This window comes from Actinomyces sp. zg328 (assembly GCF_009829635.1).
Lineage (GTDB): Bacteria > Actinomycetota > Actinomycetes > Actinomycetales > Actinomycetaceae > Actinomyces > Actinomyces marmotae.
Window position 1 is genome coordinate 1 of sequence record NZ_VWPE01000002.1, and the last position, 57671, is coordinate 57671.

49 protein-coding genes (1 of these 49 running past the window's edge) are annotated in these 57671 nt (G+C 72.7%); 29 read left to right on the top strand and 20 right to left on the bottom strand.

Annotation, left to right across the window (positions count from 1 at the left end):
* A partial coding sequence (locus GVV75_RS01345; protein WP_159813306.1) for a serine/threonine-protein kinase occupies positions 1-940 on the bottom strand: 940 nt, incomplete at its 3' end.
* A 252-nt stretch (positions 941-1192) separates the two neighbouring features.
* On the opposite strand from GVV75_RS01345, the gene hisH reads away from it, so the two are divergent.
* Together hisH and priA are read left to right on the top strand one after the other, a co-directional pair.
* Positions 1193-1831, top strand: a complete 639-nt coding sequence (gene hisH, locus GVV75_RS01350; RefSeq protein WP_159813186.1) for an imidazole glycerol phosphate synthase subunit HisH — start codon at positions 1193-1195, stop codon at positions 1829-1831.
* Between the two features lie 84 nt (positions 1832-1915).
* A complete protein-coding gene (priA, locus tag GVV75_RS01355) occupies positions 1916-2647 on the top strand; it encodes a bifunctional 1-(5-phosphoribosyl)-5-((5-phosphoribosylamino)methylideneamino)imidazole-4-carboxamide isomerase/phosphoribosylanthranilate isomerase PriA (RefSeq protein WP_159523610.1) in 732 nt (243 codons plus the stop codon).
* Positions 2648-2799: 152 nt separating this feature from the next.
* Here priA and GVV75_RS01360 read toward each other — a convergent pair whose 3' ends face one another.
* Both GVV75_RS01360 and GVV75_RS10425 read right to left on the bottom strand, forming a co-directional pair.
* Positions 2800-3402 (bottom strand): zinc transporter, encoded by a 603-nt coding sequence (locus tag GVV75_RS01360; protein ID WP_235925137.1) that lies wholly within the window; start codon positions 3400-3402, stop codon positions 2800-2802.
* Positions 3403-3668: 266 nt separating this feature from the next.
* Positions 3669-4568, bottom strand: a complete 900-nt coding sequence (locus GVV75_RS10425) for a DUF6318 family protein (protein ID WP_328703529.1) — start codon at positions 4566-4568, stop codon at positions 3669-3671.
* A gap of 211 nt (positions 4569-4779) precedes the next feature.
* Between GVV75_RS10425 and holA the strand changes: the two genes are divergently transcribed.
* Positions 4780-5811: a DNA polymerase III subunit delta gene (gene holA / locus GVV75_RS01370; RefSeq protein WP_159625537.1), complete on the top strand. Its 1032-nt coding sequence runs from the start codon at positions 4780-4782 to the stop codon at positions 5809-5811.
* Positions 5812-5854: 43 nt separating this feature from the next.
* Here the strand turns inward: holA and GVV75_RS01375 are convergent, their stop codons facing one another.
* From GVV75_RS01375 to GVV75_RS01425, 11 genes are all read right to left on the bottom strand, one after another.
* On the bottom strand, positions 5855-7348 hold the full coding sequence (locus GVV75_RS01375; RefSeq protein ID WP_159523604.1) for a DUF1846 domain-containing protein: 1494 nt from the start codon (positions 7346-7348) through the stop codon (positions 5855-5857).
* Between the two features lie 235 nt (positions 7349-7583).
* Positions 7584-7844: a 30S ribosomal protein S20 gene (rpsT, locus tag GVV75_RS01380; RefSeq protein WP_159523602.1), complete on the bottom strand. Its 261-nt coding sequence runs from the start codon at positions 7842-7844 to the stop codon at positions 7584-7586.
* A gap of 237 nt (positions 7845-8081) precedes the next feature.
* On the bottom strand, positions 8082-8714 hold the full coding sequence (locus GVV75_RS01385; RefSeq protein ID WP_159813188.1) for a type II toxin-antitoxin system PemK/MazF family toxin: 633 nt from the start codon (positions 8712-8714) through the stop codon (positions 8082-8084).
* Between the two features lie 104 nt (positions 8715-8818).
* A complete protein-coding gene (locus tag GVV75_RS01390) occupies positions 8819-10366 on the bottom strand; it encodes a hypothetical protein (RefSeq protein ID WP_159813190.1) in 1548 nt (515 codons plus the stop codon).
* Positions 10367-10532: 166 nt separating this feature from the next.
* Positions 10533-11387: a tryptophan synthase subunit alpha gene (gene trpA / locus GVV75_RS01395; RefSeq protein WP_159523596.1), complete on the bottom strand. Its 855-nt coding sequence runs from the start codon at positions 11385-11387 to the stop codon at positions 10533-10535.
* Positions 11387-13726: a tryptophan synthase subunit beta gene (trpB, locus tag GVV75_RS01400; RefSeq protein WP_159813192.1), complete on the bottom strand. Its 2340-nt coding sequence runs from the start codon at positions 13724-13726 to the stop codon at positions 11387-11389. The genes trpA and trpB (GVV75_RS01400) overlap by 1 nt, the downstream gene beginning before the upstream one ends.
* Positions 13723-14895 carry an anthranilate phosphoribosyltransferase gene (gene trpD / locus GVV75_RS01405; protein ID WP_159813194.1) on the bottom strand — a complete coding sequence of 391 codons (1173 nt, stop codon included), beginning with the start codon at positions 14893-14895 and terminating at the stop codon, positions 13723-13725. The genes trpB (GVV75_RS01400) and trpD overlap by 4 nt, the downstream gene beginning before the upstream one ends.
* A complete protein-coding gene (locus tag GVV75_RS01410) occupies positions 14895-15533 on the bottom strand; it encodes an anthranilate synthase component II (RefSeq protein ID WP_159523590.1) in 639 nt (212 codons plus the stop codon). Before GVV75_RS01410 ends, trpD begins: the two co-directional genes overlap by 1 nt.
* A gap of 1 nt (position 15534) precedes the next feature.
* On the bottom strand, positions 15535-17253 hold the full coding sequence (locus tag GVV75_RS01415) for an anthranilate synthase component 1 (RefSeq protein WP_159625525.1): 1719 nt from the start codon (positions 17251-17253) through the stop codon (positions 15535-15537).
* A gap of 59 nt (positions 17254-17312) precedes the next feature.
* Positions 17313-18650: a tryptophan synthase subunit beta gene (trpB, locus tag GVV75_RS01420; protein WP_159625522.1), complete on the bottom strand. Its 1338-nt coding sequence runs from the start codon at positions 18648-18650 to the stop codon at positions 17313-17315.
* 174 nt (positions 18651-18824) lie between these two features.
* On the bottom strand, positions 18825-19436 hold the full coding sequence (locus GVV75_RS01425) for a DedA family protein (protein WP_159625520.1): 612 nt from the start codon (positions 19434-19436) through the stop codon (positions 18825-18827).
* 171 nt (positions 19437-19607) lie between these two features.
* Here GVV75_RS01425 and lepA point away from each other — a divergent pair, with 171 nt between their 5' ends.
* The 7 genes from lepA (at position 19608) to GVV75_RS01460 (ending at position 28693) form a co-directional block, all read left to right on the top strand.
* Positions 19608-21488 carry a translation elongation factor 4 gene (gene lepA / locus GVV75_RS01430; RefSeq protein ID WP_159523582.1) on the top strand — a complete coding sequence of 627 codons (1881 nt, stop codon included), beginning with the start codon at positions 19608-19610 and terminating at the stop codon, positions 21486-21488.
* A 63-nt stretch (positions 21489-21551) separates the two neighbouring features.
* Positions 21552-22421, top strand: coding sequence for an MOSC domain-containing protein (locus tag GVV75_RS01435; RefSeq protein ID WP_159523580.1), 870 nt, complete (start codon positions 21552-21554; stop codon positions 22419-22421).
* Between the two features lie 12 nt (positions 22422-22433).
* Positions 22434-23393, top strand: coding sequence for a tRNA (guanosine(46)-N7)-methyltransferase TrmB (gene trmB, locus GVV75_RS01440; RefSeq protein WP_159625517.1), 960 nt, complete (start codon positions 22434-22436; stop codon positions 23391-23393).
* A 4-nt stretch (positions 23394-23397) separates the two neighbouring features.
* A complete protein-coding gene (locus tag GVV75_RS01445; RefSeq protein ID WP_159625515.1) occupies positions 23398-24735 on the top strand; it encodes an MFS transporter in 1338 nt (445 codons plus the stop codon).
* Positions 24732-26042 (top strand): radical SAM family heme chaperone HemW, encoded by a 1311-nt coding sequence (gene hemW, locus GVV75_RS01450; protein WP_159625513.1) that lies wholly within the window; start codon positions 24732-24734, stop codon positions 26040-26042. The genes GVV75_RS01445 and hemW overlap by 4 nt, the downstream gene beginning before the upstream one ends.
* Positions 26043-26158: 116 nt before the next feature.
* The gene (gene hemH, locus GVV75_RS01455; protein WP_159625511.1) at positions 26159-27223 is read left to right on the top strand and encodes a ferrochelatase; all 1065 of its coding nucleotides are present in this window, start codon (positions 26159-26161) and stop codon (positions 27221-27223) included.
* Between the two features lie 66 nt (positions 27224-27289).
* Positions 27290-28693: a sodium:proton antiporter gene (locus GVV75_RS01460; RefSeq protein ID WP_159625509.1), complete on the top strand. Its 1404-nt coding sequence runs from the start codon at positions 27290-27292 to the stop codon at positions 28691-28693.
* A gap of 68 nt (positions 28694-28761) precedes the next feature.
* Here the strand turns inward: GVV75_RS01460 and GVV75_RS01465 are convergent, their stop codons facing one another.
* Positions 28762-29817, bottom strand: a complete 1056-nt coding sequence (locus GVV75_RS01465) for a DUF3097 domain-containing protein (RefSeq protein ID WP_201288682.1) — start codon at positions 29815-29817, stop codon at positions 28762-28764.
* 108 nt (positions 29818-29925) lie between these two features.
* On the opposite strand from GVV75_RS01465, the gene hrcA reads away from it, so the two are divergent.
* Together hrcA and dnaJ are read left to right on the top strand one after the other, a co-directional pair.
* On the top strand, positions 29926-30990 hold the full coding sequence (hrcA, locus tag GVV75_RS01470; RefSeq protein WP_159523568.1) for a heat-inducible transcriptional repressor HrcA: 1065 nt from the start codon (positions 29926-29928) through the stop codon (positions 30988-30990).
* 68 nt (positions 30991-31058) lie between these two features.
* On the top strand, positions 31059-32174 hold the full coding sequence (gene dnaJ, locus GVV75_RS01475) for a molecular chaperone DnaJ (RefSeq protein WP_159813196.1): 1116 nt from the start codon (positions 31059-31061) through the stop codon (positions 32172-32174).
* A gap of 30 nt (positions 32175-32204) precedes the next feature.
* Here dnaJ and GVV75_RS01480 read toward each other — a convergent pair whose 3' ends face one another.
* Positions 32205-33017, bottom strand: coding sequence for a YggS family pyridoxal phosphate-dependent enzyme (locus GVV75_RS01480; RefSeq protein ID WP_159813198.1), 813 nt, complete (start codon positions 33015-33017; stop codon positions 32205-32207).
* A gap of 50 nt (positions 33018-33067) precedes the next feature.
* On the opposite strand from GVV75_RS01480, the gene GVV75_RS01485 reads away from it, so the two are divergent.
* The 13 genes from GVV75_RS01485 (at position 33068) to GVV75_RS01545 (ending at position 49151) form a co-directional block, all read left to right on the top strand.
* Complete coding sequence (locus GVV75_RS01485) at positions 33068-33856, top strand: 16S rRNA (uracil(1498)-N(3))-methyltransferase (protein ID WP_159813200.1); 789 nt, start codon at positions 33068-33070, stop codon at positions 33854-33856.
* Positions 33857-33943: 87 nt separating this feature from the next.
* The gene (locus tag GVV75_RS01490) at positions 33944-34558 is read left to right on the top strand and encodes a TetR/AcrR family transcriptional regulator (protein ID WP_159523560.1); all 615 of its coding nucleotides are present in this window, start codon (positions 33944-33946) and stop codon (positions 34556-34558) included.
* Between the two features lie 64 nt (positions 34559-34622).
* Positions 34623-35441, top strand: coding sequence for an ABC transporter ATP-binding protein (locus GVV75_RS01495; RefSeq protein WP_236266024.1), 819 nt, complete (start codon positions 34623-34625; stop codon positions 35439-35441).
* A complete protein-coding gene (locus GVV75_RS01500) occupies positions 35438-36184 on the top strand; it encodes an ABC transporter permease (protein ID WP_159813202.1) in 747 nt (248 codons plus the stop codon). The genes GVV75_RS01495 and GVV75_RS01500 overlap by 4 nt, the downstream gene beginning before the upstream one ends.
* Before the next feature lie 330 nt (positions 36185-36514).
* Positions 36515-37384 carry an EamA family transporter gene (locus GVV75_RS01505; RefSeq protein WP_159523556.1) on the top strand — a complete coding sequence of 290 codons (870 nt, stop codon included), beginning with the start codon at positions 36515-36517 and terminating at the stop codon, positions 37382-37384.
* A 118-nt stretch (positions 37385-37502) separates the two neighbouring features.
* Positions 37503-38705 carry a PhoH family protein gene (locus tag GVV75_RS01510; RefSeq protein WP_159625503.1) on the top strand — a complete coding sequence of 401 codons (1203 nt, stop codon included), beginning with the start codon at positions 37503-37505 and terminating at the stop codon, positions 38703-38705.
* On the top strand, positions 38702-39154 hold the full coding sequence (gene ybeY, locus GVV75_RS01515; protein ID WP_159523552.1) for an rRNA maturation RNase YbeY: 453 nt from the start codon (positions 38702-38704) through the stop codon (positions 39152-39154). Before GVV75_RS01510 ends, ybeY begins: the two co-directional genes overlap by 4 nt.
* Positions 39151-40443, top strand: a complete 1293-nt coding sequence (locus GVV75_RS01520; RefSeq protein ID WP_159716664.1) for a hemolysin family protein — start codon at positions 39151-39153, stop codon at positions 40441-40443. Before ybeY ends, GVV75_RS01520 begins: the two co-directional genes overlap by 4 nt.
* On the top strand, positions 40440-41591 hold the full coding sequence (gene era, locus GVV75_RS01525; protein WP_159716666.1) for a GTPase Era: 1152 nt from the start codon (positions 40440-40442) through the stop codon (positions 41589-41591). Before GVV75_RS01520 ends, era begins: the two co-directional genes overlap by 4 nt.
* 152 nt (positions 41592-41743) lie before the next feature.
* The gene (locus tag GVV75_RS01530) at positions 41744-45289 is read left to right on the top strand and encodes a proline dehydrogenase family protein (protein ID WP_159716668.1); all 3546 of its coding nucleotides are present in this window, start codon (positions 41744-41746) and stop codon (positions 45287-45289) included.
* A gap of 424 nt (positions 45290-45713) precedes the next feature.
* Complete coding sequence (leuA, locus tag GVV75_RS01535) at positions 45714-47504, top strand: 2-isopropylmalate synthase (RefSeq protein ID WP_159625494.1); 1791 nt, start codon at positions 45714-45716, stop codon at positions 47502-47504.
* 80 nt (positions 47505-47584) lie between these two features.
* Positions 47585-48331, top strand: a complete 747-nt coding sequence (gene recO / locus GVV75_RS01540; RefSeq protein WP_159716670.1) for a DNA repair protein RecO — start codon at positions 47585-47587, stop codon at positions 48329-48331.
* 1 nt (position 48332) lies between these two features.
* Positions 48333-49151: an isoprenyl transferase gene (locus GVV75_RS01545; protein WP_159523540.1), complete on the top strand. Its 819-nt coding sequence runs from the start codon at positions 48333-48335 to the stop codon at positions 49149-49151.
* 19 nt (positions 49152-49170) lie between these two features.
* On the opposite strand, the gene GVV75_RS01550 is transcribed toward GVV75_RS01545, so the two are convergent.
* From GVV75_RS01550 to GVV75_RS01560, 3 genes are all read right to left on the bottom strand, one after another.
* Positions 49171-50301 carry a carboxylate-amine ligase gene (locus tag GVV75_RS01550; protein WP_159813204.1) on the bottom strand — a complete coding sequence of 377 codons (1131 nt, stop codon included), beginning with the start codon at positions 50299-50301 and terminating at the stop codon, positions 49171-49173.
* A 12-nt stretch (positions 50302-50313) separates the two neighbouring features.
* Complete coding sequence (locus GVV75_RS01555; RefSeq protein WP_159523536.1) at positions 50314-51156, bottom strand: glutamine amidotransferase-related protein; 843 nt, start codon at positions 51154-51156, stop codon at positions 50314-50316.
* Positions 51157-51427: 271 nt separating this feature from the next.
* Positions 51428-51889: a Fur family transcriptional regulator gene (locus tag GVV75_RS01560; protein WP_159523534.1), complete on the bottom strand. Its 462-nt coding sequence runs from the start codon at positions 51887-51889 to the stop codon at positions 51428-51430.
* Positions 51890-52143: 254 nt separating this feature from the next.
* Between GVV75_RS01560 and GVV75_RS01565 the strand changes: the two genes are divergently transcribed.
* Positions 52144-53535 (top strand): glycine--tRNA ligase, encoded by a 1392-nt coding sequence (locus tag GVV75_RS01565; RefSeq protein WP_159523532.1) that lies wholly within the window; start codon positions 52144-52146, stop codon positions 53533-53535.
* Between the two features lie 11 nt (positions 53536-53546).
* On the top strand, positions 53547-54896 hold the full coding sequence (locus GVV75_RS01570) for a YibE/F family protein (protein ID WP_159813206.1): 1350 nt from the start codon (positions 53547-53549) through the stop codon (positions 54894-54896).
* Here GVV75_RS01570 and dusB read toward each other — a convergent pair.
* Complete coding sequence (dusB, locus tag GVV75_RS01575) at positions 54848-56116, bottom strand: tRNA dihydrouridine synthase DusB (RefSeq protein ID WP_159813208.1); 1269 nt, start codon at positions 56114-56116, stop codon at positions 54848-54850. The two genes, GVV75_RS01570 and dusB, sit on opposite strands and share 49 nt — an antisense overlap.
* A 60-nt stretch (positions 56117-56176) precedes the next feature.
* Between dusB and GVV75_RS01580 the strand changes: the two genes are divergently transcribed.
* Positions 56177-57055 carry an SDR family oxidoreductase gene (locus GVV75_RS01580; RefSeq protein ID WP_236266025.1) on the top strand — a complete coding sequence of 293 codons (879 nt, stop codon included), beginning with the start codon at positions 56177-56179 and terminating at the stop codon, positions 57053-57055.
* A gap of 66 nt (positions 57056-57121) precedes the next feature.
* Positions 57122-57671, top strand: partial view of a SixA phosphatase family protein gene (locus GVV75_RS01585; protein WP_159813210.1) — the 5' portion only. 17 nt of this gene lie beyond the right edge of the window; 550 of the gene's 567 nt are visible here — the first part of the coding sequence; it begins with the start codon at positions 57122-57124; its stop codon lies beyond the right edge, outside the window.

Sequence of the window (57671 nt, forward strand, 5' to 3'; positions counted from 1 at the left end):
GGGCGCCCATGGCAGGCGGCACGGCGCCCGGTGGCGGCCCCGGTCGCGCGTCAACCGGAGCGGGGGAGGGGACGCGCGGGGCTGGGGCGGCGGGCCCCTGCGGGCGGCGCGCCTGGAGGAGCGCCGCCCGGGGCCCCGAGACCGTCAGGGACCCATCGCCCAGCGCCTCGCGCGCCTCGACGAGCGCGCGCGCCAGGGCCGTACCGTCGGCGTGCCGCTTGGCGGGATCCGGGTCGAGAGCCCGGGCGAGCAACGGGGCCAGGAGCGCGGGGACGCGCGGATCTCCCAGGTCGATGGGGCTCTTGAGCCCCTCGACGATCTCGGGGAGGCTGAGCGAGCGGCCCGTGGCGCGCCGTCTGGGGGAGTGCCCGGTGAGCATCGTGTAGAGGACGGCTCCCATGGACCACACGTCGCCCTGCGGCGCGGGCGCGGCCATGGCGAAGGCCTCTGGCGCGGCGAAGTCCGGGGTGAGGCACTCCAGGGTGACGGTCGGATCCTGGCCCTCGCGGGTGATCGAGGCGATCCCGAAGTCGGTCAGGCGCGGTGCCCCGAAGGCGTCGAGCAGGATGTTCCCGGGTTTGACGTCCCGGTGCAGGATCCCGGCGGCGTGCCCGGCCCCCAGCGCGGAGGCGGCGGCCTCGACGAGCGCCACGGCGTCGGGCGCGGGTATCGGGCCCCGCTCCACGAGGTCCGCCAGGCTTCCTCCCGGGCACAACTCCATGACGATGAACGGTCGGCCGTCGCGCAGGACACCGGTGTCGATCAGGGAGATCACGTGGGGGTGCGAACTGATGCGGCTGGTGGCGCTCACCTCGCGCATGTAGCGGCGGCGGTTGCGCTCGTCGTCGAGGCCGCGCGAGTCGACCTTGACCGCGACAGGCCTGCTCATCGACAGCTGGACGCCCTCGTAGACAGTCGCGAAGCCGCCGCGCCCCACGATCCCGACGATGCGCACGCCGGGGACTTCCGGCCAACCCCGGGGTTGAGCTATCGGCTGCTGGCCCAGGGACTGCGAGTCATAGGTCGGCGCGCTCGACGGGGAGTGCTCGGGAAGGCTCATGGTCGCATCCTGCCCTGAGCCCGTCGCTGGGCGCACGCTCCCGGCCGTCTCGGAGGCCGGGGCTCACGCGGGCGCGAACGCTCCCCGGACCCCTGAACTGTCGTCGGCGATGACGCCGGTAGACTCCCGGGCATGCCCTCACCCCGCGTCGTCGTCCTCAACTACGGCTCCGGCAATGTGCGCTCGGCGGTTCGCGCCCTGGAGCGCGTCGGCGCGCGGGTCGACCTCACCGCCGACGCCGGCGCTGTGGAATCCGCCGATGGGCTCCTCGTCCCCGGCGTGGGGGCCTTCGGCGCCGTCATGGAGATGCTGCGCGCCGTGGACGCCCCCCGGCTCATCGAGCGCCGCTTGGCCGGCGGCCGCCCCATTCTGGGCATCTGCGTGGGCATGCAGGTCATGTTCGAGTCGAGCCAGGAGCATGGCTCCACCATCCCGGGGCTCGCCCAGTGGGAGGGGGAGGTGGGCCGCCTCGACGCCCCCGTGGTCCCGCACATGGGATGGTCCGAGGTGCGCCCGCCCGCTGGCAGCGTCCTGTTCGACGGCGTCGCCGATCAGCGCTTCTACTTCGTCCACTCCTACGCCGTGAAAACGGATCCGGCGGCGGGGCTGGGGCCATCCGCGACGCGCCCGCCGCTGCCCACCTGGGCTCATCACGGCGAGGACTTCCTGGCCGCCGTCGAGAACGGCCCCCTGTCCGCCACCCAGTTCCATCCCGAGAAATCGGGCGACGCCGGGGCCGAGCTCCTGCGCAACTGGCTGGGAGCGCTCTGACCGGCGCCCCTCGCCACTGACCTGATCCACCGCATGGCGCCGTGCTCCTCGCGCCCCGTCCCAAGACCACCCAGGAGGCCCCTCATGCTCACGCTCCTTCCCGCCGTCGACGTCGCCCATGGCAAGGCCGTCCGCCTGCTCCAGGGAGAGGCCGGATCGGAGACCGACTACGGCAGCCCCGTGGACGCGGCCCTCGACTGGGCCCGCGCCGGGGCGGAGTGGATCCACCTGGTGGATCTCGATGCCGCCTTCGAGCGGGGCTCCAACGCCGAGCTGCTGGCCCGCATCGTCGGCGAGGTCGGGGTCAGGGTGGAGCTCTCCGGCGGTATCCGCGATGACGCCTCCCTGGAGCGCGCGCTCGCCGCCGGCGCCGCGCGGGTCAATCTGGGCACCGCCGCGCTGAGAGACCCGGAGTGGACGGCGCGCGTCATCGCCGAGCACGGCGAGGCCATCGCCGTGGGTCTCGATGTGCGCGGGACGACGCTGGCGGCGCGCGGCTGGACGGAGGAGGGCGGCGACCTCTGGGAGGCCCTGGAGCGCCTCAACGCGGCGGGATGCTCGCGTTACGTGGTCACTGACGTCACCCGCGACGGCACCCTCACCGGGCCGAACACGGAGTTGCTGCGTCAGGTCTGCGAGCGCACCAGCGCTCCCGTGGTGGCCTCCGGGGGGATCTCCTCGCTGGACGACATTCGCGCATTGACCGGGCTGGTGGGGATCGGGGTGGACTCCGCGATCGTCGGCAAGGCCCTCTACAACGGCAATTTCACCCTCGAGGAGGCCCTGGAGATCGCCGGTTCCACCCCCGCCGGGTGATCGCCCCTCCCCTCCGCTCCGCCCCCCGCCGCCGCCTTTCATCGAGACCGGTCGAAATCACGAGCGAGACCGGTCGATATGAGCCGCGAGACCGGTCGTTATGAAGACCGAGACCGGTCGTTATCACGGGCGAGATCGGTTTTGGGGGTGGGTTAGTGGTTGTGGTGCTCTTCGGCGTCGTCGGTGAGGTAGGGGACCAGGCGGCGGATGTTGAAGGGCGGGGCGGCCTGGGTGGTGGTGATGTAGCCGTCGACGGGTTTCCAGGTGGTGGTGCCTGTGGGGCGGTAGCGGGCGGTCCAGGTGGTGGTCAGGGTGATGGTGATGTTGTTGGCGGTGGTGGCGTACAGGTGGGTCACGGTCTGGTGGGGGTAGGGGTGTCCGGGGTCGGTGGTGGTTGTGGTGGTGCCATCTCCCCAGTTCCAGGTGTAGGTGGCGGGCGTGGCCTCGATCTCGACGGTGGTGGTGCCTACGGTGGTGGATAGTGTTCGGGTGGTGGGGTTGGTGTGGGCGATCAGGGGCATGTGCAAGAGGATGGTGTCCCCGGGTGGTTGGAGGGTGATGCCCGAGCCCTCGACGATGAGGGTGGCCACGTCGCGGGAGGTCAGGATGATCGGCGCCGGGGCGGCTGGGGCGTCCGGGGCCGGGGCGTCGGCGGGTGCGGGTGGTCGGGGGCGCGCGGGGGCCGGCTGGAAGCGGCACACGCCCATGTCATCGCCCTGGGCGTCCTGCCCGTCGCAGATGTGATCGCCTTCCATGGGCGCGGTCTGGGGCTGTCCGGCCGAGACCACCACTGCTGGCCCGCCCCCACTATCCCCACCGGCCCTGCCGTCCCCACCGGCCGACGGCGGGGGGCCGCCCCCGACCTGAACCTCCTCATACGCCGTTGACATCACGGTGACTTCATTGTCGTTGGCTCTACCGATGTATCGCTGGCCCCTGCCTTCTGAGCCATGGCCCCCGGATGGCCCCGTGAGAGGGAAGGGTAAGATCATTAAGGCGGCCGCCAGAGTTGCGCGCAGAATCATTTCACCGACACCCCTCCGACATGCCACATACCATCCTGGTACCGCAGGATCATGAAGAACCTCGACTCCTCGGCCGCATTTTCAATCGTTTCACCGCGAGAATCCACCGCCGTTGATTCTCCCGAGATTATGGTGAATCTGATCCCGCAGTACTCCTTCCCCTGTCCTGGGGCGATGTATTCCATGTTCGTGATCCTATCGACCCACGGATTGGCCCATCCGCCTGCGGCGTGGAGCTTGGTGGCGTCGTTGATGGTGGATTGGCAAAAGACGCAGCGCTCTTCGCTCATGGCGGCTAGGTCTGTGGTGTCGCCGGTCATGAAGGCGTAGCGGTAGAGCTCGATGAAGTGCACGGCGGCGCTTACGGCGCCTTGTTGGGTGTTTTCGGTGGCCTCGGGTGGGGTGGGGGGTTTGGGCATGGCTAGGGCGGTGGCTTTTTGAGCGGCCAGTTCGGGGCTGAGTGAGGGAGTTGTGCTGGCACTGGGAGTGGTCGCCGCGCTGGTGGGGGTTTCGGCGAGGGTTTCGGTGTGTTGGGTGGGTAGGGTCGCGGTGGTCTGGGGTGGGGTGGGGTCCTTGGCGCAGGCCGTTAGGATCAGTAGTCCTGGGGCCAGGGCGCAGCAGGCTAGAAGGACCAGAGCGGCGGTGGGGTGCGCCCAGCGCGTTGTCAGCGCTTCGAGGCTCTGGCGCCGCCGGCCGGGTGGGTGAGGGGTGGCGCCGCGTTGTTGGGGCGCCATGGGGCCGCCGGCGTGGGAGGAGCGAGGCTGCGAGGGTTCGGCGCTGACCTGGTGGTGCTGAAAGCGGGGCGCGGGGGTCATGGGTTCTGGGGCCTTCCAAGAGAGCGGTCGTGGACCAGGGCAAGCGCGAGGCCCCAGGTCGGCCCCAGACGACGGCGGCATCGCCGTCGGGCCCCAACCCTAGGGCCCCACCCACCCCCGGCGCTAGACCCCACCGCCAATCTGTGGAAAACCCCCACTAACCCCGCCCCACCAGCACCGCCCTGTGGGCAACCGACCGGTCTCGCTCCTAACAACGACCGGTCTCGCCCGTGTTTTCGACCGGTCTCGGTTCAGGGAGGGGGAGGGAAGCGGGCTGTGGCAGGCTTGGGGCATGCCGCCCGCCCGACCCGCCGCCTCGAAGCGCTCCCGCCCCGCGGGCCCCTCGTGGGACCAGGTAGCGCTCGCTCCTGTCGTCCTCGTGCGCGGCGGGGAGGATCTCCTCGGCGAGCGCGCCGTCGATCGACTCCTCGCCCAGGCCAGGGCCAAGGACCCCACCACGGAGGTCGTCCGCCTCGACGCGGCCACCTACGAGCCCCATATGCTCGACACCCTCGTCTCGCCCTCCCTCTTCGGCGAGCCCAAGCTCGTCCACGTGCCCAACCTCGAGCAGATGACGGACGCGCTCCTCACCGACCTGCTCGCCTACGTCGCAGCCCCCGACCCCGACGTCGTCGTCATCCTGCGCCACAACTCCGGCCAGCGCGGCAAGAGGCTCCTCGACGTCCTGGCCGCATCGCCCTACCCAGTCGTGACCTGCGAGCCGATCAAGAAGGACGGGGACAAGGCGGCCCTCGTCAACGCCGACGTGCGCCGCGCCGGCCGCCGCATCGAGGCCGAGGCCATTGGGGCGCTCGTCGACGCCCTGGGCTCTGACCTGCGTGAACTCACCAGCGCCGTCGCCCAGCTCATGGCCGACACCGAGGGCACGATCACCGTCTCCCACGTCCGCACCTACTACGCCGGTCGCATCGAGGCCACCGGCTTCTCCGTCGCCGACGCCGCCATCTCGGGCGATGTCGCCAAGGCCGTCACCCTCCTGCGCCACGCCCTGGCCACCGGCGTCGTGCCCGTGCTCATCGTGTCCGCCCTGGCCACCAAGCTCCGCCAACTTGCCCGCGTCGCCGCCGCGGGCGGCCGTCCCGGCATGGGCCCCAAGGAGCTCGGGATGTCACCCTGGCAGGCCAAGCGCGCCCGCGCCGAGCTCGCCGGCTGGTCCGACGACGCCCTCGCCACCGCGATCATCGCCGTCGCCCGCGCCGATGCCGAGGCCAAGGGCGCCAGTCGCGACCCCGAGCACGCTGTCGAGCGCGCCGTCCTGGCGATCTGCTCCGCCCGCCGGGGGCGCCTGGCCACCCGCCGCTGAGCCCCTGGCCCGGCCTCCTCAGCGAGCCCCCGGCCCGGCCTCCTCAGCGCTTGCGGTACAGCGATTTCGTGGCGTAGACGGGCTCGTTGGTCACCTGAACGCCCAGGGACCGGAAGATCCCCTCGTCCACGCTGCCTAGGATCGTCGAGGTGTGCACGTCGCAGCCCCGCAGCGTGGCGATCTGCTCCATCGCGCGCGCGGCGTTGGGGTCCGTGGACGCCGAGACGGCCAGGGCGATGAGCACCTCATCGGTGTGCAGGCGCGGGTTGCGCGAGCCCAGGTGCGTTGTCTTGAGGGTCTGGATCGGCTCGATCGACTCGGGCGAGAGCAGCAGCGCCTCCTGATCGATCCCCGCCAGGGCCTTGAGGGCGTTGAGCAGCATCGCCGAGGAGCAGCCCAGCAGGGCGCTGGTCTTCCCGGTGATGATCCGCCCGTCGGGCAGCTCGATCGCGGCGGCGGGCGCGCCCGTGTCGGCGGCCAGCTCTCGCGTGGGCGGAACCACCGGGCGGTCCTCCACCGTCACCCCGACCTTCGCCATGGACAAGGCGATCCGCTCGGACTGGAAGGGATCGATCGCATCCTGCTTCTCTGTGACCAGGGCCTTGAAGTAGCGGCGGATGATCTCCTGCCTGGAGGCCTCGCGGCAGGCCTCGTCGTCGCTGATGCAGTGGCCGGCCATGTTGACGCCCATATCCGTGGGGGAGGCGTAGGGGCACGTTCCGAGCATCTGCTCGAAGAGGCGCGCGAGCACGGGGAAGATCTCGACGTCGCGGTTGTAGTTGACGGTCTGGACCCCGTGCGCGGCCAGGTGGAAGGGGTCGATCATGTTGACGTCGTCGAGGTCGGCGGTGGCGGCCTCGTAGGCGATGTTCACCGGGTGGTCCAGCGGCAGGTTCCAGATGGGGAAGGTCTCGAACTTCGCGTAGCCGGAGGACAGGCCCCTCAGGTGGTCCTGGTAGACCTGGGACAGGCAGGTCGCCATCTTGCCGCTGCCCGGTCCCGGCGCGGTGACGACGACGAGGTCCCGCTCGGTCTCGATGTACTCGTTGCGGCCGTAGCCGTCGGCCGAGACGATCCGCGCGACGTCACCGGGGTAGCCGGGGATGGGGAAATGCCGGTAGACGGTGATTCCGAGCCGCTCGAGTTTGGTCTTGAAGGCCTGCGCCTCCCGGTTGTCATCGGTCCACTGGGTGACGACGACGCTGCCCACGTGCAGTCCGTAGTCGCGGAAGGCATCGATGTGGCGCAGTACCTCGTCCTCGTAGCCGATGCCCAGGTCGGCGCGGACCTTGCGGCGCTGGAAATCGCGGGCGCTGACGGCCACGATGATCTCGACCTCGTCGGCGAGCTCGGCCAGCATGACGATCTTGTTGTCCGGGGTGAAGCCGGGCAGCACGCGGGAGGCGTGCATGTCATCGACGAGCTTGCCCCCGAACTCCAAGTAGAGCTTGCCCCCGAACTGCCTGCGGCGCTGCGCGATGTGCTCGGACTGCATCCTGAGGTACTTGTCCCGGTCGAATCCGATTCGCGTGGGCATATGGGCTCCTGGTGTCGTGGTGGTCGAACCGCCTGCCGGCCGGTTCGGCCGCAGGCCGCGCGCCATCGTATCCCCCGCGATGATGACGAAGGCGTGACACCGTGCCGGTGGCGCCGTCCTGTGACCAATCACCGTCAGGAGACGGGCGATCGGTGGGCGGGTGGATGGAAAGCGGCTCGGGGCACCTCCCCGCGAGGGAGGCGCCCCGAGCCGCTGATCGCCGGAGGCGGTGGACTCAGAGGGAGTCGACGCGCTTGGCCAGCTTCGACTTGCGGTTCGCGGCCTGGTTCTTGTGGATGACGCCCTTGGAGACGGCCTTGTCCAGCTTGCGGCAGGCCTTCTTGAGGCCCTCCTCGGCGGCGGCCTTGTCCCCGGCCTCAACGGCCTGGCGCACGCGGCGCACGTAGGTCTTGAGCTCGGACTTGACGGACTGGTTGCGCAGACGGGCCTTCTCGTTGGTCTTGATGCGCTTGATCTGGGACTTGATGTTCGCCACTGCTCAGTGTTGCTTTCTCGATCGTCAGATGGTCATTGGCCGGAAAGAGGGTTCGCGCCGCAGGCGTGAGAAGGTGGTGGAAGCACCCGGCGATGCCCGGTCGCCGGACCCCGAAGCCGGCCAGGCCAGAGGTCCAAGAACGCACTCTAGCAAAACGGCGGCCCTCGTCGCCCGCCGCGGGAGGGCGGGCGACGTGAGGTGTGTCGCGCTCTTCCCTCGGGTCTCCTTGCGCGCTCGTCAGGCCCAGTGCTCGCGCAGCGCGGCGACGACGGCGTCGAAGGTCCCCCGGCGCATCGTGGCCCCCTCGCGGCGGATGACGGACGGGTCGACGGCGAGGAGGCGGTCGAGCCGGACCTCGCTCGGACGGCCCCTCGGGTCCCAGGCGCCTGAGCCGACGTCGAACCAGTAGCGGCCGTGACTGGCCTCCTGGGCGGCGTCGCGGTCATGGTCCTTCGACGTCATCTGGGCGACGATGAGGCGATTCCCGTCGCGGGCCAGGACCAGGACGGGGCGGTCCTTGCCCTGGGAGGCGTCCTCCTCGTAGGGGACCCAGGTCCACACGACCTCGCCGGGGTCGGCGTCGCCGTCGGGGTTGGGGGCGTAGTCGAAGGAGGGGAGCCCGGCGGAGGCCACGTCGTAGGGGCGGATGCCTGCGCTCCCACCGGCGGGGGCCCGCGTGGCCTGGGGGGTGGCCCCGCCCTGGCGGCGGGGGGCGGGGGAGGGGCCTCCGGCCGGGGAGCCGGCGGAGCCCTCTCGCCCGGGGCGAGAGGCGCCACTGCCGCGGCGCGCGCTCTGCTTGAGGGTGGAGGCGAGGGCGTCGGTGGCGGCGCGGCCGACCGCGCGCAGGATCACGTCGAGAAGGCTGGCCATGGGCGCCACTCTACAGTCCGCGACCCGGCGCGAGGGGGCGCCCCCAGCCCGCGGCCGGGGGCGCCCCGGTGGATTGCGCCGGCGCGGCGCCGAATCCGCCGCCCCTACTTGGCCGCCTGGGCCACGGTGGCGCACAGGGGGAAGGAGACCGCGTCGATCGTCCCGCTGTCCTCGACGTCGATCGTGGCCCTCAGGCCCGTCGACGGGTCATTCGGGTCGCAGGTCCCCAGAGCCCTCCATCCGTCCGGGGTAATCGCGGCGTCGTCCACCGAGTAGACGGCGGACAGCGTCACCGTGTGCCAGGAGTGGCCGAACAGCGGGCTCGACATTCCCACGGGGATGGTGCCATTGGCGTCGGGCCACAGGATGTCGCGCAGCCACCAGGCCGTGCCGTCGCTGGGCTCGGCGTACTCGAGTTTCATCCCTGTCGGCGGCTTCGCGGTCAGGGAGAAACTCGGCGTCCCGCCCACCACGGCGGTGGTGTTGGACAGGGTCACGGTGTAGTCGACGACGACGTAAGGCGTCGAGTTCGTGGCGTCCGGGCCCCGCACGGTGACGGCGCTCTGGGCGATCGTCGCGGAGGCCTCGCCGCGGGAGCGGTCATCCTGGTAGAGGGAAGAGAAGATCTTGCCGTCCTGGGCGGTGACGGACGTGGAGATGGTGTTGTGCCCGACGACGCCACTGAGGTCCACCTGGCAGCTGGCCTCCTGCCCCCCTGGGATGGCGGCCCTGTCGCCCGGGACCTCCAGGCTCGTGGCCGGGCCCTGCGCGGTGACGACGCCGCCACCGAAGGCGGTCAGGTCGCAGCTCAGCCTCGTGAGGGTGGCCGGGCCCTCCGTGCTCGCGGCCGCGATCGTGAAGCCCGACAGGGGGGTGGTGGAGTCGTTGTGGATGGTGGCCGTGTAGTGGCCGGCGTCCTTGGCGGCATCCGTGGGCGGGGCCTGCTCGCTCGTGGTCACGGTGGCGTGGGTGGCGCTGGCCGGCTCCTTGGCCGCTGTGGCCGTGGGGCTGTGCGGGGTGGCGTCCTCCGTGGTCGTCAGGGTCGGCCTGAGCGTGTAGTCGCGGGCCTGGTCGCCCGGCGCCCTGACCAGCGTCCCGATGCTCAGGTCGAGGTAGGAGCCCGAGGGACGGTCGGAGAAGTCGACCATGTAGGTCAGGCTCAGGTGCTCGGGGGAGCAGGAGATGCGATAGACGGAGGCGGAGTAGTCGCCGTGCCTCGAGTACGGGTTGTGGATGCGGGAGAGCAGCCCGAGCCCCGACGACCCGTACCGGCGGATCGGGCCCTCCGGGTCGTCACTGGTGTAGAGGGCGGCCGCGCCGGCGACCCCCAGCTCCGAGGGGCAGTTCCAGGTCCACTGGCCCGGCTGGGAGTCGGCCTCGAGGGTCAGGACCATGTCCCTGCCCGGGGCCACGGTGTCAGGGATGCGCACGCCCCAGAAGAGGCAGTGGGCGGCATCGCCCGCGCCCTGGCAGCCGGTGCCGCCGGGGGCGTAGAAGCCGGTGACGCTGATGTCGTCATTGCCGCCGCTGGGAGCGGCCGTCTCCGCGCCGGCGGGGACGGCGACCAGGGCGACGAGCGCCAGGGGCAGGATCAGGATGACGCCGAGGAGCCGGCGCAGTGGGGACGATGGTATGGAGCGTGTTGGGCGCATGGCGGGCCTTCTCCCACGAAGTCTCGAAATGATGGAGGACGCTCCATCAATGTAACGTGGTGAGCATCACTTGTGAAGAGGATCATGCCCGCCAATTCGGGGAGCGTCCCCCGCATCCTCCCTGGTCACAAGGCCTTGGTCGTCCCGATGCCCGTCCCGTGCCGGCTCATCGCGGCCGCGTGGCCGCCTTCATCGCGGCGACGAAGCCGCGCAGTTCCGCGCGCATCGCCTCGACGGCCTCCTCCCTCGCGCGGCTGCCCGGCGGCGCCTGGGCGATGGCCGGGGCGTGAGACTCCACGATCTGGACGGTCGCCGACCCGGAGATCGCCCCATCGGCCCCCGCGGCGATCGCCTCGGCGACCTGCTCTGGGCGGGAGATGCCGAAGCCGAGCATGACCGGCGCCGCGGCGCCGGCCCGCAGCCTGGCCACCGATTCGGCCAGCCCCGCGGTCGAGGCCGCCTGCTCCGCGCCGGTGACCCCCACGCGCGAGACCGCGTACACGTAGCCCCGCGAGGCGCCCGCCACGGCATCGAGCGTGTGGGGCGCGGCCGAGGGCGGGGCGATGTACACCGGGGCGATCCCCGCCCGCGCCGCGGCGGCGGAGAAGGCGGGCGACTCCCGCACGGGGACATCAGGCAGCAGGACCGAGTCGATCCCCGCTTCGGCGCACCTGGCGTAGAAGGGCCCCAGGCCGACGGCGAAAGGCACGTTTCCGTAGATGAGCATGCCGATGGGCGTCTCCGGGTGACGCTGGCGCACGCGCGCCACCACCCCCAGGCAGTCGGTCAGAGCGGCCCCGGCCTCCTGGGCGCGGATGTGCGCGCGCTGGATCGTGGGCCCGTCGGCGACGGGGTCGCTGAACGGCACCCCGAGCTCCAGGGCGTCCGCGCCCCCGGCGATAAGCGCCTCGATGACCTCCTCGGACAGTTCCGCGCTGGGGTCGCCCACCATGACGAAGGGGACGAAAGCCCCCTCGCCCCGCTCACGCAGGGCGGCGAACATCGACTCGTAGCGATCCATCAGCGCTCCTCCTCATCACTTGAGCCCGCTCCGGGCGCCGCCGGCGCGGCCCGGCCGGCGGCCCCGGCCTGGGCGGCCAGGGCCTCGTACTCACCGCGCTTGCCCATCCGCCGCAGCATCCCGGCCGCCCGGGCCACCGCGCCGTCGTCGCTGAAGGAGCCGCCCATGCGCGCCCGAACCTGGTCGAGGTCCTTGTCCCCGCGCCCGGACAGGCACACGAGCAGGATGGGCGGCTCGGCGCCATCAGGGACCGCCTCGGCGATCTTGAGGGCCTGGGCCAGGGCGTGGGAGGACTCCAGGGCCGGAATGATCCCCTCATGGCGGCTGAGCAGTCGGAAGGCCTCCAGCGCCTCCTCATCCGTGATGCCGACGTACCGGGCCCGCCCCGTGTCGGACAGGCGCGCGTGCTCAGGGCCGACCCCGGGGTAGTCCAGGCCGGCGGACACGGAGAACGACTCCTCGACCTGGCCGTCGTCGTCGCGCATGAGGTAGGAGCGGGCGCCATGGAGGATCCCGATGGTGCCGGCGTTGATCGGCGCCCCGTGGCGGCGGTCCAGGCCCTCGCCCGCGGGCTCGACGCCGATGAGCCCCACGGAGGGGTCATCGATGAAGTCGGAGAACATGCCGATGGCGTTCGAGCCCCCGCCTACGCAGGCGATCACCTCGTCGGGCAGGCGCCCCGTCAGCGCGAGCGCCTGGGCGCGGGCCTCGGTGGAGATGGCCCGGTGGAAGGCGTGGACGATCGTGGGGAAGGGGTGCGGGCCGGCGGCGGTGCCCAGCAGGTAGTGGGTGTCCTTGAACGAGGCCGTCCAGTCCCTCAGCGCCTCGTTGACGGCGTCCTTGAGGGTTCCCGCGCCGCTGGCCACGGGCACCACCCGCGCGCCCATGAGTTCCATGCGCTCCACATTGGCGGCCTGGCGCACGACGTCGGTGGCGCCCATGTAGATCGTGCACTCCAGGCCCAGCAGCGAGCAGACCATCGCGGTGGCGGTGCCGTGCTGGCCCGCGCCGGTCTCGGCGATGATGCGCCGCTTGCCCATCCGCTTGGCCAGGAGCGCCTGGCCAAGCACCTGGTTGCCCTTGTGGGCGCCGCCGTGAACGAGGTCCTCGCGCTTGAGCAGGATCCTCGCGCTGCCCCGCAGCGGCAGGTTGCGCAGCTCGGTCATCGGCGTGGGGCGCCCCAGGTAGCGGCGCAGCAGCCCGTCGAGCTCGGCGGCGAAGCCGGGGTCCGCGCTCGCGGCGATGAAGGCGTCCTCCAACTGATCCAGGGCGGGGATGAGCAGCTCGGGAACGAACTGGCCCCCGTGCTCCCCGAAATAGGGGTCGAGGCGCGGGTGCTCCCAGCGGCCGTCCGGGCCCGGCGGCATCGCGGCGGCCTCGGCCAGGCGCGCGCGCCTCAGCGCGGGGGAGACCGAGGACTCCTCGGGCACCGGGGAGCCGGCGCCCGCCCGCTCCCCGGAGGGCCCGCCCGGCAACGGCACGGCCTCCACCAGCGCCCGGGCCGCGGCCCCGGCGTCCGCCGAGCCCGACAGGCTAGAGCCCACCAGGAGGGCGTCCACGAGCCCGGCCAGGCGCCGCACGTCCTCCGGCCCATGGACCCCGGACTCTCCCACGAGGACCGCCCCGGCCGGCGCCAGGGGCGCCATCTCCTCGGTGCGCGCCAGGTCCGTGTCCAGCGTGCGCAGGTCCCGGTTGTTGATGCCGATGACCCGCGCGCCCAGGGCGGCCGCCCGGCTCATCTCGCCGGGGGTGGAAACCTCCGTGAGCACGCCCATGCCCAGGGCGGCCGCCAGGCCCGCCAACTCCCGGTAGACGTCGTCGGGCACCACGGAGAGCATGAGGAGGATCGCGTCCGCCCCCAGGTGGCGTGCCGCGAGCACCTGCACGGGGTCGACGATGAAGTCCTTGCACAGGACCGGCAGGTCCACCACCGCGCGCACCCGGGCCAGGTCCTCGTACTCGCCGTTGAAGCGGTCGGGCTCGGTGAGCACGGAGATCGCCGCCGCGTGGGGGGCGTAGGAGGATGCCAGCGCGGCCGGGTCGTAGTCGGCCCGGATCGAGCCGAGCGACGGCGAGGCCGCCTTGCACTCCATGATGATCGCCGGGCGCGGGCTGGCGGCGGGGCCCGTGCGGCGCCGCAGGGCCTCCTCGAAGGAGCGCTCGGAGCGGGGCAGGGCCGAGGCCTCCAGGTGGCCGAAGCGCTCGCGCAGTTCGGGCAGGCGCCGCCGCCTCCCGGCCACGATCGTGTCCAGCACCGTGCCGGTGGCCATGAGGCGCTCCTCGATCGGGGCGCGCTCGGGGCGCGCCGCCGCGCCGTGCGAGGCGGGGCCGGCGCTCATGCGCGCTCCTCCTCAGTGCTCTCAGTGCTCTTAGCGTTCTTAGTGCTCTCGCCGCTCGTCTCCCCGGCCCGCCCGGAGCGGGCCTCCAACTGCGCGGCGGTGGTCATGGAGTCCAGGTGCCTGTCGGCCGCTCCCGAGGCCATCTGCTCCAGGGCCATGCGGGTGCCATCGGCCAGGTTGTCCGCGGGCCCCGCGAGGTAGAGCAGGGCCCCGGCGTTGACGGCGATGGCATCACGGTGGGCCGGCTCGCCCCGGCCCGCGAGTGCCTCGCGCAGGGCGGCGGCGTTCTCCGCGGCCTGACCACCCAGGATGTCCGACAGCTCCCAGCGCCTCACCCCGAGTTCAGCGGGGGTGACCTCGTAGGCCTTGACCCCGCGGGGGGTGGCCTCCCGCACCTGCGTGGTGCCGTGGACGGCGATCTCATCGGTGCCCGACCCGTGCACGATGAGGGCGCGCTTGCGGCCCAGCTTGACCATGGACTCGGCGATCATGTCGAGCATGGAGGGATCCCACACGCCCATGAGCTGGTAGGTCAGGTGCGCGGGGTTGAGCAGGGGGCCGAGCACGTTGAAGATCGTGGGCGTGGCCAGGGCCCGGCGGATCGGCGCCACGTGCTTCATCGCCGGGTGATAAGCCTGGGCGAACAGGAACGTGAAGTGGTCGCGCGCCAGCAGCTCGACGGCCTGTTCCGCCGTCACGTCCAGGGGCAGGCCCAGGGCCGCGACGACGTCGGCCGCCCCCGTCTTGGAGGACACCGCCCGGTTGCCGTGCTTGGCCACCGAGATGCCCATCGACGCCGCGACGAGGCCGGCGGCCGTTGAGATGTTGATCGTGCCCACGCCGTCGCCGCCCGTGCCCACGACGTCAACGAGGGGGAAGGCGACGGCGGGGAAGGGGCGCGCGGCCCGGCGGAAGGCACTCGCGGCTCCCGCGACCTCGTCGGCGGTCTCCCCGCGCGAGTGCAGGGCGGCGAGCAGGGCGGCGGTCTCGGCCTCGGAGAGGTCCCCGGCGCCCAGGGCGGCGAAGACGATGCCGGTCTCCTCGCGGCTGAGCCGGCGGCCCTGGATGACCTCGCGCAGGAGCCGGTGGGCGTCCTCGGCCTCGGCGACGGCCGGCGCCGAGGGGACCGGGGTGGTGGCGGGCTCTGGCACGGTTGTCGGCTCTGTCATCAGCTCTCTCCTGCGCTTGCTGTCGTGGTGGTCAGTCCGGCGATGAGGGCCCGCAGGATCGCGGGGCCGGCCGGGGTGAGGATGGACTCGGGGTGGAACTGGAGGCCGACGGCGGGGCGCCGCCGGTGGCGCGAGGCCATGACGATCCCGTCGCTGGTGCGGGCCAGGCACTCCAGGTCGGCGGGCAGGGCGCGCGTGCCGAGCGAGTGGTAGCGGGCGACATCCAGGGGCCCGCCGTCGAGCACGGCGAGGGCGGCATCGGCGCGCCCGGCGGGAGTGACCTCCGCGCGGGTGGACCGGCCGTGGACCGGCTCGACCCTGCCCACGCTCCCACCGCAGGCCTCGACGATGGCCTGGAAGCCCAGGCAGATGCCCAGCGTCGGCAGGCCGCGCTCCAGGGCGGCGCCCAGGACCTCCATCATGCAGCCCGCCTGGCGGGGGTGCCCGGGGCCGGGGGAGAGGACCAGGGCGGGGCGCTGGCCCGCGGCCGCCTCCCGCGCCGTGGGCTCCAACGCGGCCAGGACCGTGGAGGCCGGCACCGTGTTGCGGTAGACCTCGGTGCGCACGCCCAGCACGGCGAGTTGGTCGACGAGGTTGTAGACGAAGGAATCGCGGTTGTCCAGCAGGATGACGCGCATCTCAGGCCTCCCCGGTCTCGATGATGAGCTCAGCGCCCCGCGCGGCCGCCACGGCCTCCAGCACCGCGCTGGCCTTGTGGACGGTCTCGGCCGCCTCGGCGGCCGGGTCGGAGGCGCCGACGACGCCCGCGCCGGCCTGCACCAGGGCCCGCCCGTCCTTGACGAAGGCCGAGCGGATGACGATGCAGGTGTCGAGCTCGCCGTCGCCGCGCAGGTAGCCCACCGAGCCCCCGTAGGAGCCGCGCCGCATGCCCTCGGTGGCGCGGATGAGCTCGGCGGCCCGCAGCTTCGGCGCGCCGGTGAGCGTGCCCATCGTCATCGAGGCGCGGAAGGCGTCCAGGGCGTCCAGGCCCGGGTCCAGCTGCCCGGACACCTCCGAGACCAGGTGCATGACGCGGCTGTAGCGGTCCACGCGCAGCAGCTCGCGCACTCTCCGGGTGCCCGGCGCGCTGACTCGGGCGACGTCGTTGCGCGCCAGGTCCACGAGCATGACGTGCTCGGCGATCTCCTTGGCGTCCGTGCGCAACTCCAGTTCCAGGCGCGTGTCCCGCTCATGGTCCACGGAGCCGTCCGGGGCCAGCCCGCGCGGCCGGGTGCCGGCAATGGGCCGGATGGCCACCTCGCCCGTGGCCGCGCTGTGCTCCAGGGCGGACTCGGGGGAGGCGCCCAGGAGCTCGAAGCCGGGAGTCGCCACGTAGAACATGTAGGGGCTCGGATTCGACTCGCGCAGCGCGTGGTAGGCCTCCAACGCGTCCGGGCAGTCGATCGTGAACGCCCTCGACGGGACCACCTGGTAGACCTCCCCGGCGGCGATCGACTCCTGGAGCCCGGCCACGAGCCCTGCGAAATCGCTGTCCGAGACGCTCGGCACGGCGCGGGCGACCGGGCGGGCGGCGGGGCCGGCCACTGTGCCGGCCACTGTGCCGGCGCCTCCCGTCACCGGCGCTGGCCCGCCCTCATCCGGGGTCGGCTCGGGCCCGGCGGCGTCGATGACGGCGGCCAACTCGTCGATCCGGCGCGCGAGATCATCGGCGTCCACGCTCGCCCCCACCAGCGTCGCCTCACCGGTGGGGTGGTCGATGACCAGGAGGATGCGCGCGGCGTGGAACAGGTAGTCCGGGCAGGTGTTTGGCCCCGCCGCCACGCGCGGCAGCCGCTCGAAGCCCGCCAGGTAGTCGAATGCGAACACTCCCGCCACGAGGGGCAGGTGGGGGTGATCGACCTCCTGGGAGGCCAGCACCCGCAGCGGCTCCAAGGTCGAGGGGGCCGTCAGCCGCTCCCGCTCCTCCAGCCCGGCGTCGTCGGCCGGCGCGGGGATCCGCACCACCAGGCGGCCGGGGCCCTCCTCGATGACGCGGTCCGCCAGGGACGCGCGCACGCGCGCCACGGCGGCCTCACCGTCGGGCCGGGCCCGGTCCAGGGCCTCGATGACCACCTGGTCCCCCTCACAGGTCAGTCGCGCGCTCGCCTCGAGCATGAGGACCGTCGTGCGCGAGGAGCCCGTGGTGATATCCGCGCTCTCCAGCAGGACGAGGTCCACCGGCCTGGGGGCGCCGCCCGCGGCATCCGCGGTGGTGGCGATCGCGCCGGCCCGCGCCAGGCGCCTCACGAGCGCCCCGGAGTCCTGGGGGCAGCAGACCCCGCGGGTCAGCACCGTGGGCTCAGTGGGCCGGATGGGATCCGCGGGCCCCGCCGATCCCGCAGTTCCTGTGATAGTCATGCTGCGCTCCTCATCGCGTCTTTTCGCTGCTCATCGTATCGGCTCATCCCCGGGCTGGGTCAGGGCAGGCGCTCGCGGATCTCGCGCATGTCCTTGTCCCCGCGCCCCGAGAGGTTGACCAGGAGAAGCATCTCCTCGGCCCACCCGCTGGCCTCGCGCTCGCGGGCGATCCGCAGCGCCTCGGCGATGGCGTGGGAGGACTCCAGGGCGGGGATGATCCCCTCTCCGCGGGAGAGCTCCCGGAAGGCGCTCAGGGCGTCGTCGTCGGTGATGGCGACGTACCTGGCGCGGCCGGTGTCGGCCAGGTACGCGTGCTCGGGGCCCACCGAGGGGTAGTCGAGGCCGGCGGAGATGGAGTGGGAGGGCAGGACGGCGCCGTCGTCGTCGAGCATGACGTAGGAGCGCGTGCCGTGGAGGACGCCGGTGCGGCCGGCGCAGATGGGGGCGCCATGGAGGCCGGTGCTCAAGCCCTTGCCCGCGGGCTCGACGCCGATGAGTTCGACGTCGTCGTCCAGGTACTCGCTGAAGGCCCCGATGGCGTTGGAGCCCCCGCCCACGCAGGCGATGACGGCGTCCGGCAGGCGCCCGTAGCGGGCGAGCACCTGGGCGCGGGACTCGATCGAGATCACCGACTGGAAGTAGCGGACGATCGTGGGGAAGGGGTGGGGGCCGGTCGCCGAGCCCAGGATGTAGGCGGTGGACCCCAGGCGCTCGCACCACTGCGTTAGGGCGGCGTCGACGGCGTCCTTGAGGCCCTGCGAGCCGGTGGTCACGGGGACGACCCTGGCCCCCATGAGTTCCATGCGCTCCACATTGGGGCGCTGGCGCTCGACGTCGTGGGCGCCCATGTAGATGGTGCACTCCAGTCCCAGCAGGGCGGCGACCATCGCGGTGGCGGTGCCGTGCTGGCCCGCGCCGGTCTCCGCGATGAGGCGGGTCTTGCCCATGCGCTTGGCCAGGAGGGCCTGCCCGAGGGCGTTGTTGCCCTTGTGGGCGCCGCCGTGGACGAGGTCCTCGCGCTTGAGGATGATGCGGGTGCCGGGGCGCGAGAGGCCGCGGCACTCGTGCAGGGGCGTGGGGCGGCCGAGGTATCCCCCGCGCAGGTCCTCGAGCTCGGCCAGGAAGCCGGGGTCGCCCACGGCCTCGGCATAGGCGGCTTCGAGTTCGTCGAGCGCGGGGAGGAGGAAGTCGGGGACCTCCTGGCCGCCGAAGCGCCCGAAGAAGGCTGGCAGCAGCGTGTGGCGGGGGACGTCCGCGCCGGGGGCCGGGGCGGTGTATCCCGGGGCGTCGGGGCCGAGCGGGCCGGTGGGGGCGCGGCCGGCGGTGGGGGCGGCGCCGGGAAGGGGCGTGGCGTTGTGGGCGGTGGGGGCCGACTGGGCGGCGTCCGCGGTGCTCATGCGGGGCTCTCTCCTTGGAGGGGTGGTCATGCTCTCAAGGCGGGCCCAAGGGCTCCTCTGCGCTCTCGCGCCCGCCTTCGTGGCGAGCGGGGCGTCGGGTACGACGTGTCAGTGGCTCGCCCTCAGGGGAGCCACCACCAGCGGCGGGTGCGCGTCGTCGTCATGGTGGCAACGCTAGGGGAGCCGGGAAGCGGGCGGCAAATCCGACGTGGCGGCGCTCATATCGTGGGACGGGGTGGGATGGGTGAGCGCGGGCGCCGGGCTCCCCTCGGCGGTCTCGGTGCCGGGCCCCCTGAGCCGGCCGGGCCCTGGCTCATCCCGGCGCGGGGCCCTCCTGCCCCGCCCCCTCCTGCGCAGCAGGATGACGGCGGCCACGACCGCCAGCGCCACGATCGTCAGCAAGCGCCCCGCGGGGCTGGCCACCCATCCGGCTAGCACTGCCATGCCGATGGTCGTGTAGATCCCCGCCCACAGGAGGGAGCCGATCGCCGTGGCCAGTAGGTAGCGCGGCACGGGTACGCGCGCGACCCCGGCCGAGATCTGAACGAGTGACTGCGCGCCGATGGTGAGGAAGGACAGGGGTACCGCCCAGACGCCCCAGCGTGCCGCCCACTCCTGGGCGCTCGCGTACGCCGGGGTTTGCAGGATCCGGGCCCAGCGGCTCCGCGAGGCCCCCGCGCCCAGGCACCGCCCGGTCCAGTACATGGCGTTCGAGCGGGCCATGGCGCCGCACCAGAAGAAGAGGAGCACCCAGGCGAAGGGGAGCTCGTGGATCCGCTCGATCACGCCCCGCACCTTAGCCGAGCCTCACCTGATACGCGAAGCGCCATCCGCGGCCGATCATGCCCGGGGCCACTGGCCCGCGTCCGGCTGCGGTCGCGCCGACCCGGGCGACGGCGTGGGAGACTGGACCCAGTATGTTCCGCGCGCCCCGCCGCGCCCGTCCGGAAGGCATCCGTGTCACCGATCCTCACGCCCGAGCAGGCCGCCGCCGTCACCCCGGCCGCGACCGATCCCGCGCTGATCAGGAACTTCTCCATCATCGCCCATATCGACCACGGCAAGTCCACCCTGGCCGACCGCATGCTCCAGGCCACCGGCGTCGTCGCCCCCCGCGACATGCGCGCCCAGTACCTCGACCGCATGGACATCGAGCGCGAGCGCGGCATCACCATCAAGTCCCAGGCCGTGCGCATGCCCTGGGGCGCGCCCGGCCCTGACGGCGCCATCCGCCCCTACGCCCTCAACATGATCGACACCCCCGGTCACGTCGACTTCTCCTACGAGGTCAACCGCTCCCTGGCGGCCTGCGAGGGAGCCGTCCTGCTCGTCGACGCCGCCCAGGGCATCCAGGCCCAGACCCTCGCCAACCTCTACATGGCCATCGAGGGCGATCTCGCGATCATCCCCGTGCTCAACAAGATCGACCTGCCCGCCGCCGAGCCCGAGCGCCACGCCGATGAGATCGCCTCGCTCATCGGCTGTGAGCCCGCGGACATCCTGAAGGTCTCTGGCAAGACCGGCGCCGGCGTGCCCGAACTGCTCGACCGCATCGTCGAGGCCGTCCCCGCGCCGGAGGGCGACCCCGCCGGGCCCACGCGCGCCATGATCTTCGACTCCGTGTACGACACCTACCGCGGCGTCGTCACCTACGTGCGCGTCGTCGACGGGGCCCTCAAGCCCCGCGAGCGTATTGAGATGCTCTCCACCACCGCTGTCCACGACCTGCTCGAGATCGGCGTCATCAGCCCCGAGCCCAGCCCCACGGCGGGCCTGGGCGCCGGGGAGGTCGGCTACCTCATCACCGGGGTCAAGGACGTGCGCCAGTCCAAGGTCGGCGACACCGTCACCTCCGCCGCCGCGCCGGCCGCCGAGCCGCTGGCTGGATACCAGGAGCCCAAGCCCATGGTGTTCTCCGGGCTTTTCCCCGTAGACGGCTCGGACTTCCCCGTGCTGCGCGACGCCCTGGACAAGCTCAAGCTCAACGACGCGGCCCTCACCTACGAGCCCGAGACCTCCGTGGCGCTCGGCTTCGGCTTCCGCTGCGGCTACCTCGGCCTGCTGCACCTGGAGATCATCCGGGAGCGCCTCGAGCGCGAGTTCAACCTCGACATCATCTCCACCGCCCCCTCCGTGGTCTACCGGGTCACCACCGAGGACCGCGCCGTCCACACCGTGACCAACCCCTCGGAGTACCCCGAGGGCAAGATCCTCGACGTCCAGGAGCCCGTGGTCCGCGCGACCATCCTGACCCCCAGCGAGTTCGTGGGCACCGTCATGGAACTGTGCCAGTCGCGGCGCGGCACCATGCAGGGCATGGACTATCTCTCCGAGACGCGCGTGGAGATGCACTACGTGCTGCCCCTGGCGGAGATCGTCTTCGACTTCTTCGACGCCCTGAAGTCCCGGACCCGCGGTTACGCCTCCCTGGACTACGAGATGGACGGCGAGCAGTCCGCGGACCTGGTCAAGGTCGACATCCTCCTCAATGGGGACAAGGTGGACGCCTTCAGCGCCATCGTCCACAAGGACGCCGCCTACTCCTACGGCCTCAAGCTCACCAAGCGCCTCAAGGAGCTCATCCCGCGCCAGCAGTTCGAGGTGCCCGTGCAGGCGGCCATCGGCTCGCGGATCATCGCCCGGGAGACCATCCGCGCCCTGCGCAAGGACATGCTCGCCAAGTGCTACGGGGGGGACATCTCCCGCAAGCGCAAGCTGCTGGAGAAGCAGAAGGAGGGCAAGAAGCGGATGAAGGCGATCGGAAGCGTCGACGTCCCGCAGGAGGCCTTCATCGCGGCGCTCGGCGCGGACAATCCCACCGGTAAGGACGGCAAGTAGGAAGAATCGCGGACAGCGGCCCGGCGACCCGATTCGCCGGGCCCACGGGAGCAGGAGGAAGTCATGAGGGACGACGGCGCTGATCTGGTTCTCACTCGCGGGCTCGCCCGGGTGCTGGGCGAGCCGCACGCGGGCGCCGATGGGCGCCACCGCGACGAGCCCTCGCCATTCACCGACGGCGACCTCGTGGGCGCCGTCAGCGCCGTGTGCGTCGTGGCGCGCCTGCGCCCCGACTGCGGCGCCCCCGGTGTCTCCGCGATCCACAAGGCCCCCGTCGACGGCCCCGTGGCGGTCAATGCCCTGGGCCTGCTGGGGGATCAGCAGGCGGATCGCGAGCATCACGGCGGCCTCGACAAGGCCCTCCACGTCTTGGATGCCGCCGAGGCCCGCCACTGGGCCGGGGTGCTCGGCCCCGAGCGCGGCCTGGCCGCCGGGGGCATGGGCGAGAACATGCTCATCGAGCCCGGCGCCATCGGCGGCATCGACGACGTCGAGATCGGCGCGATCCTGTCCATCGGCCCGGGCGCCGCCCCGGGGGAGGGCGGCGAGCGCTCCGCCGCCGGGGCCGGGGGCCCCGTCCCGCCCGGCGGGGAGAGCCCCCGGCGCGGCATCCTCGTGACGGTCACCGGCGTGCGCAACCCCTGCTCCACCTTCGCCCGCGGCATGGGCCGCGGTGACTGGGTGGAGGTCTTCTCCGAGCGAGCCCGCGTGGGCGTCTACCTCTCCGTGCTGCGCGACGGGAGCGTGTTAGCCGGCGACGAGGTCCGGGTGGTCTCCACCCCCGGCCACCGCGTCACCTGCCACCGCTGGTTCGCCCACCACGACCCGCGCGACGCCCAGGCGATGCTCGCCTCCGAGGCCTTCGGCAACCTCCGCCTGGCTGATTACACGCGCAAGTACGTGACCGCCGCCGCCGATGAGCGGGTCGGCTGAGGGGACGGGCCGATGCAGCAGCACCCACCGCGCTCCCACGCGATCCACTCGCGAGTGCGCTCCTACTCCCGCGCCGGCGGTCGCCTGAGCGAGGCGCGGGCCGAGGCCCTGGCCGCGCTCGCCCCCCGCTACGTGGTGGACGTGCCCCGGCGCGACGCGGTGCGCACCGTGGCCCCCGGCTTCCGCCTCGATCCCGAGGCGCTGTTCGGCCACCAGGGCTCGGGCCGCCCCCTCGTCATCGAGATCGGCTCGGGATCGGGGGAGGCCGTCCTGGCCCACGCCGCCGCCCACCCGGGTGTCGACCACCTGGCCGTCGAGGTATGGGAGACCGCGATCGCCCGGATCGTCGCCTCGATCCACCGCCAGGGCCTGACCAATGCGCGCGTCGTGCCGGCCGACGGCGCCGAGCTGCTGGCCACCGCCCTGCCCGTGGGCTGCGCGAGCGAGGTGTGGGTGTTCTTCCCCGACCCGTGGCGCAAGGCCCGGCACCGCAAGCGCCGCCTGGTGAGCGCCGCCTTCGCGGATTCCGTGGCCCGGGTGCTGCGCCCCGGCGGCGTGTGGCGCCTGGCCACGGACTGGGCGGACTACGCCTGGCAGATGCGCGACGTCCTGGAGGCGGCCTCCGCCCTGCCCGAGGGCATCGAGGCCGATTCCACCGGACCCTACTTCCGCTACGACGACGCCGGCGCGCGCCCCGACCTGGGCGCGGCCACCGCCGTCGCCGGGGACGCGGGCAACGGGGTGGACCCCGGCTCGCCATCGGGGGCGCGCGGCGGGTGGTCTAAGCGCTTCGCCGGGCGCGCCATGACCCGCTTCGAGCAGCGCGGCATCGACGAGGGCCGCACGATCCGGGACCTGACGGCGGTGCGCACCGAGGAGCAGTGGATCCCGGCCGCCCGCCCCAGCACGCTGGAGCGCCTGGATGACGGCGCCCCCGGGCTCCTCGCGCCCGAGGGGCTGACGGGCCGGTGACCCCATGAGCGGGGCCCGGCTGCCCAGGCGGGCGTGGCTCGCCGTCATCGTGCTCGGCTTCCTGGGGCTCTGCGCCGTCGTGCGGGTGCCGGTGGGCGTCATCCCGCCGCTCCTGCCGCGCCTGGGCGATGACCTGGGCCTGTCCGGGGCGGCGCGCGGGGCGCTCACCAGCGTGCCGGTGCTCTGCTTCGGCCTGCTCACCCCGGTGGCCTCCATGGCGGTGAGGCGGATGGGGGTCAACGCCTCGGGCCTGGTGATGATGGGCGCGGTGGTCGCCGGGGCCGTGCTCCGCTCCGCCGGGGGCGCGGCGGCGGCCTTCGCGGGGACCGTGATCATCGGCGCGGGGCTGACAATCGGCAACCTCGTGGCGCCGATGGTCATCGGCCGGGACTTCTGGCACCGGGCCTCCCTCATGACGGGCCTGTACTCGGCCACCTGCAATGTCCTCGTCACGGCCGCGACGGCGCTGGCCGTCCCCCTGGCCCAGGCGGTCGGCTGGCGCGGCTCCGCCCTGGCGTGGACCGTGATCCCCGTGGCCTTGGCGGCGGCTGCCTGGTGGTGGGTCTACCCGCCGGGTTCGACCGCGCCGCGTGAGAGCCTGCGGCGCCGCTCGGGCATGAGCGCCTGGGTGGGGGAGCGCTCCCTGACCGGCGGGGGCCACGAGGGCGCCGAGGGCGATCGTCGGGACGCTGGGGCCCCGGGGCGGACGCCGATCAGCCGGCCCGTGTGGCGCCGTCCGCTGGCCTGGGTGATGGCCATGGCCTTCACCGGGCACGTCCTCTCCTTCTACGCGATCTCCGGCTGGCTGCCGACGGCGCTCGCGCAGACCGCCGGGATGAGCGAGTCCGCCGCGGGCCTGGCCTCCTCGGTGTTCACGATGACCGGGATCGTGGGCCCGATGCTCGTGCCCCTCATGCTCGAGGCCCTGGGCTGGTCCGGCGCGCGCATGCTGGGGGTGCTGAGCGCCTGCTGGCTCGCGCTGCCGGTGACGATGATCGTGGCGCCGACCGCGTGGCTGGTGCCGTGCCTCTTGTCCGGGATCGCGCAGGGCGCGTTCTTCGCGGCCCTGTTCTCCCTGGTCATCCAGCGCGCTGAATCACTGGATGACAACCGTCGCACCACGGCGCTGATCCAGACGGTGGGCTACTGTGCCGCCGCGGTGGGACCGATCGTCCTGGGTTGGATGCGCGAGGCGACCGGGGGCTGGGCGGCGCCCTTCGCCGTCGTGGTGGCGGCGCTCGTGCTCATGACGGTCTGCGGGCAGATCGCGGCCCGGTGGCCCGCGGGCGACGCCCCCCGGGCCGCCCGCCCCGCCGGCCTCACGGGGGAGGCGGGGGCGTGAGCCCGGCCCAGCCCGTGGGGTCGCCCCTTGACGGAGGCCTGCCCCCCGAGGTGGCCGCGCCGGGGCCCGGGCGCGGGGCAGGCGGGCCCGGGCGCGCTGATGGCGCCGCGCGCCCGTTCTCCGTCTACCTGCACGTGCCCTACTGCCGGGTCCGCTGCGGCTACTGCGACTTCAACACCTACACGAATCTCGACATGGGGCGGGGCGCCTCCGCGGGCGACTACGTGAGCACCCTGGCCGCCGAGCTGCGCGCCGCCCGCGCGGCGATGGACGATGCCGGCCTTCCCGCGCGCCAGGCCGCCACGGTCTTCGTGGGCGGCGGCACCCCGACCATGCTCCCGCCCGCCGACCTGGCCGAGATGATCGGACTCGTCAGGGAGGTCTTCGGGCTCGCCGAGGGCGCTGAGGTGACCACCGAGGCGAACCCGGACTCGGTGGACGAGGCGGGCCTGGCGGCGCTGGCCGAGGGCGGTTTCACCCGGGTGTCCCTCGGGATGCAGTCGGCGGTGCCACATGTGCTGAGGGTCCTGGACCGCGCGCACGAGCCGTCCCGCGTGCCGCTGGTGGTCGATTGGGCGCGGCGCGCGGGGCTGAGCACGAGCCTCGACCTCATCTACGGCGCGCCGGGGGAGTCCCTGGAGGACTGGGAGCGCTCCATCGAGGCCGCCGTGGAGATCGGCCCGGATCACCTCAGCGCCTACGGCCTCGTCATCGAGGAGGGCACGCGCATGTGGGCCCAGGTGCGGCGCGGCGAGTTGCCCATGCCCAGTGACGACGACGAGGCCGCCAAGTACGAGCTGGCCGACCGCCTCCTGGCGAGCGCCGGCTACGAGTGGTACGAGATCTCCAACTGGGCGCTGCCCGGCCACGAGTGCCGGCACAACCGCGCCTACTGGCAGGACTGGGACTGGTGGGGCGCCGGCCCCGGGGCGCACAGCCACCTGGGCGACGTGCGGCTGTGGAACGCCAAGCACCCCCTGGCCTGGGCGGCGCAGGCGCTCGGCGGAAGGCTCCCCGTGGCCGGGCACGAGGTGGTCGACGCCGACTCCCGGCTCCTGGAGCGGGTCATGCTGGGCATCCGTCTGCGCGAGGGCATCGCACTGGCGGAGTTGGGGGAGCCTGGTGAGGGGGGAGGCGATGAGCCGGGCCCCGGGCGCGCGCCGAGGCGGCTCGTGCCCGTGGTGGGCCGGCTCGTCGCCGATGGCCTGCTCGACGGCGCGGCCGCCCTGCGCGGGCGCGCCATCCTCACTCTGCGCGGCCGCCTCATGGCCGACACCGTCACCCGCGCCCTCACCGCCCGAGGCTGACCCCGGCGGCGGGAAGCGGACCTCGAACCCCGCCATCCCGCGCGCCGGCAGCCGTGCCGGTCCGCCCGGCCGGGATCGGGTAATCTCGTGGAGGTGACGAATCGTGTCGCGCCGTCATGAAGCCATCCGCCCACGCCGTCGAGGACCCCGTGACCCCCGCACACCCCCGCCCTGATCCCCGTCCAGCGCTCATCCTGGTCAACCTCGGCACGCCCGAGGCGCCCACCGCCAAGCGCGTGCGCCCCTTCCTGCGCGAGTTCCTCACCGACAGGCGCGTCGTTGAGACCCATCCCGCCCTGTGGCGCCCCATCCTCGAGGGCGTCGTCCTGACCATCCGACCAGCGCGCTCAGCCCGCAAGTACGCCACCATCTGGCGCGCCGGCCATGAGGCCAGTCACTCCGGCTCACCCCTCATGCACCACACCGAGCGGCAGGGCGAGCTCCTCGCGAGCGCCCTCGGCGACGCCGTCCAGGTCCGCATCGCCATGCGCTACGGGAAGCCGGCCCTCAGAGACGTCATGGGCGAGCTCATGGAGGCGGGCTGCCGCCGCATCGTCGTCCTGCCCGCCTACCCCCAGTATTCCGCCTCCAGCCAGGGCACCGTCATCGACGAGGCGGCCCGCTTCATGCTCGCCAGCCGCGATCAGCCCGAGCTGCGCACCATCCGCTCCTTCCCCGGCGCCCCGGCCTACATCGAGGCCCTGGCCGCCGCCATCGAGCGCCACTGGGAGCGCCACGGCCGCCCCGACCCCGCCGCCGGCGGGCGCCTCCTGCTGTCCTTCCACTCCATCCCCCAGGCCATGCACGACGCCGGGGACCCCTACCGCTCCGAGTGCGAGCGCACCGCCGCCCTCCTCACCGCGCGGCTCGCCGCCCCCGAGGGCCTGATCTGCACCACCTTCCAGTCCGTCTTCGGGCCCGCGAAGTGGATCGGTCCGGCCACCATCGACACCGCCGCCGAGCTGGGCGCGGCCGGATGCCCGCGCCTCGACGTCATCTGCCCCGGCTTCATGGCCGACTGCCTGGAGACCCTGGAGGAGATCGACCAGCTCAACAGGCGGGCCTTCACCGCCGCCGGGGGAGGGGACTTCCACTACATCCCCTGGGGCAATGACTCGCCCGGCTGCGTGGCCGCGCTGGCCGAGCAGGCGCGTGTCGCGCTGTCCGGATGGGTGGATTGAAACGGGACGGTTTCACGCCGTCGGCTATGGTGGGTGGTGGACAGCCCAAGAATCAGAGGAGACGTTTTGCACCTGCCCTGGTGGTCCACCCTCCCGTTCGTGGCGATGCTCGCGAGCATCGCCACCCTTCCCCTCATCCCCGCCACCGCGCACTGGTGGGAGAAGAACCGCAACCAGCTCATCCTGGCCTCAGCCCTCGGCCTGCCGGTGGCCGCCTGGATGTGGCACGCCCTGGGCTGGCAGCGGGTCTTCGCCGCCGTCGTCGAGTACGGGCAGTTCATCGCCCTGCTGCTCTCGCTCTTCGTCGTCGCCGGCGGCATCCACCTCAAGGGCGACATCGAGGCCACGCCCCGCAACAACACGATCTTCCTGGCCATTGGTGGCATCCTGGCCTCCTTCGTGGGCACCACCGGCGCCGCCATGCTGCTCATCCGCCCCCTGCTGGCCACCAACCGGGAGCGGCGCTACCGCGTCCACACCGTCCTGTACACGATCTTCGTCGTCGCCAACTGCGGCGGCCTGCTCACACCACTGGGTGATCCGCCGCTCTTCCTGGGCTTCCTACGCGGCGTCCCCTTTACCTGGACCTTCCGCCTCTTCCCCGAGTGGCTGTTCGTCAACGGGATGCTGCTGGCGTCCTACTTCGCCCTGGACACCTACTTCCACTCCCAGGAGCCCAGGGCCAACATCGCGCGCGACAAGACCGAACTCGAGCCCCTGGGCCTGCGCGGCGCCGTGAACTTCATCTGGTTCGCCGTCATCATCGCCGCCGTCGCGCTCGCCCCCTCCATCGACGTCCACGCCATCGAGGAGGGCCACGCGACCCTCAGCGACTGGCTGCCGATCCGCGAGGCCATCATGATCGGCGCCGCGGCCGCCTCCTACTTCCTGGGGGACAGGCGCGTGCGCTACGAGGACAACCAGTTCGCCTGGGGGCCCATCGCGGAGGTCGCCGCCCTGTTCGTCGGCATCTTCCTCACCATGATCCCGGCCCTGGAGTACTTGGACGAGATCGCCCCGCGCCTGCCGATCAACGAGATCACCTTCTTCATCTTCACAGGAGGCTTGTCCTCCGTGCTCGACAACGCCCCCACCTACGTCACCTTCTTCGAGGTGGCCAGGGTCGTGGAATCCCCGGGCGGCGAGCTCGTCGCGGGCGTTCCCGAGCTGTACCTCATGCCGATCGCGCTCGGCGCGGTGTTCTGCGGCGCCATCACCTACATCGGCAACGGCCCGAACTTCATGGTCAAGTCCGTGGCCGAGGCCGACGGCGTCGCCATGCCCTCCTTCGGCGGCTACGTCGTGCAGACCACTACCCGACTCGTCCCGATCCTGGCCGCCATGGTCATGCTCTTCATCGCCCAGCCCCTGTGGGTCAAACTCCTGGGCGGCCTGCTCACGGCGGCCCTGCTCGCCTGGGACGCCGCCCTGATCATGCGCGGCCGCCGCCTGGCCATCCAGGACGCCTGAGAGCCCCCTGGCGACTCCGGGCGGCGCCCCGCGCGGGGCCCGCCCTGGCGAGTCGGCCAGCGGGCCCCTCAGGTGGTGCCGGGCGCGGTGACGAAGTCGATGAGCTCCTCCATGCGGCCCAGCAGGCTCGGCTCCAGATCCTTGTAGGAGCGCACCGTCGCCAGGATCCGCTGCCAGCCCCGGGCGACATCCGCCTGGGTGGCGTGGGGCCAGCCGAGCGCCTTGAGCGTCCCGTGCTTGATGTCCGTGCCGCGCGGAACATCCGGCCAGGCGCGCAGGCCCACCCTTTCGGGGCGCACCGCCTGCCACACGTCCACGTACGGGTGGCCCAGCACGAGCACGTTGTCCCCGCCCGGCATGGCGCGGACGCGCTCGGCGATCCGCGACTCCTTCGATCCGGCCACGAGGTGGTCCACGAGGACGCCCGCCCGCCTGGCCGGCCCCGGGGCGAACTCGGCCATGACCTCCTCCAGGTTGTCCACGCCGTCGAGCATGAGGACGACCACGCCCTCATGGCGCAGGTCATCGCCCCAGACCTTCTCCACGAGCTCGGCGTCGTGCTTGCCCTCCACCCAAATCCGCGAGGCGCGGGCCGTACGGGCGCGCTCGCCCTCCACCGCGTAGGAGCCCGACGCCGTCAGGCGCCTGCCGCCAGCGCTCACCGGCCCGGCCGGGGCGCGGCGCGCCGGCGCCGGGGGGTCGAGGATGACGGGGCGGCCCTCCAGCCAGAAGCCCGGGCCCAGCGTGAAGCCGCGCCGCCTCCCGTGGCGGTCCTCCAGGACGACGATCCGGCGTCCCCCGGACTTCTCCACGGCGACCGCCGCTCCCACGAAGCCGGTCTCGCGGTCCTCCAGCACCATGCCGCGCTCAACGGCCACATGGGCCGACGCCGGGCGGATGGCGCGCGGGCCCACTCGATGCGGGTCCGCGGCGAGCACGTCGCCCCCGTAGCGGTCGGACATCGACGGCGCGGAGGCCGATCTGGGCACGGCGGTCCTCGCGGGCCCCGCCGCGTGCTGCTGCGCGCGGGTGGCGCCCTGCTCGCGCAGGGCCTTGCGGCGGGCCGCCGTCGCGCCGGGGACGGCCTGGGGGCGGTGCGGGGGGATGGGAGTCACGCCGGGCACGGTAGCGAGGCTCACGCTGGGCGAACGGGAGACCCGCCGGGCCGGGCGTAGGATGGCACTCGTCGACCGAGAGTGCTAACGCATGGGAGCCGGGAGGAGGGCAGCGCCATGGCCGATGACCGCCGTCTCAAAGTCCTGTCCGCCATCGTGACGGACTACGTGCGCACCCGTGAGCCCGTCGGCTCGCGCGCCCTCGTCGAGCGCTACCGCCTCGGCGTGTCCCCGGCCACCATCCGCAACGACATGGCCGCCCTGGAGGACGAGGGCTACATCCACCAGCCCCACACGAGCGCGGGCCGCGTCCCCACCGAGAAGGGCTACCGCCTCTTCGTCGACGAGGTCGCCCGCGTCAAGCCCCTGTCCGCCCCCGAGCGCGCGGCGATCTCCGCGCTGCTGACCGGCGCGGTGGACTTGGAGCAGGTGGTGGTGCGCACCGTGCGGGTCCTGGCCCAGCTCACCGGGCAGTTGGCGGTCGTCGAGTACCCGCGCCTGCGGCTGACCGCGCTGCGCCACCTCGAGCTCGTGGCCCTGGCGCCCACGCGCCTGCTCATGGTCATCATCACGGATACCGGGCGCGTCGAGCAGCGCACCATCACCCTCATGGGCGACCGCTCCGGCCCGGGGGACGACGGCGCGCGCGGCGTCATCGACCCTGTTGCCCTGGAGCATCTCAAGACCCGCCTCAACGCCTCCCTCGTGGGGAGGAGGGCCGACGACGTCGCCCCCGTGCTGGCGAGCCTGGCGGAGCAGTCCCCCTCCGACGAGCGCGCGCTGCTGGCCGCCGTCACCGGCGAGCTCATCGCCGCCCTGCGCCCCGACGCCGAGGAGCGCATCGCCGTGGCCGGCACCGCGAACCTGGCCCGCGCCACCCCCGATTTCACCACCATGGGGCCGCTCCTGGACGCCATCGAGGAGCAGGTCGTCCTCCTGCGCCTGCTCTCAGGGGACCCCGCCGACGCCTCCGGGATGCGCGTGAGCATCGGCTCGGAGAACCATGAGGACGCCCTGGCCGAGGCCAGCGTGGTGACCGCCGGGTACGGCCCGGGCGTCGGCGACGCCGTCGCCCACCTGGGGGTCATCGGCCCCACCCGGATGGACTACCCGGCCACCATGACCGCTGTGCGCGCCGTCGCCCGCTACCTGTCCCGGTTCCTCGCCGGGCCGCGGGACTGAGCGGCCGCAGCGCCATCCGCGCCGCGCCACTGACCACCATCGACTGACGACTGAAGGAAGACCCGACTGTGAGCGACTACTACGAGGTGCTCGGCGTGACCCGCGGGGCCAGCGCCGACGAGATCAAGAAGGCCTACCGCAAGAAGGCCCGCGCCCTGCACCCCGACGTCGCCGGCCCCGGGCACGAGGACGAGTTCAAACTCGTCTCCACCGCCTACGAGACCCTCTCCGACCCCGGCAAGCGCGAGCTCTACGATCTCGGCGGGGAGGATGCCGTGCGCGGGGGCGGCGCCGGGTTCGGCGGAGGGGACTTCGGGGGCTTCGCCGACATCTTCAGCTCCTTCTTCGGGGCCGCGGCCGGCGCTCGCGGGCCCGCGTCCCGCGCGCGCCGGGGCCAGGACGCGCTCCTGAGCGTCGACGTCGAGCTGGAGGAGGTCGCCTTCGGCGCCACCCGAACCGTCCCCTTCGACACCCACATCACCTGCCCCGCCTGCGAGGGCTCCTGCTGCGCGCCCGGCACCTCGCCGGTGACCTGCTCGTCCTGCAACGGATCGGGCTCCGTGCAGCACATGGCGCGCTCCTTCCTCGGCAACGTCATGACCACCTCGCCGTGCACCACCTGCCACGGCTACGGCACCGTCATCGTCACCCCCTGCCCCGAGTGCTCCGGGGAGGGCCGCAAGCGCACCCACCAGGACATCGAGATCCGCATCCCCGCCGGCGTGTCCACCGGCACGCGCATGCGCATGTCCGGGCGCGGCGAGGCCGGGCCCGCGGGCGGCCCCGCCGGCGATCTCTACGTGGAATTCCACGAGGTCGAGCACGAGAACCTGCGCCGCGAGGGCGACGATCTGCGGACCGAGCTGCGCATCCCTATGACCGCGGCCGCGCTTGGCGCCGAATTCGACATCTCCACCCTCGACGGCGACCAGCGCGTCGTCATCAAGCCGGGCACGCAGCCCGGCGAGGTCCTGCCCCTCAAGGGGCTCGGCGTGGGGCGCCTGCGCCGCGCCGGGCGCGGGGACCTCAACGTCGAGATCGTCGTCGAGACGCCCACGCGCCTGGACGAGCGGCAGCGCGACCTGCTGCGCCGGCTCGCCGAACTGCGCGGGGAGGAGGGCGGGCTGTCCCATCGCGACGACTCCGTCATGGGCCGCCTGAAGGAGAGGCTCTCCGGGCGCTGAGCGGGCGGTGGGGCCTGGCCGCCCGCGCCCTCAGGCCCGGCGCGGCCCCGCCCAGTGCTCGCCGCCAGCGGGGCGCGCCCCGAAGATCGCCTGGCCCACCCGCACGCAGGTGGATCCCTCCTCGATGGCGATCTCGAAGTCGCCGCTCATGCCCATGGACAGTTGGCCGTCGCCCACGGCTCCCGCCTGGAGCCCGGCGTCACGCAGCTCGCGCATGGTGGTGAAGCAGGCGCGGACGCGGGAGGTGTCGTCGGTGTGGGCGGCCAGCGTCATGAGCCCGCGCACCCGTAGGGACGAATAGGCGGGCAGCGCCGCCAGGAACGCGGGGACATCCGCGGGCTCCAGGCCGAACTTGCTGGCCTCGCCTGAGGAGTTGACCTGCACGTATACGTCCAGGGGCCGGCCGAGCGCCTGGAGGCGGCGGTCGAGGGCCTCGGCCACGCGCAGGGAGTCCAGCGCCTGGAACTCGTGGGCGAAGGCCGCCGCGTCCCTGGCCTTATTGGTCTGGAGATGGCCGATGAGCGCCCAGTGGATGGGCAGGTCCGCCAGGTTCTCGCTCTTGCGCTTGGCCTCCTGGACCTTGTTCTCGCCCATCTGGGTGATGCCCGCGGCGACGGCGGCGCGCAGCCGCTCCTCGGGGACGGTTTTGGAGACCGGCAGGAGCCTGATCTCTGAGGCCTCCCGGCCCGCGCGCTCGGCGGCGGCCTCAAGGCGGGAGCGGACCGCGGCGAGGTTGCCGGCGAAGTCCTCCGGCGTGGTCGGGGTGGTGGAGGGCCGGGGGTGGGCCGCGGGCGAGTCCTGGGCGTTCGGGGCGGCGGGGCTGTCGTTCGGACTGGGGGTCATGACCTGGACGCTAGCACCGGGGCTGCCGCAGTGGGCCGTAGGCTTGGGGGGTGACCGCGCCCGTGTTCCTCATGAGCCCCCAGACCCTTGAGCCCGACGGCGCAGCCGCCACGGCCGGGCCGGGGGACGCCCTCGTCCTGACTGGCCCGCAGGCCCGTCATGCCGTCGCCGTGCGGCGGCTGCGCGCTGGTGAGCGCGTTGATCTCGTGGATGGGATGGGCCTGCGCCTGGTCTGCGAGGTGACCGCCGCCGGCGAGGGCGGCGCGAAGGACCGCTTGGCCGTCAGCGTGATCGAGCGCGTGGCGGAGGAGGCGCCGCCCGTGCGGCTGGCCCTCGTCCAGGCCCTGGCCAAGGGCGGCCGCGATGAGCAGGCCGTGGAGACCGCCACCGAGGTCGGCGTGGACCTCGTGCTGCCCTGGCAGGCGGAGCGCTCGATCTCCGTGTGGTCGGGGCCGAAGGCGGCCAAAGGGCGGGCGCGATGGGAGGCCACTGCCCGTGAGGCGGCGAAGCAGGCGCGCCGCGCCCGTGTCCCCCAGGTGGCCGAGCCCAGGAGGACCGCGGGCCTCGCCGAGTGGGTCAGGGGCGTCGTCGACGACGGGGGAGCGGTGCTCCTCCTGCATGAGGAGGCGACGGCGCCCATCAGCGGCGTGGCGTTGCCCGGAGGCGGCGTGGTGGGCGTGATCGTCGGCCCGGAGGGCGGTATCGGCGCTGAGGAGGCCGCCATCCTGGAGGACGCGGGCGCGACGGCGGTGCGCCTGGGCCCGCATGTCATGCGCACGGCCTCCGCCGGCCCCGTGGCCCTAGCCATCCTTGCCCAAAGGGCCGGCCTCTGGGGGTGAGAGCGGGGCCGCTCGGCGTCTGCTAGCGCCCATGGGGCATACTGCGGCCATGCTGTCGATGCTGCTATCACCCGCGGGGAGGCGGCGATGACCCCGCGCGGGCGCAGGCCCGCCGGGAGCCCGGACGCGCGCGAGGCGATCCTCGCCGCCGCCCGCGCGGCATTCGCCAGGGACGGCTACCGCGCCTCGCTGCGCGGCGTCGCGCGGGATGCCGGGGTCGATCCCGCCCTCGTCCACCACTACTTCAGGGATCGCGCCGAGCTCTTCGCCGAGGCCGTCGTCGCGTCGGCGGCCGGGACCGGCGCCGTCGGCATCTCCGAGCGGGCCCAGGCGATCTCCCGCCTCGCTCCCGAGGAGCTGGGGGAGGGGATCGTCCGCTCCTTCGTGGGGCTGTGGGACGGGCTCGGCGGTGATCGCTTCTCCGCCCTCATCCGCGCCGCCATGAGCGATGACGAGAGCCTGGCGCCCTTCCGCGACTTCATCGCGACCGGAATCCTGGGCAGCATCATGGACAAACTCGCCCCGGACCGGCCCGAGCTGCGCGGCCAACTCATCGCCAGCCAGCTCATCGGATTCGGCGTGACGCGCTGGATGGCCCGTCTCGATCAGGCCGCCTCACTCGGCATCGAGGAGGCGGTGGCGCTCATCGCGCCCACGATCCAGCGCTACGCGACGGGGGATCTGCCCTCGTCGGCCGCCTGACGGCCAGCGGCGGGTCCCAGTGATGACTCTTGACGATGAGGGACCGCGACCCTATATTCATCACATGATGAAAAACGAGAACGCCTCATCAGGGGCCCTCGCGCCAGAGCCGTCGGCGCCCGCCGTGCGCGCCACCGGCCTCGTGGTCACCCGCGGCGGCAACGAGATCCTCCACGGGCTCGACCTGGCTCTCGCCCCGGGATCCATCACCGGCCTGCTGGGGCCATCGGGCTGCGGGAAGACGACGCTCATGCGCTCGATCGTCGGCGTGCAGCGCTACTCGGGGGAGCTGGAGGTCCTGGGGGCCGCGCCGGGCAGCAAGCCGCTGCGTGGCCGCATCGGCTACCTCACCCAGGAGGCGTCGGTCTACCCCAACCTGACCGCTCGCCAGAACACCGCCTACTTCGCCCGCCTGGCCGGGCCGCGCGCCAGGGGGGTTGATGAGGTCCTAGCGGAGGTCGGCATCGCGGATATCGCCGACAGGCCGGTCTCCACTTTCTCCGGCGGGCAGCGCAACCGGGTCTCACTGGCCTGCGCGCTCGTTGTGGCCCCGGAGCTGCTGGTGCTCGACGAGCCGACGGTCGGCCTGGACCCGGTGACCCGGGAGGACCTGTGGGCCGCCTTCCGCCGCATCGCCGAGGGCGGCACCACGATCCTCGTCTCCAGTCACGTGATGGACGAGGCCTTCCGCTGCGACGGCGTCCTGCTCATGCGCGAGGGCTGCATCCTGGCCGAGGCGACCGCGTCGGAGCTCCTGGCCAGCACCGGCGTCGAGAGGCTCGACGACGCCTTCCTCACCATCATCCGCCAGGCCGAGTCGGCCGAGGGCGCCGGAGCGGCGACGATCGCCGGCGCCGCCACGAGCAAGGAGACGAAGCAATGAGACTGCGCACCTACGCCACGACAGTCCGGCGGGTCCTGCGCCAGCTGCTCAATGACAGGCGCACGATCGCCCTCATCATGGCGGTCCCCGCCCTGCTGGTGACGCTCCTGTACTTCGTCTACAAGGACTTCCCGGGCGGGGACGCGCTGTTCGACCGGGTGGCGGTGCAGATGATCGCGATCCTGCCGATGGCCGTGATGTTCCTGGTCACGAGCATCGCCATGCTCCAGGAGCGCGTGAGCGGCAGCCTGGAGCGCCTGTGGACGACGCCCCTGCACCGCGCCGACCTCCTCATGGGCTACGCGACGGCGTTCACGGTGATCGCGGTGGGGCAGGCGCTCGTCCTCTTCGGGGTGTGCGCCTGGGCGCTGGGGGTGACGATCGCGGGGAGCTGGGCGTGGATCATCCTGACCGCGCTGCTGGACGCCTTCGTCGGTGTGGCGATGGGGCTTCTGGTGTCGGCGCTGTCACGCACGGAGTTCCAGGCGGTGCAGTTCATGCCGCTGCTCATCGGCGTGCAGGTCTTCCTGTGCGGGATGCTCGTCCCCCGCGGCCAGCTGCCGCCGGCCCTGGAGCCTGTCAGCCAGGTCCTGCCGATGAGCTGGGCGGTCAACGCCGTCGGCGAGGTCCAGGCGGGGGCGGCGGTGACGCAGGGCCTCGTCATGGACATCGTCATACTGGCGGTCATCGGCCTCGTGCTGCTCACCGCCGCCCCGCTGACGATGCCCCGCAGGACCCGCTGAGGGCCGGATGGTGCCGCCGGTGAGTCCGCTGGGGGCCCGGGGATACCGCCCGGGCCCAGAGATACCGTCTCGGCCCGGCCTTGCGCCCTCATTCTCGTAGTTTGAGGGCGTATCTGCGGGGTGAGACGGTTTGCGCGGGGTGAGACGGTATCTGCGGGATCCGGCCCGGCTCGTGCTCGCTCGTGCGTCGGGGGCCGCGCGCGCCGCAGCGGCCGGTGACTCCCCCGGACAATTAAGCGTCAGGGGCAAGACATCATGCCGACCGCCGCTGGCCCGGTCATGAGCCTCATCTCGCGACCACCAACAAGGTAACGGGCTAGCCTTGGGCGCATGTGGATCGTTTTCGCCTGCGGCTCGGCCCTGTTCGCCGGGCTGACGGCGGTGCTCGCCAAGGCGGGCATCCGGCAGATCGACTCCACCCTGGCCACCGCCCTGCGCGTCCCCGTGGTCCTGGCCGCCGCCGTCGCCATGGTGCTCCTGCGGGGCTCGCAGTCCCAGATCGCGAGCATCGACGCCGCCACCCTCGGTTGGCTCGTCGCCTCCGGGCTGGCCACAGGGGCCTCATGGCTGTGCTATTTCAAGGCCCTCCAGCTGGGGGAGGCCTCGCGGGTCGCCCCGATCGACAAGCTGAGCACCGTGCTCACGGTCCTGCTCGCCATCGTCCTCCTGGGCGAGCCGCTGACGGCGCTCGGGGGCACCGGCGTGGTCCTCATGGTCGTGGGAACGCTGCTCATGCTGGAGCGCGCCGACGACGCGAGGACCCTTCCCGGGCGGCGCGCTTCCCCGGGGTGGCTGGCCCACGCGCTGGGCTCGGCGGTGTTCGCGGCGCTGACGGCGATCCTGGGCAAGCTCGGGATCGTCGGCGTGGAGTCGAGCCTGGGCACGGCGATCCGCACGGCCGTGGTCCTGGTCATGGCATGGGCGATGGTCGCCGTGAGCGGCCGATGGCGCCCCCTGGGTGCCCTGCCCCGGCGCGAGCTGGCGCTGGTGCTGGCCTCGGGGCTGACGACCGGGGCGTCGTGGCTCTGCTTCTACCGGGCTCTTCAGGACGGCCCGGCCAGCGTCATCGTGCCGATCGACAAGCTGGGCATCCTCGTGACCGTCGCCTTCTCCGTGCTCGTCCTGCGCGAGCGGCTGGGCCGTCGCTACCTGGGCGGCCTCGTCATGCTGGTGGCCGGCACGCTCGCGATGGCGCTGTAGCGCCCGGGTTGCGCCCCGATCCGGCCCGCTCGCGCGCCGTGGGGATGGCCCCGCGCGGGCGGGCCCTGCGCCCGCCCTTGCCCTCCCGCCCTTGCCCTCCCCGGTAGGATCTGCCGCGATGACCAACGCGCCCATCGACCCAGTAGCGGCCCCCCACGCGCCGCGGACCACCTCGCCAGCCAGCCCCGGCGCCGCCGCGCGCCCCGGCTCGCCCGGCGCTGTCGCGCCCACGGCCTCCGCCGCGGAGGTGACCCGCTCCCTCGTCCTGCCACCCGATCTCGCCCTCGTCGCCCTCCTCGGCGTGCGCGACGAGGTCCTGCGCGCCGTGGAGAGGGGATTCCCCGACGCGGATATCCTCGTGCGGGACTCCGAGATCCGCGTCACCGGTGATCCAGCCGTCGTCGACACCGTCGTCCTCCTGCTCTCCGAGCTCGTCGACGTCGCGAGCGCCGGCACACCGCTGACCGCCGACGCGGTCGAGCGGGCCATCGGCCTCCTCGCGGCCGCCGCGCGCCCCGCCGACGTGCTCGCCGAGGACGTCCTAACCGCGCGGGGCCGCACCATACGCGCCAAGTCGCTGGGGCAGAAGAAGTATGTCGACGCCATTGAGGACGCCACCATCACCTTCGGCATCGGCCCCGCCGGCACCGGCAAGACCTACCTCGCCATGGCCAAGGCCGTCGACGCCCTCGCCCGCCACCAGGTCTCCCGTATCATCCTCACCCGCCCCGCCGTCGAGGCCGGCGAGAGCCTCGGCTTCCTGCCCGGCACCCTCACCGACAAAATCGACCCCTACCTACGGCCCCTGTACGACGCCCTGCACGACATGCTCGAGCCCGAGGCCCTGCCCAAGTTCATGGCTGCCGGCACCATCGAGGTCGCGCCCCTGGCCTATATGCGCGGGCGCACCCTCAACGACGCCTTCGTCATCCTCGACGAGGCCCAGAACACCACCCCTGAGCAGATGAAGATGTTCCTCACCCGCCTCGGATTCGGCTCCAAGATGGTGGTCACCGGGGACGTCTCCCAGATCGACCTGCCCGGCTCGCGCCCCTCGGGCCTCGTCGTCGTGCGCCGGATCCTCGACGGCGTCGACGGCGTCTCCTTCTGCGAGCTCGGCGCCGCCGATGTTGTCCGCCACCGCCTCGTGGGCCGCATCATCGACGCCTACGCTGCCTATGACGCCGAGACCGCCGCCGACCAGGCCCTGCGGGCCAACCACGATGGCCCCACCGACAGTGCCGGGGGCGCCGCCCGCCGCTCCCGCGGGCATCGCGCCGCCCGCCCCACCCACCACGCCCCCGCCAGGAGCCGCGCATGACCACCGAAATCAACAACGAGACCGAGGTCGCCATCGACGGCGCCGAGTTCGCCGCGCTGGCCGACCACGTGCTCACCGCCATGCGCGTCAACCCGCTGGCCGAGCTCAACATCCTCTTCATCGACCCCGAGCCCATGGCCGAGCTCCACGTCCGCTGGCTCGACCTGCCCGGCCCCACCGACGTCATGAGTTTCCCCATGGACGAGTTGCGCCCCGGCGACGAGGACGAGCCCGCCGGGACCCTTGGCGACATCGTCATCTGCCCCCAGGTGGCCGCCAAGCAGGCCATCGCCGCGGGGCACTCCGCCGTCGAGGAGATGCTGCTGCTGGCCACTCACGGCATCCTCCACCTGCTCGGCTACGACCACGCCGAGCCGGAGGAGAAGAAGGAGATGTTCGATCTCCAGCGCACCCTCCTCTTGACCTTCCTCGCGAGTAGGGGCGCATGACCGGCACCCCCGTCGCCCTGCTCATCACCGCCTCGGTCCTCATCCTCGCCCTGGGGGCCTCCCTCTCCGCCGGGGAGGCCGCCCTGGCCCGCATCACTCGCGCCGCCGCTGAGGACCTCGTCGAGGATGGCCGTCGGGGCGCCGCCGGAGTCCTGGCCCTCGCCGAGCGCCGCGGCGAGGTCCTGGGAACCATCGGCGCCGCGCGCATCGGCGTCGACATGCTCGCCGCCGTCCTCGTCACCCTCGCTGCCGCCGGCCTGCTCACCTCGTGGTGGCAGGTCCTCCTGGCCGCCGCCGGGGTCAACGCCGTCCTCCTCGGGCTTGTCGTGGGCATCCCCCCGCGCCGCCTCGGGCGCCGCGACCCCGAGGGGGCCCTCCTCGTCCTCGCCGGCCTCCTGCGCCGCGTCGATTCCCTCGGCGCCCCCTGGCGCTGGCTGGAGTCCCGCTTCGGGCGCGCCTCCACCCTCACCGAGGCCGAGGCCCGTGAGGCCGTCACCCAGGACCTTCGCGAGATGATCGACGAGATCGGCGAATCGGAGTCCATCGAGGACGAGGACCGCGAGATGATGCGCAGCGTCGTCGAACTGGGCCAGACCCTCGTGCGCGAGGTCATGGTGCCCCGCCCCGACATGGTCACCATGGAGGAGGACGAGCCCATGGCCGCTGCCATGCGCCTGTTCATCCGCTCGGGGTACTCCCGCGTCCCCATCATCGGCGACGATGCCGACGACGTGCGCGGCATCCTCTACCTCAAGGACGTCCTGCGCCGCCTCGCCGAGCACCCCGAGCACGAGACCCGCGCCGTCGTCGGCTTCACCCGCGAGGCCGTCTACGTCCCCGAGACCAAGGCCGCCGACGACCTCCTGCGCGACATGCAGTCCGGCCGCTCCCACATGGCCCTCGCCGTCGACGAATACGGCGGCATCGCCGGCCTGGTCACCATGGAGGACCTGCTGGAGGAGGTCGTCGGAGAGCTCACCGACGAGCACGACCACGCCGAGCCCGAAGTCGAGGACCTCGGCGACGGCGCCTACCGCGTCCCCGCGCGCCTCGGCCTCGATGAGCTCGGGGAGCTCTTCGGCATTGAGATCGACGACGACGACGTCGACACCGCCATCGGCCTGCTCACCAAGGCCATCGGCCGAGTGCCCCTTCCCGGCGCCGTCGGCGACTGGCAGGGCATCCGCCTCACCGCCGGCGAGGCCTCCGGCAGGCGCCGCCAGGTCGCCACCCTCCTAGCCACCCGCACCCCCACTACCCACGACGACGAGAGCGATCACCGCCCATGACCGGCCAGAGCACCGAGAACGGCAACGCCGAGACCACTGAGATCAATGAGCCTGTTGGGCCCACTGCGCCCGCTGCGCCCATCCGCTTCCCCTCCGACGCCGAGCTCATGGCCGGTGAGAACGCCTTGGCGGGCATCGACCTCACCGATGACGGAGCCGGGGGCGCCGACGGAGAGGGCCCGGCTGGCGCGACCGCCGCCGCGGGGCTCTCCCTGCCCGTCCGCCCCGAGGGCTTCCGCGCCGGCTTCGCCTGCCTCATCGGGCGCCCCAACACCGGCAAGTCAACGCTCACCAACGCGCTGGTCGGCACCAAGGTCGCCATCATGTCCGACCGCCCCCAGACCACCCGCCACAACGTGCGCGGCGTCGTCCACCGCGAGGACGCCCAGATCGTCCTCGTCGACACCCCCGGCATGCACCGCCCCAAGACCCTCCTGGGCAAGCGCCTCAACGACCTCGTCCGCGAGACCCTCACCGACGTCGACGTCATCGCCTTCTGCATCCCCGCCAATGAGAAGATCGGGCCCGGCGACCGCTTCATCGCCCGTGACATCGCCGAGTCGCGCGCCCCCGTCGTCGCCGTCGTCACCAAGGCGGACACCGTGGGCAGGGAGGCCCTGGCCGCCCAGCTCCTCGCCGTCGACCAACTCGGCGACTGGGCGGACATCGTTCCCGTCTCCGCCGCGCGCGGCGAGCAGATCGACGTCCTCGCCGACGTCCTCGCCGGTCACCTGCCCCCCTCACCGCCGCTCTACCCCACCGGTGAGATCACCGACGAGCCCCGCGACCTCATGATCGCCGAGCTCGTCCGCGAGGCCGCCCTGGAGGGCGTTCGCGACGAGCTCCCGCACTCCCTGGCCGTCATCGTCGACGAGGTCATGGACCCGCGCGGCACCACGCCCGGCAGCCTGGGCCCCGTCAAAGGCGCGGGCAACCGCATGCAGGTGCGCGTCAGCCTCGTCGTCGAGCGCGACTCCCAGAAGGCCATCGTCATCGGCAAGGGCGGGGCCCGCCTCAAGGAGATCGGCGTGCGCGCCCGCCGCGGCATCGAGGACTACCTGCGCCGCAAGATCTATCTCGACCTCCACGTGCGCACCGCCAAGGACTGGCAGTCCGATCCCAAGGCCCTGACCAAGCTCGGCTTCTAGCCGCGCGGCCAGGGGCCCCGGCGCCGCCGAGGGGCGCCTCGGGGCCGCCCGGGCAAGAACCCGAGACGATCACGGCCGAAAGCCCTGCGCGTCGCGACGCCGTGTCGCACACTTGGATCAGCCCCTGATCATCGAGTGAGAGCGAGCCGCACATGGCGATCCAGCACAGCCCAGCCCCGACCGGCCCTGCCCGCGCCTGCCCCGACGACCTATGGGACATCGGCCAGCGCGCCACCGCCCGAGCCCGCCGCTGGGCCGACGCTTCCGCCCACGAGCCCGTCCCTCGCAGCGCCTCTCTCCTGGCTAGCATCCTCGCCGACCCCGATGGCCTGGAGTTCACCACCCGCTTCACCGACGACGTCGTGCGCCCCGCCGATCTCGACGTCGCCGGGGCCGCGCTCGCCCGCCTGGCCGCCAAGCGCACCAGCTTCCTGCCGAAACTGCTCGGCGCCGCCACCGGCGTCGGCGGGCGCGTGGCGCGCCTCGCCCCGCGCACCGCCGCCAGGATCGCCCGCCGCACCTTCCGCGAGCTCGTCGGCGACCTCGTCGTCGACGCCACCGAGGCAGGGCTCGGCCCCGCGCTCGCCCGCCTGCGCGAGGGCGGCAACCGCCTCAACGTCAACCTCCTGGGTGAGGCCGTCCTAGGCAACAAGGAGGCCGAGCGGCGCCTCACCCAGGTCATGGGCCTGGTCACGCGCGACGACGTCGACTACGCCTCCGTCAAGGTCTCCGCCGTCACCGGCCCCCACAACCCCTGGGGTCATGAGGAGGTCGTCGCCCACGGCGTCGAGGCCCTCACGCCCCTGTACCGCGCCGCCCGCGACCACGGCACCTTCCTCAACCTCGACATGGAGGACTACAAGGACCTCGATCTGACCATCGAGGTCTTCACCGCCATCCTCGACCAACCCGACCTGCGTGATTACGAGGCGGGCATCGTCCTGCAGGCCTACCTGCCCGACTCCCTGGCCGCCATGGCGCGCCTCCAGGAGTGGGCCGCCGCCCGCGTCGCCTCCGGCGGGCACCGCATCAAAGTCCGCATCGTCAAGGGCGCCAACCTGTCCATGGAGCGCGTCGACGCCGAGATCCACGGCTGGGAGCCGGTCACCTGGCCCAGCAAGCAGGCTACCGACACCAACTACAAGCGGATGCTTGAGTGGGCGATGACGCCTGAGCGCCTGGCCAACATCCGCCTGGGCGTGGCCGGCCAGAACCTCTTCGACATCGCCTTCGCCTACGAGTTGCGTCAGGCCCGCGGCGCCCAGGACGACGTCGAGTTCGAGATGCTCTCCGGTATGGCCACCGGCATCGCCGAGGTCGTGCGCCGAGACGTCGGCCAGCTCCTGCTGTACGTGCCGGTGGTGGACCCCGGCGAGTTCGACGTCGCCATCTCCTACCTCGTGCGCCGTCTGGAGGAAAACGCCGCCCCCGAGAACTTCATGTCGGGCGTCTTCGACCTCGCCTCCGACCCGGCCGTCTTCGCCCGCGAGCAGCAGCGCTTCCTCGACGCCCTGGCCGACCTCGATCCGGGCGCCCCCGTGCCCGCGCCCCGACGCGCCCAGGACCGCCTCGCCGAGCAGCGAGCCCCCATTGCCGGGCCACCCGCCCCGGGCCCCCTGCCCGAGTACGTCCCCGCCACCGACTCCGACCCCGCACTGCCCGCCAACCGCGAATGGGCGCGCCGCATCGCCGCCGCCATCCCCGGCTCGAAGCGCGGCATCGACGACGTGCGCTCCGGCGAGGCCTTCCTGGCCACCAGCGAGGACGTGGACAGCGCCATCGCCGCTCTCACGAGCGCGCACAAGGCGTGGGCGGCCCGGCCCGCCGCCGAGCGCGCCGCCATCATCGACCATGCCGGCGACATCCTCGCCGCCCGCCGGGCCGAACTCATCGAGGTGGCCGCCGCGGAGACCGGCAAGACCATCGACCAGTCCGACCCCGAGGTCAGCGAGGCCATCGACTTCTGCCGCCACTACGCGCGGATGGCCCTGGAAGTGGCCGATCCTGACCACCTCGTCGGCGCCCGCTTCACCCCCGCGCGGGTGACCGTCGTCGCCTCGCCCTGGAACTTCCCGCTCGCCATCCCCACCGGGGGAGTCGTGGCCGCCCTGGCCGTGGGCAGCGCCGTCGTCCTCAAACCCGCCCCGCCCGCCCGCCGCTGCGGCGCCGAGATCGTGCGTGCCCTCCACACCGCCGGGGTGCCGCGGGAGGTCCTCATGCTCGCCCCCATTGAGGACGGTGACGTCTCCCAGCACCTCGTCACCCATGAGGGTGTCGAGCGGGTCATCCTCACCGGCTCCTACGACACCGCCCGCCTCTTCCGCTCCTGGAAGCCCTCCATGCGCCTGCTGGGGGAGACCAGCGGCAAGAACGCCATCATCGTCACCCCCTCGGCCGATCCCGACCTGGCCGTGCGCGACGCCGTCGCATCGGCCTTCGGGCACGCCGGCCAGAAGTGCTCGGCCGCCTCCCTCCTCGTGCTCGTCGGCTCGGCGGGCCGCTCCGAGCGCATCGCCCGCCAGCTCGTGGACGCCACCGCCTCCCTGCGGGTCAAGGGGCCTGAGCACCTGGACTCCCAGGTGGGGCCCGTCGTCGTCCCGGATGACCCCAAGGCGCGGCGGGGGCTGACCACCCTGGGCAGCGGGGAGCACTGGGTGCTCGCCCCCAAGCATCTGGGAGGGGGCCTGTGGCGGCCGGGCATCCGCGCCGGCGTGGCCCCCGGCAGCGAGTACCACCTCACCGAGTACTTCGCGCCGGTCATCGGCATCATGCGGGTGGACACGCTCGCCGAGGCGATCGAGGTGGTCAACGCCGTCGACTACGGGCTGACCTCCGGGCTGCAGACCCTCGATGCCGCCGAGCTCGCCCAGTGGCTGGACGGGATCGAGGCCGGCAACCTCTACGTCAACCGCGGCATCACCGGCGCCATCGTGCGGCGCCAGCCCTTCGGCGGCTGGAAGCGCTCCGCCATCGGCGCCACCACGAAGGCCGGCGGTCCCTCCTACCTGCTCGGCCTGGGGGAGGTCACCCGGGCCGAGGACGCCGAGGCTGAGGTCGCCAGCGGCTCACTGTCCGACGTCGATGAGCGCGTCGCGGGGCTCTTCGAGGCTGTGCGCCACGAGCTCGTCCGCGCCGACGCCGCCTGGCTGCGCCGCGCCCTGGCCGCAGACGCCGCCGCCTGGCGGGAGCGCTACGGCCAGGCGCTCGACGTCACGGGGCTGGCCTGCGAGCGCAACATCCTGCGCTACCGGCCCACCCCCGTCATCGTGCGCTCCGTGCTCGGGGTAGAGACGGTGGACCTCGTGCGCGTCCTCGCCGCGGGCGTGCTCGCCGGTGCCGACGTCGAGCTCTCCGTGGAGGCGCCACTGCAGGCGGGCCTGACCGCCGCGGCCCAGGCGGCGGGCGTGCGCGTGGAGCTCGAGCCCGAGGGGGTGTGGTCCGCCCGCCTGGCGGATCTGGGCGCCTCCCACGCCCTGGGCACGCGCGTGCGCATCCTCGCCCCGCGCGGCGTGGCCGAGGCCTCTGTCTGGGAGGAGGCGACGTCGTTGACCAGCGGCAGTCCCGACGTCGCCCTCTACACGGGGGAGGTCACCCCCTGCCCGCACACCGAGCTGCTGCCCTTCCTGCGCGAGCAGTCGGTCGCGATCACGGCCCACCGCTTCGGCACGCCCCTCGACCTCGCTGCCGGCCTCATCTGAGCGCCCCCGGCCCGGCTCCGCGGTCTCGGCCCGGCGCTGCGCCCTCATCCTCGCGGTTCGAGGGCGCAGCACCGGGCCCAGGCGGTTCCTGGGCCGCGAGGGCACTGCGGACCGGTCTCGCTCGTATTTTCGACCGGTCTCGCTCGTGTTTTCGACCGGTCTCGGCGAGGGGGCGGCGGGTCCGGAGTGTGGTTTGTCCTGACGGGGCGTCGCTTATGGAGTACGGTCATGACCATGCCAGTGAAGCGAGCGATGCCAGCAGTGATGCCAGCGCGGAGCCGGGCCCTGCGCCCGGGCGGCGGCCTCCTGCTTAGCCGCCGCGGCGGGGCCTGACAGGCCGGCACCCCGACCGCGGCGATCCGCGTTGCCAGCCGCCGGGCGCACAGCGCGCCCGATCGCCACCACTGACCCCAGGAGCTCACCCATGCGCACCGCTCTCCCCGCGCCCCAGCAGCCCTCCGGCATGCCCTTCGCCAAGTACCGCCCCTTCCAGGACACCGTCATCACCGACCTGCCGGACCGGACCTGGCCCACCAAGCGCCTCACCACCGCCCCCCGCTGGCTGTCCACCGACCTGCGCGACGGCAACCAGAGCCTCATCGAGCCCATGGGGCCCGAGGCCAAGCGCGCCATCTTCGACCTCCTCGTGCGCATCGGCTTCAAGGAGATCGAGGTCGGCTTCCCCGCCGCCTCCCAGACCGACTTCGATTTCGTGCGCAGCCTCGTCGACGACGGCGCCATCCCCGAGGACGTCACCATCTCCGTCCTCACGCAGTCCCGCGAGGACCTCATCGACCGCACCCTGGATGCCTGCGTCGGCATCCCGCGCGCCACCGTCCACCTCTACAACGCGCTCTCCCCCCTCTTCCGGGAGGTCGTCTTCCGCATGGGCAAGGACGACATCCGCGAGCTCGCCGTCGACGGCACCCGCATGGTCATGGCCCGTGCCGAGAAGGTCCTCACCGAGGACACGATCTTCGGCTACGAGTACTCCCCGGAGATCTTCGTCGACACCGAGCGCGACTACACCCTGGAGGTCTGCGAGGCCGTCATGGGCGCCTGGGAGCCGGATGAGGACCGCGAGATCATCCTCAACCTGCCCGCCACCGTCGAGCGCGCCACCCCCAACGTCTACGCCGACCAGATCGAGTGGGTGAGCCGCCACCTGTCCCACCGCGAGCATGTCTGCCTCTCCCTGCACAACCACAACGACCGCGGCTCGGGCGTGGCCGCCGCCGAGCTCGGCCTGCTCGCGGGCGGTCAGCGGGTCGAGGGCTGCCTCTTCGGGCACGGCGAGCGCACCGGCAACGTGGACCTCGTCACCCTGGCCCTCAACCTCTTCAGCCAGGGCATCGACCCCATGCTCGACCTATCCGACATCGATGAGGTGCGCCGCGTCGTCGAGCGCTCCACCCAGATGGACGTCCCCCCGCGCACGCCCTACTCCGGGGACCTCGTCTACACCTCCTTCTCCGGCTCCCACCAGGACGCCATCAAAAAGGGTTTCGCCGCGCGCGCCAAGGCCGTCGAGGCCCGGCGCGCTGAGGGGCTTGAGGACGACGCCGCGGAGACCGCCGTGCCCTGGTCCATGCCCTATCTGCCCATCGACCCCCACGACGTCGGCCGCTCCTACGAGGCCGTCGTGCGCGTCAACTCCCAGTCCGGCAAGGGTGGGGTCGCCTACCTGCTCAAGAACAGGCACAACCTGGACCTGCCGCGCCGCCTCCAGATCGAGTTCTCCCGCATCATCCAGCGCCACGCCGACACCTATGGCGGCGAGATCGACGCGACGCTGCTCTGGCGCATCTTTGCCGACGAGTACCTGCCCATCGATGCCGTCATCCACCGTGACGGACTGGAGGGCCTGGCGGCCTGGGGACGCTTCGAGCTCAAGGGCGCCACGCTCACCTCCACCCAGGATGAGGACGCGATCCTCACCGTCACGCTCACCGATGAGGGGGACGAGCGCCTGCTCACCGCCTCCGGCAACGGACCCGTGGGCGCCTTCACCACCGCCCTGGAGCAGACCGGCGTGTCCATCCGCATCCTCGACTACGCCGAGCACGCCCTGTCCGAGGGGCGCGACGCCACCGCCGCCTCCTACGTCGAATGCGAGGTGGGCGGCCAGGTCCTGTGGGGCGTCGGCCTCGACCCCTCCATCACCACCGCCTCCTTCAAGGCGATCATCTCCGCCGTCAACCGCGCCCTGCGCTGAGGCCGCCCACCGCGCGGCCTCCGGGGGCGCGGCGCCCCGCCTCGCCCCCGGGGGCCGCGGCGCGTGAGAGGATCTGGCCCGTGCAGAGGCTCTACCGTGACGAGGCCCTCGTCCTGCGCACCCACAAGCTGGGTGAGGCCGACCGCATCATCGTCATGCTCACCCGACACCACGGACAGGTCCGGGCCGTCGCCAAGGGTGTGCGGCGCACCACCTCGCGCTTCGGCGCGCGCCTCGAACCCTTCTCCATGATCGACGTCCAGCTCCATGCCGGCCGCACCCTCGACGTCGTCACCCAGGTCGAGACCATCGACCCCTTCAGCCGCCCCATCGCCACCGACTACGCCATGTTCACCTGCGCGCAGACCATGGCCGAGACCGCCGAGCGCCTCACCGAGGACGACGGCGACCTCGGCACCGGCGAATCCCCCCAGCAGTTCCTCCTCCTCTACGGGGCCCTCGCCGCCCTGGCCCGGCGCCGCCACGCCCCCGGCCTCGTCCTCGACTCCTACCTCCTGCGCGCCCTCGCCCTGGCCGGCTGGGCGCCGTCGTGCTTCGACTGCGCCGTCTGCGGCGCCCCCGGGCCTCACACGGCCTTCCACGTCCAGGCCGGCGGCGCCGCCTGTGAGGGCTGCCGCCCCGCCGGGAGCGTCACCATCGACCCCAGCGCCATGGCGCTCATGGGGGCCCTCCTCTCCGGCGACTGGCAGCTCGCCGACGCCTCGACCACCCGGGATCGGGCCCAGGCCTCCGGGCTCGTCTCCGCCTACACCACCTGGCACCTGGAGCGCCGCCTGCGCTCCCTCGCCCTCGTCGAAAGAGCCTGATATGCCTCCCGCCCCCGATCCCACCGCCGCGCCCGAATCCGTTCCGCTGCACCGCGATGGGCTCATTCCCCCGGTGATCCCCGCGGCTGCGCTCCCCGAGCACGTCGCCCTCGTCATGGACGGCAACGGCCGCTGGGCCAACAGCCGGGGCCTGACCCGCACCGAGGGCCACCGGGTCGGTGAGGCCACCATGATGGACGTCATCGCCGGCGGCGTCGAGCTCGGCGTCAAGGAGATGAGCGTCTACGCCTTCTCCACGGAGAACTGGCGGCGCAGCCCGGCCGAGGTCCGCTTCCTCATGGGCTTCACCCGCACCGTCCTGCGCGCCCAGACCGACGACCTCAACGCCTGGGGCGTGCGGGTCCGATGGGTCGGCCGCGAGCCCAAGCTGTGGAAGTCCGTCCTCAAGGAGGTGCGCCGCGCCGAGCGCATCACCGCGGGCAACTCCACCATGGTGCTCAACATGTGCCTCAACTACGGCGGCCGAGCCGAGATCGCCGACGCCGCCCGCGCCATCGGTGAGGAGATCGCCGCCGGGCGCCTCAAGCCGGGCTCCATCACGGAGAAGACGATCCAGCGCCACCTCTACTCCCCGGCCATGCGCGACGTCGACCTCTTCATCCGCACATCCGGCGAGCAGCGCACGAGCAACTTCCTCATGTGGTCCTCGGCCTACGCCGAGCTCTACTTCACCGATCTGCCCTGGCCCGAGTTCGATCGGGCCGAGCTGTGGCGGGCCTGTGTCGCCTACGCTTCCAGGAACCGCCGTTTCGGAGGAGCGATCGACGCCGTCGCGGGCGAGCCGGAGGGCGGGCGGTAGAGCCGCGTCGGCCGCAGCCTCAGGGCAGCGGGCACCCGGCCCTCATCTCACCGATGAGCTGCTCGACGACGCCTCTCAGATCGGAATCGTCACGGGCCCGCCGCTGGCGCTCGTACCCGGCGCCGCCGGTGAGGATCCCCTCGACGAGCGCCAGGTCATCGGCGCACCCCAGTCGCCGCGCCACCGGCTCCAGCTCGGTGACGAGGGCGCTCAGGGACCGGCGCAAGGGCGCCTGCTCGCCGTCGGGGCTCGTCACGATGGTCGCGTCCAGCCCGTAACGGGCCGAGCGCCACTTGTTCTCCGCCAGGAACCAGCGGGGCAGGCGGGCCAGGGGGAGCCCCTCATCGAGTCGTTGCGAGGCGGACTCCACGAGGCACTGGGTGAGCGCGGCGATCGCCCGCACCTCCAGGAGGTTGGAGGAGGCGTCGCAGATCCTCACCTCGATCGTCCCGAAACCGGGGGAGGGGCGCACATCCCAGCGCAACTCGTTGAAACTCTTGATCGCCCCGGCCCGCATCATCGACTCCGTGAGGTCCTCCAGCCCGTCCCAGTCGCCCGGCCAGTCCGGCAGGCCCGCGTGGGGCAGCTGGCGGAAGATCCAGGCGCGGTTGTCCGCGTAGCCGGTGTCCTCACCATCCCAGAACGGCGAGGCCGCCGCCAGCGACTGCAAGTGGGGCAGGTGGGCGAGCAGGTGCTCGCCGATGGGCAGGACCTTGGCCCGATCCTCCACCCCCACATGCACATGGGTGCCGAAGATGAGCATCTGCCGGCCCCAGTACTGGGTGCGGTCCACCAGGACGCCGTAGCGCTCGGACTCGGACACGTCCTGACTGGCCGGTGAGACGAAGGGATGCGTGCCCGATCCCACTAGAACGGCCCCATGCGCCTCGACGAAGGGCGCGAGCATGTCCAGGGCGATGCCCATGTCCTCGGCGCAGCCGGCGACCGTCCGCCGGGGCCTGCTCACCAGTTCGAGGGTGTTGCGCAGCATCTCGGCATGGATCCGCCCATGGGCGGGGTGGGCGCGCGCGAGCTCGGCGAGGATCTCCGGGGCGCAGGGCATGGGGCGCAGCGTCGCGGGGTCGATGATCTGCAACTCCCACTCCACCCCGATGGTGGAGCGGGCCGAGGCGGCGAATCTCAGGGACATGGCGGGTCCCTCCTACACGGCAGGAATGTGCGCGTAGCGGCTGGCGAAGGCGGTGATCAGCGCGTTGGCGCCGGTGACGTCAGCGCTGTCGCAGCGCTCGATGACGGCGGCGCGCTCCTCGGGTGGGTAGTAGGCGCCCCCGTACTGGGCGATGCGGATGCGCATGCCCTCGGTGGTGATCTCCGGGTGGAACTGGGTGCCGTAGACGTGCTCGCCCCAGCGGGCCATCTGCACCTGGCAGGTGGTGCCGGTCAGCAGAACCGTCCCGCCGCCGGGAAGGGTGCCATCGGGCCCGAGGGCGAGGGAGTCGGCGTGCCCCACATAGCCCCGCAGCGCCGCAGGGAGCCTGCCCGCGACCGGGTCGGCGAGCCCGGCCTCGGTGGGGCTCAGGTGCGGCGCGCTCAGGTCCTCGCCCTGGGCACTCGTGAGGCTGCCGCCCAGGGCGAGGCCGATCGCCTGGAGGCCGAAGCACAGGGCGAGGGTGGGCCGGTCCTCAGCCACGAGCCTGGCGGCCAGCGCCACGACGCGGCGGCGCATGCGCTCCAGCGCCGCCAGCCCGCCAGCGGGAGGATGGGCGGCGTCGTGGGCCGGATCGGGGCGGATGCCAAAGGGGGAGCCCGTGATCGCCACCGCCCAGTAGCGGTCCAGGTCGATGTCCTCGGGCTCGGGGGCGCCCGCCTCCAGGAGGTGGATGGTCTCGATGCCGCGCTCGGGGTCGAGGCCGCCCCACTCGATGAGCGTGGCGAGCTCGTCGTCGGCGATGGGCCCGGGCTCGCGGCACACGGCCACGAGCAGGGGGCGCGCGGGGACGGGGCTGTCAGCGCGGGGGGAATGGCCCAGGCGCTCGTCGATCATCAACTGCCTCCTGATGGCGGGTTGCGGGGCGAACAGCAGAGATCATCGCATCGATGAGCGCCGTGAGGGCGCATCCGCCCACGAGGAGGACGATGAGCATCGCTCCTGGCGAGACCGGGATGATGGCGGTGATGGCGAGTCCGGCCACGTGGGACGCCACGGTGATGCCCGTGGGCAGCGCCATGGCGCGGCTGAGGGAGCGGGTGAGGGGTTGCGCGATCGTGACCGGGACGATCGGGGTCGGAAACCGCGCCGCCCGGCGCCGCCCCGCTCAGGACGGGGCGCCCTCGGCGCGCGCCGAGCAGTCCCGGCACAGCCCGAAGAACTCCGCCACGTGCTCCATCTGGGTGAACCCGGCGGCCGCGCTGACCCTCTCGATCCAGGCCTCGAGCTCGTCGCCGGCGACCTCCTCGGCGTGCCCGCAAACGCGGCACACGATGTGGTGGTGGTGCCCCACCCGCTCGCAGGAGCGGTAGAGGATCTCGCCATCCGCGCTGCGCACCTGGTCCACCTGGCCGCTGTCCGCCAGGGCCGTGAGATTTCGGTAGACCGTGGCCAGCCCCACCTTCGTGCCCTCGGCCTCCAGGGCGGCGTGGATCTGCTGGGCGGAGCGGAACTCGGTGGTGCGTTGAAGGATCCCGGCGACGGCGGCCCGCTGGCGCGTGGCGCGCGGCCTGGCCGCCGTCGAGCCCGCGGTGGACCTGGAGGGGGTGCCGCTCGCCGTCCTGCTCACAACGGGCCTCGCTTCTCATCGGCGGCGCGATCGCGCCGGTGCTCAAGGGGTACGAGGAGCCCGGCGGGGGAGCGCGCCCGGCACCTGCCGCCCTATCATCTCACCGACGGGCGCGCCCATGCGGCGATCCTCATCATGGCTGCTGGCCCGCCCGGCTGGGCGGGGCGTCGCCGGGCCCCGCAGCGCTTAGACTGTCGACACTCGTTCCCACCATCCAGGTGCGGACAACGACGGAATGATTCAGGAGAGACCCGGTGGCACAGAACTCCTCCACACTCGATCGCGTGATCAACCTGGCCAAGCGCCGTGGCTTCGTGTTCCCCTGCGGCGAGATCTACGGCGGCACGCGCTCCGCCTGGGACTACGGGCCGCTCGGTGTCGAGCTCAAGGAGAACATCAAGAAGCAGTGGTGGCTGGCGATGGTCCGCTCCCGTGACGACGTGGTGGGCCTGGACTCCTCGGTCATCCTGCCCCGCGAGACCTGGGTCGCCTCCGGGCACGTCGGGGCCTTCACCGACCCCCTCGTGGAGTCCCTGCACACCCACAAGCGCTACCGCGCCGACCAGCTCATCGAGGAGTACGCCGAGCGCAAGGGCCTCGACCCCGAGACCATCACCCTTGACATGGTGCCGGACCCCGTCACCGGCCAGCCCGGCAGCTGGACCGAGCCCCGCGAGTTCTCCGGCCTGCTCAAGACCTACCTCGGGCCCGTGGATGACGAGGCGGGCCTGCACTACCTGCGACCCGAGACCGCCCAGGGCATTTTCATCAACTTTGCCAACGTCATGAGCGCGGCCCGCAAGAAGCCCCCCTTCGGTATCGGGCAGGTCGGCAAGTCCTTCCGCAACGAGATCACCCCGGGCAACTTCATCTTCCGCACCCGCGAGTTCGAGCAGATGGAGATGGAGTTCTTCTGCGAGCCGGGCACCGACGAGCAGTGGCACCAGTACTGGATCGACTACCGGCGCGACTGGTACATCGACCTGGGCATCGACCCCGACAACCTGCGGCTCTACGAGCACCCCAAGGAGAAGCTCTCCCACTACTCCAAGCGCACGGTCGACCTGGAGTACCGCTTCGGCTTCACCGGCTCGGAGTGGGGCGAGCTCGAGGGCATCGCCAACCGCACGGACTTCGACCTGTCCACCCACGCCGAGCGCTCCGGCAAGGACCTGTCCTACTTCGACCAGACCACCAACGAGCGCTGGGTCCCCTACGTCATCGAGCCCGCCGCCGGCCTGACCCGCTCCATGATGGCCTTCCTCGTGGAGGCGTACCACGAGGACCAGGCCCCCAACACCAAGGGCGGCGTCGACACCCGCGTGGTCCTCAAGCTCGACGCGCGCCTGGCCCCGGTCAAGGCCGCCGTCCTGCCGCTGAGCCGCAAGGAGGAACTCACCGGCCCCGCCAAGGCCGTCGCCTCGCGCCTGCGCCGCCTGTGGAACGTCGAGTACGACGACGCGGGCGCGGTGGGCCGCCGCTACCGCCGCCAGGACGAGATCGGCACGCCGCTGTGCCTCACCTACGACTTCGACTCCCCGGAGGACGGGGCCGTCACGGTGCGCGAGCGCGACACCATGGTCCAGGAGCGCGTGCCCCTGGAGGGCATCGAGCGCTACCTGGCCGAGCGGCTCGCCGGCTGCTGACGGCGCCCGGCATGGCGGGGCACTCCCACCACCACGGCGCCTCGCCCGTCCCGGCGGGCGAGGCGCGCCGCGTGAGGATCGTGCTGGCCGCGATCGTCGTGCCGATCGTCCTGGCCACCCTCGTGGGGCTGGCGCTGCTGTGGCCGGGGAAGAGTTCGCTCATGGGCTCGCGGCCCTTCGCCGTGGCGGGTTCCTCCATCGAGACCGCCACGGTCACCTCCACCTCCGTGGAGGACTGCAAGGACTCCGCCAAGGCGCTCGGCAAGATCTCCGACGGCTCACTGCTCACTGACGCCGTGTGCGCCGAGATCACCAGCGGTGACGGCAAGGGTCTCGTCGTGCCGGTCCACGTCCCGGCCGAGTCGGCCCGCGTCGCCAACCCTGGTGACTCCATGAAGGTGCTCTACACGCCCAAGGCGCTGGCCGGCGGCACCCCCTACGTCTTCGTCGACTACCAGCGCGGCCTGCCGATCGGGCTGCTGGCGGCCGTCTATCTCGTGCTCGTGCTCGTGGTGGCCGGCAAGCGCGGCGCGCTCAGCGTCCTGGGGCTCATCATGGCCACCGCCGTGCTCATGGGCTTCATGATCCCCGCGCTCCTGGCCGGGGAGAGTGCGCTGGCCGTCACCCTCACCGGGTCGCTGGCGATGATGCTCATGGCGGTCTACGTGGCGCACGGCGTGTCGGTGCGCACCACCACCGCGCTGCTCGGCACCTTCACCGGCGTCATCATCACCGTGCTGCTCGCGCTGTGGGGGACGAGCTCGTCCAACCTGACCGGCGCCGTCGACGACACTGCCGTCACCCTCAACGGGCTCGTGCGCGAGGCCGGCGTCCACCTCGACCTGCGGGCCCTGCTCACCTGCGGGATGGTGGTGGCGGGGCTCGGCGTCCTCAACGACGTCACCATCACGCAGGCCTCGGCCGTCTGGGAACTGCACGCCGCCAACCCCGCCATGCCCCGGGGCCGCCTGTTCACCGGCGGCATGAGGATCGGGCGCGACCACATCGCCTCCACCGTCTACACCCTCGCCTTCGCCTACGCGGGCACCGCGCTCCCGCTCATCCTCTCCGCCGCGCTCATCGACCGCTCCGTGATCGACACGCTGCTCAGCGGGGAGATCGGTGAGGAGATCGTGCGCACGCTGGTGTCCTCCATCGGTCTGGTCCTGGCGATCCCCGCGACCACTGCCATCGCCACCATCCTGTGCCGTACCGGTGGGGCGGCGCAGGACGCCGACGGCGCGAGGGACCCGGCCGGCCCGAGGGCGGCTGGTGCGAGGGCGGCCGGCCCTGGCGGTCCTGGCGGCCTGGCTCAGCCCCCCGAGACGTCCGACTCGGCCTCGCCCAGCAACTCGGCCTGATCGGCGTCGAGCACGGAGGAGTCCAGCCAGCCATCGGGCAGGTGGGGGCGCTTCGGATGGCCCGCGCGGCCACGGGGCCCCTCGACGGTCTCGCCGGGGTAGGGCACCTGGGCGGGCAGGTGCGAGCGCATGACCCCCAGGGCGGCGTCGAGTTCGGCCAGCGAGCCCACTCGCATGAGCGCGTTGCGGGCCGCCCCGCCCACCGGGTAACCCTTGAGGTACCAGCCCACGTGCTTGCGCAGGTCGCGCACGCCCCGGTCCTCGCCCATCTCATCGGCCAACAGCCGCGCGTGCTCGCGGATGACGGCGATGACGCCGTCGAGATCCGGCCGCGCGCGGGAGGCCTCGCCGCGCATGGCGGCGACGATGTCGGCGAAGAGCCATGGGCGCCCCTGGCAGCCGCGCCCCACGACCACGCCGTCACAGCCGGTGGCGGCCATCATGCGCACGGCGTCATCCCCCACCCAGATATCCCCGTTGCCCAGCACTGGCAGGCGTGTGGACTCCTTGAGCTCGGCAATGCGGGCCCAGTCCGCCTGACCCGAGTAATGCTGCCGGGCGGTGCGCGCGTGCAGGGCGACGGCGGCGATGCCTGCGCGCTCGGCCGCGCGGGCGGCGTCGAGGAAGGTCTCGTGGGACTCGTCGATCCCCACGCGCATCTTCATCGTCACCGGCACCTCCCGCGGGCGATGAGCGGCCCGGGCGGCGCTCTCCGCGGCGCTCACGCACTCGCGCAGGATCGCGGCGAGCAGGTCCCGCTTCCACGGCAGGGCGGCGCCCCCGCCCTTGCGGGTCACCTTGGGCACGGGGCAGCCGAAATTGAGGTCGATGTGGTCTGCGAGGTCCTCCTCGACGAGGATGCGCACGGCCTTGCCCGCGATGACGGGGTCGACGCCGTAGAGCTGGATCGAGCGGACCCGCTCGGCGGGGTCGGTGCGCACCATGGCGAGGGTCTTCTCATTGCGCTCCACGAGGGCCCGGGTGGTGACCATCTCCGTGACGTACAGGCCCGCGGGTGCCCGCAGGCCACCGGAATCGGTGGGGATCGGCCCCGGGGCGGCGGGGCGCGCGGCCTCGGGGAGCGCGGACTCGGCGGCTTGGCGGCACAGCCGGCGGAAGGAGGCGTTCGTGACGCCAGCCATCGGGGCGAGGACCACGGGCATGGGCACCTCGATGGGGCCCAGGCGCAGCGGGGCGGGGGAGTGCGAAGGGGCGGTCACGCGCCCATGCTGGCACGGAGTCACCGCCCCGAGGGCGGCGCCACCCCGTAGGCTGTGCCTGTGACGGCTGCGACGGGCCCGGGTGGGGCCATGAATCCGAGGGATCCGAGCCCAGGCGCACCCCCCGGGCTGCTGCGGGGGCGCACGGTCCTCATCACCGGGGTGATGCGCCCCTCCTCGATCGCCGCCTCCGTGGCCCGCGCCGCCGCCGAGCAGGGCGCCCGCGTCATCCTCACCACGCACCCGCGCGCCCGGGCCCTCACGGAGTCCGTCGCCGCGCTGCTGGGACTGGCCGAGCCCGTGGTGGGGCTCGATGTGGCCGATCCCGCGTCCCTGGCCGCGCTGCCGGGCGAGTTGGAGCGCCTTGGCGTGGTGCGGCTCGACGGCGTCGTCCACTCGATCGCCCGCGCCAGCCGCGACCTCCTCGGGACGGTGCTGCCCGCCGGTTTGCAGGAGGCGGACGACGGCGAGCGGGCGCGCCTGGAGGAGGCGGGGGAGGCGCGCATGGCGGCGCTCCGCGACGCATTCATCGTCTCCGCCGCGTCCCTGGCCGCGCTCGTCGAGGCGACGGCGCCGCTGTTGGGGCGGGGGAGCTCTGTGCTCGCCCTCACCTTCGACACCTCCCGCGTTTACCCCGGCTATGGCTGGATGGGACCGCTCAAGGCCGCCCTCGAGGCCTCGGCGCGGGCCCTCGCCGTCGAGCTCGGGCCCCGGGGCGTGCGGGTCAACACCCTGTCCGCCGGGCCGCTGCGCACGACGGCGGCCTCCGCGATCCCCGGTTTCGATGATCTCGTGGACGGTTGGGGGGCGGTTGCCCCGCTCGGCTGGGACCCCAATGACGCGTCGCCGGTGGCGCGCACCGCCGTCGCCCTCCTGTCCGACTGGATGCCCGCGACCACCGGGGCCGTCATCCACGCCGACGGCGGGGCGACCCTGTGATCGTCGGTGTCGTCCGGCGGCGCGCCGGCCACCGATCCGCACGCTCTCAATCCGCGAGGAGGACCCATGACTGAGACCGCTCCCGGAGCCGCTGTTGGCGCCGCTGTTGGCGCCGCTCCCGGCGCCGCCGATGCCGCCCAGGCCCGCACGCTCGTCCTCATCCGTCACGCTCGTGCCGCCGCGGCGCCCACGGATATCGAGCGCCCACTGTCCGACGCCGGCGCGGCGCAGGCCCGGGCCCTGGCGGCGGCTCTCGCCACCCGGGTGGGCAGTGCCGACCTGCTCATCGTCTCGCCCGCCAGGCGCGCGCGGCAGACCTCCCAGCCGATCGCCGAGAGGCTGTCCCCGGGGCGGACCCTCGTGGAGGAGGACGTGTACTTCGGGGGAGGCCGGGCCGTCCTCGAACTGGTGCGTCAGGCGCGGCCGGGCGCGCGCACGGTGATCGTGGTGGGGCACGAGCCGACGACCTCCGAGCTCGCCGCCTATCTCGATGGGGGAGTGAGCGACCTCGGGCGGCGGGTCTCCTACGGCATGTCGACCGCCAACGCCGCCGTGCTGCGGGTGGGCTCGCCCTGGGCCGCCCTCACCGGCGGTTCCGCCGAGGTCATCGATCTTC

Bases quoted from the DNA above. Each gene is read 5' to 3' on its own strand.
- GVV75_RS01500 (WP_159813202.1), top strand. From the start codon at position 35,438: ATGAGACTGCGCACCTACGCCACGACAGTCCGGCGGGTCCTGCGCCAG.
- GVV75_RS01510 (WP_159625503.1), top strand. From the start codon at position 37,503: ATGACCAACGCGCCCATCGACCCAGTAGCGGCCCCCCACGCGCCGCGG.
- ybeY (WP_159523552.1), top strand. From the start codon at position 38,702: ATGACCACCGAAATCAACAACGAGACCGAGGTCGCCATCGACGGCGCC.
- GVV75_RS01550 (WP_159813204.1), bottom strand. From the start codon at position 50,301: ATGTCCCTGAGATTCGCCGCCTCGGCCCGCTCCACCATCGGGGTGGAG.
- GVV75_RS01435 (WP_159523580.1), top strand. From the start codon at position 21,552: ATGAGGGACGACGGCGCTGATCTGGTTCTCACTCGCGGGCTCGCCCGG.
- GVV75_RS01390 (WP_159813190.1), bottom strand. From the start codon at position 10,366: ATGCGCCCAACACGCTCCATACCATCGTCCCCACTGCGCCGGCTCCTC.
- trmB (WP_159625517.1), top strand. From the start codon at position 22,434: ATGCAGCAGCACCCACCGCGCTCCCACGCGATCCACTCGCGAGTGCGC.
- trpB (WP_159625522.1), bottom strand. From the start codon at position 18,650: ATGAGCACCGCGGACGCCGCCCAGTCGGCCCCCACCGCCCACAACGCC.
- era (WP_159716666.1), top strand. From the start codon at position 40,440: ATGACCGGCCAGAGCACCGAGAACGGCAACGCCGAGACCACTGAGATC.
- GVV75_RS01570 (WP_159813206.1), top strand. From the start codon at position 53,547: ATGGCGGGGCACTCCCACCACCACGGCGCCTCGCCCGTCCCGGCGGGC.
- GVV75_RS01545 (WP_159523540.1), top strand. From the start codon at position 48,333: ATGCCTCCCGCCCCCGATCCCACCGCCGCGCCCGAATCCGTTCCGCTG.
- hrcA (WP_159523568.1), top strand. From the start codon at position 29,926: ATGGCCGATGACCGCCGTCTCAAAGTCCTGTCCGCCATCGTGACGGAC.
- trpD (WP_159813194.1), bottom strand. From the start codon at position 14,895: ATGACAGAGCCGACAACCGTGCCAGAGCCCGCCACCACCCCGGTCCCC.
- trpB (WP_159813192.1), bottom strand. From the start codon at position 13,726: ATGAGCGCCGGCCCCGCCTCGCACGGCGCGGCGGCGCGCCCCGAGCGC.
- GVV75_RS10425 (WP_328703529.1), bottom strand. From the start codon at position 4,568: ATGCCGCCGTCGTCTGGGGCCGACCTGGGGCCTCGCGCTTGCCCTGGT.
- GVV75_RS01360 (WP_235925137.1), bottom strand. From the start codon at position 3,402: ATGGAAGGCGATCACATCTGCGACGGGCAGGACGCCCAGGGCGATGAC.
- hemH (WP_159625511.1), top strand. From the start codon at position 26,159: ATGAAGCCATCCGCCCACGCCGTCGAGGACCCCGTGACCCCCGCACAC.
- GVV75_RS01490 (WP_159523560.1), top strand. From the start codon at position 33,944: ATGACCCCGCGCGGGCGCAGGCCCGCCGGGAGCCCGGACGCGCGCGAG.
- priA (WP_159523610.1), top strand. From the start codon at position 1,916: ATGCTCACGCTCCTTCCCGCCGTCGACGTCGCCCATGGCAAGGCCGTC.
- GVV75_RS01415 (WP_159625525.1), bottom strand. From the start codon at position 17,253: ATGACTATCACAGGAACTGCGGGATCGGCGGGGCCCGCGGATCCCATC.
- hisH (WP_159813186.1), top strand. From the start codon at position 1,193: ATGCCCTCACCCCGCGTCGTCGTCCTCAACTACGGCTCCGGCAATGTG.
- GVV75_RS01520 (WP_159716664.1), top strand. From the start codon at position 39,151: ATGACCGGCACCCCCGTCGCCCTGCTCATCACCGCCTCGGTCCTCATC.
- trpA (WP_159523596.1), bottom strand. From the start codon at position 11,387: ATGGATCGCTACGAGTCGATGTTCGCCGCCCTGCGTGAGCGGGGCGAG.
- GVV75_RS01410 (WP_159523590.1), bottom strand. From the start codon at position 15,533: ATGCGCGTCATCCTGCTGGACAACCGCGATTCCTTCGTCTACAACCTC.
- GVV75_RS01505 (WP_159523556.1), top strand. From the start codon at position 36,515: ATGTGGATCGTTTTCGCCTGCGGCTCGGCCCTGTTCGCCGGGCTGACG.
- GVV75_RS01495 (WP_236266024.1), top strand. From the start codon at position 34,623: ATGATGAAAAACGAGAACGCCTCATCAGGGGCCCTCGCGCCAGAGCCG.
- GVV75_RS01555 (WP_159523536.1), bottom strand. From the start codon at position 51,156: ATGATCGACGAGCGCCTGGGCCATTCCCCCCGCGCTGACAGCCCCGTC.
- GVV75_RS01385 (WP_159813188.1), bottom strand. From the start codon at position 8,714: ATGGCCAGCCTTCTCGACGTGATCCTGCGCGCGGTCGGCCGCGCCGCC.
- GVV75_RS01375 (WP_159523604.1), bottom strand. From the start codon at position 7,348: ATGCCCACGCGAATCGGATTCGACCGGGACAAGTACCTCAGGATGCAG.
- GVV75_RS01445 (WP_159625515.1), top strand. From the start codon at position 23,398: ATGAGCGGGGCCCGGCTGCCCAGGCGGGCGTGGCTCGCCGTCATCGTG.
- GVV75_RS01480 (WP_159813198.1), bottom strand. From the start codon at position 33,017: ATGACCCCCAGTCCGAACGACAGCCCCGCCGCCCCGAACGCCCAGGAC.
- leuA (WP_159625494.1), top strand. From the start codon at position 45,714: ATGCGCACCGCTCTCCCCGCGCCCCAGCAGCCCTCCGGCATGCCCTTC.
- holA (WP_159625537.1), top strand. From the start codon at position 4,780: ATGCCGCCCGCCCGACCCGCCGCCTCGAAGCGCTCCCGCCCCGCGGGC.
- GVV75_RS01530 (WP_159716668.1), top strand. From the start codon at position 41,744: ATGGCGATCCAGCACAGCCCAGCCCCGACCGGCCCTGCCCGCGCCTGC.